Genomic DNA, 57,671 nt, shown 5'->3' with positions numbered 1-57,671 from the left:
TGATGCGCGACCGTACCCTCGTTATTTCGGTGTTGATCGTGGCCTCCTGCGGGCTTGGCTACGAACTGATCGCCGGCGCCCTGTCCAGCTACCTGCTGGGCGATTCCATCCTCCAGTTCTCGTCGATCATCGGCTGCTACCTGTTCGCCATGGGCGTCGGGTCGTGGCTGTCGCGCTATGTGAAGGACGAGGACGTGCTGGCCCGCTTCATCGACATCGAGGTGCTGGTCGGCCTGCTCGGCGGCATCTCGGCGGCGCTGCTGTTCGTGGTGTTCGCGTGGCTGTCGGCGCCGTTCCGCACAGCGCTGTATGCGCTGGTGTTCCTGACCGGCGTGCTCGTGGGCATGGAGATCCCGCTGGTCATGCGCATCCTGAACGCGCGCCGCGCGGCCTTCAGCGATCTGGTGAGCCGCGTGCTGACGTTCGACTACCTGGGCGCGCTGGCGGTGTCGCTGGTCTTCCCGCTGGTGCTCGCGCCGCGGCTCGGCCTGTCGCGCACGGGCTTCCTGTTCGGCATGCTCAACGCGGCCGTGGCGCTCTACACCACGCGCCTGTTTCGCGACGAACTGCCGCAGGTGCCGCTGCGCACGATGCGTGCGCTGGTAGTCATCGCGCTGCTCGGCGCCGGCTTTGCCGGCTCGGACCGGCTCACGCACTGGGCCGAACGCGGACTGTTTGGCGACGAGATTATCCACAGCGAATCCACACCGTACCAGCGGCTCGTGATCACGCGCTGGAAGGACGACCTGCGCCTGTACATCAACGGCAACCTGCAGTTCTCGTCGCGTGACGAGCACCGCTACCATGAGGCGCTCGTACACCCGGTGCTGCAGGCGCTGCCGTGGGCGCGCCGCGTGCTCGTGATCGGCGGCGGCGATGGTCTTGCGCTGCGCGAGATCCTGCGTCACCGCAATATCGAGCATGTGACGCTGGTTGATCTCGATCCGGCCATGACCACGCTGTTCTCGCAAAGCGCGCCACTGCGCGCGCTCAACCGCGACTCGCTGCGCGACGCGCGCGTGACCGTGGTCAACGCCGATGCGGCGCAATGGATGGAGCAGAACGCCGAGGTATTCGACGCCATCATCGTCGACTTGCCAGATCCGTCCAACTTCGGTCTGGGCAAGCTGTATTCGGTGCCGATGTACCGGCTGCTGTCGCGCCATCTGGCCGAGAAGGGGTATGCGGTGGTGCAGTCGACTTCGCCGTATTACGCGCCGCGTTCGTTCTGGGGCATCGATGCCACGCTGCACGAAGCCGGCCTGCACACATGGCCCTACCATGCCTATGTGCCCTCGTTCGGCGAATGGGGCTTCATTCTCGCCGGCAAGCGCAGCGACTACACGCCGCCGACGCGCTACGACATGCCGATGAAATTCCTGGACGCCGACAGCACCGCGCTGATGTTCCGCTTCCCGCCCGACATGGCGCCGCGCGCGGGCCATGCAAATCGCCTCAACGAGCAATCGCTCGTGCATGACTTCGAGCGGGACTGGGGCAATGTCATTCGCTGAACCGTCGACGAAAGCGCCGTGATCGATCGACGCACGTTCCTGATTGGCGCGTCCGCCGCGCTGGCCGGTTGCGACCGGCTTGGCGACGCCTCGCGCCGCTTTCTGTCCGGCGTGGGACTCTATGAGCCCGCGCCTGTCGTGCTGCGCCCGGGCATGGCGCAGGGCCATGCATTGCGCGACAACGCGCGATTGCCGCAGCCCGACGGCGAACTACGCACGGATGTCGCCATTCTCGGCAGTGGTGCCGCGGGCCTGTCAGCCGCATGGCAACTGGCGCGCGCGGGCATGCGCGATTTCATCGTGATCGACGGTCCCGAGTTCGGCGGCAATACGGCGGCCGGGCAGTTCGGTGACCTGGGCTTCCCACGCGGTGCGCATTACCTGCCGCTGCCGTCGGCGGAGTCGACGCATATGCGCGAAATGCTTGCGGACGTCGGCGTGATCGAACAGGGTCCGTTCAGCACGCGACCACGCTTCGATGAGCGCGCCGTCGTCCACGCGCCGGAAGAGCGGCACTACCGCAACGGCCAGTGGCATGACGGCCTGCTGCCGACCGACGGACTCGATGCCGACGAACGCACGCAGCATGCGCGCTTCTTCGCGCGTATCAGCGCACTCCGCGACGCACGCGGCAACGACGGGCGCCGCGTCTTCACCATTCCGCTCGCGCTGGCCTCGCAGGACCCGCAGTGGACGGCGCTCGATGCGCGCACCTTCCGCCAGTGGCTGCAGGACGAAGGCTTCACGTCATCGACGCTCCATGCCTACGCCGATTATTGCTGCCGCGACGACTACGGCGCCGGCCACGATGTCGTCTCCGCATGGGCAGGCCTGCACTACTTCGCGAGCCGCGGCGGCCATGCGCAGAACGCCGCGGATGGCGCGGTGCTGACCTGGCCTGACGGGCTGCACGGGCTGGTGTCGAAGCTGACTGCGCGCATCGGCGCGCTGACCGGCCGTGCGGACTGGCATCGCCCAGGCATGGCGCTCAAGGTGGAGGAGTCGCGCGACGGCGTCGATGTGCTCTGCACCGGCATGGCGGACGCAAGCGGCGCACCGCGCACGGTGCGGTTGCGTGCGCGGCGCGTGATCTGCGCCATGCCGCTGCACGTAGCCGCGCATCTGATGCCGCTTGCGCGCTTCGGCTTCGACGCGGCACGCCACCTGCCACCCCATGCGGCCTGGCTGGTATCGAGCTTCCAGTTGCGAGGCTTTCCTGCGGAAGCCCCAGGCGTGCCGCTGGCCTGGGACAACGTCGTCCATGGTTCTCGCGCACTCGGCTATGTGGTGGCGACGCACCAACTGATCCGGCAAGCGCCGCCGGCGCGTACGGTCTTCACGGCGTATTGTCCGCTCGATGGCGCTGCAATCGGCCATGCCACGGCGCCGGCCGAAGTTCGGCGCTGGCTGGCCGAAGCCAGCCCGGCCGATCTGATGGACTATGCCGTGACCGACTTGCGCGAAGTCTACGGCCGCGGATTCTGGCGTCACGCCGATCGTGTGGAAATCACTGCACGCGGGCACGCGATGGCGTCGCCGCTGCCTGGCTTCCTGACCAACGCGGGCGCGGCGGCGCTGCGTGCGGTGGACGGCCCCATCCAGTTCGCGCACGCCGACCTGTCGGGGCTGTCGGTGTTCGAGGAGGCCGCCTGGTGGGGTACCCGGGCCGCCGCACGCATGGTTGGCTAGCGATCATTACGCCACCGCGAGGCACGGCGCCATCCTGTAGAATTCGGGCCATCCCCTTTGTGTTTCCGTTGTCGCGTGCGCACCATCCGGCTCCTCCTGCTGGTCCTGATGCTGGCCTACCTGCCGTTCCAGGCGTGGGCCGGTGGCGGCGTGCACGTGCAGGATGCCAGCGCGTGCGCGGCAGCGCAGGCCGACAGCCATCCGGCCAGCGCCTGCACGGCAATGGAAGATGCCGCGCCGGGGAGCACCGCCCCGGCCGAAGTGGCCGAAACCGCCGAGTCTTCACCGCCCGGCTCCGACCTTGCGGAGCAGCTTCTGCCCGCGCCGCAGTTCCGCGTTGCTGCCAGTCCCGGCCAGTCCGGGCTGCCGCGCTACGCCGGCGCTGCCCTGCCTGACCCCGACCTTCCCCTGCTGCCGCGTCCACCGCGCGGCTGATCCCCACCTGCGCGGCAATCGCCGCGCATGACCGTTCCTGCGTGCTGCGCCGTTGACGCGCCGCGCGCGCCTGCGGCTTGTCCGCGTCTTTCCTGCTGTCCTGCTCCACTCTCATGAAACGCGTCCTGCTTTTCCTGGCGACCAACCTCGCCGTCATGCTTGTCCTCAGCATCACCGCCAGCGTCCTTGGCGTGAACCGCTTCCTGACCTCGAACGGTCTCAACCTCGGCATGCTGCTCGCCTTTGCCGCGCTGATGGGCTTCGGCGGCGCCTTCATTTCGCTGCTGATGTCCAAGACCATTGCCAAGTGGTCCACCGGTGCGCAGGTCATTACGCACCCGAGCACCAGCACCGAACTGTGGCTGGTGCAGACCGTGCAGAAGCTGTCGCAGAAGGCCGGACTGCCGATGCCGGAAGTGGCGATGTACGAGGGCGAGCCCAATGCGTTCGCGACGGGCGCGACGAAGAACAGCTCGCTGGTTGCCGTTTCGACCGGCCTGCTGCAGTCGATGTCGCATGACGAGGTGGAAGCCGTGCTGGCGCATGAAGTGGCCCACATCGCCAATGGCGACATGGTCACGCTCACGCTGATCCAGGGCGTGGTCAACACGTTCGTGATCTTCCTCGCACGCGTGGTCGGCTACTTCGTCGATTCGATGCTGCGCAAGAACGACGAGGAGTCGAGCGGGCCCGGTATTGGCTACATGGTCACGGTGATCGTCTGCGAAATCGTCTTCGGCGTGCTGGCCAGCATCATCGTGGCCGCTTTTTCTCGCCGTCGCGAGTTCCGAGCCGATGCCGGTGCGGCAAGCCTGATGGGCTCGCCCACGCCGATGGTGGGCGCGTTGCGCCGCTTGGGCGGACTGGATGCGGACGGGCTGCCGCAGAACATGCAGGCCATGGGCATAGCAGGTGGAAAGTCGTGGATGGAGCTGTTCTCGAGCCATCCGCCGATCGAGCAGCGCATTGCGGCGCTGCAGTCGGCACGCTGAAGCCGATTCATCGCTGCGACCCGCACCAGGGCCACGGCGGCCCGGTCGGTCTCGCAGGCATCCTGTCAGGGAGCAAGAGATGCAAGCGAACCTGTTGGACATCACCAGTACCGCCTGGCGCGCCGCCCTGGAGCGCTGCAGCCATGATTGCCACCACACGCCCGCGTGGCTGAAGACAGCGGAGCGCAGCGAACGCGGGCGGGCGTTCGCGGTGCATGTGACAAATGGCACCCACGAACTGCTGGTGCCGTTCGTGCGCCGCGAGATCACCGAGGGCCTGTGGGACGCCACCTCGGCGTATGGGTACGGCGGCCCGCTCACGAGCACGGGCGCGCCGCCGGAGTTCGCCGATGCCGCGTTACGGGCCGCGGTGCAGATGCTGCGCGAAGCCGGCTGCGTGGCCTGCTTCCTGCGCCTGCACCCGCTGCTGAACGCGCACTGGCAGAGTTCGCTGGGTCTGGTGCTCGAGCAGGGGTTGACCGTGTCGGTCGACCTGACCAAACCGCCCGAGAAACTCTGGCAGGAGACCCAGTCCCGCCACAAGCTCGGCATCAACCGCGCCCGGCGCGCGGGTGTGACGGTACGGCTCGATGAGCACTTCGAAACGCTTTCCCGGTTCATTGACATCTACAACCAGACCATGACGCGCCGCTGCGCCACGGACTACTACTTCTTCGACACGCAGTACTACCGTTCGCTGGTGGAAGAACTCGGCGACGACCTCATGCTGCTGGTGGCCGAAGAAGAAGGCCAGATCATCGGCGGTGCATTCTTCACGCTCGCGCGGCGGTCCGGCATCATGCAGTACCACCTGTCAGGATCGGACTGGGACTACCGCCACCGGCAGCCGACCAAGATCATCATCCACACCGCGCGCGAATGGGGCCGCATGAACGGCTTCTCGCGGCTGCATCTTGGCGGCGGACTCGGCTCGGCCACGGACTCGCTGCATGAATTCAAGCGCGGATTCTCGCCGGACACCCACGTCTTCGCCACGCAGCGCGTGGTCGTCAATCCCGAGGCCTACCGGGCCTTGTCGGAAGGACGGAGTACCTCGACGGACGATCTGAGCGGCTATTTCCCGGCCTACCGGCGGCCTCTTCCCGTCAAGGTGCCGGCGGGCAGCAGGCTGGCCGCCTGAGCGCTCATTCGTTGACGCGGCCGCGCAGCGCCTTGACCTGGCTGCGCTGGTTCTTTCCCTCCAGGCGCCGCTTGCGCGAGGCGAGCGTGGGTCGTGTCGGACGGCGCGTGCGCGGTGGCGTTGCCACGCTGGCAACCAGTTCGTGCAGGCGCCGGACCGCATCGTCGCGGTTCAGCTCGAGGCTGCGGTGCTGTTGCGCCTTGATGACAACCACCCCATCGCGCGTGATACGGTGGTCATGCAGTTGCAGCAGCCGCTCCTTGTGGTCGGGCGCGAGCGAGGACGCGCGCACGTCGTAGCGCAGGTGCACCGCGTTGGACACCTTGTTGATGTTCTGCCCGCCCGCGCCCTGTGCGCGGATCGCCGTGATGTCGTACTCGTGGTGGGGGATCAGGAAATCGTCGGGCATGCGCGCATCATAGCAAGGCGCATGCCCGGGATTTTCGCTACGCGGACGGCGCGATGTTCTGGTTCACGCAGAACAGGTTGTTGGGGTCGTACTTCTGCTTGATGCGCGCGAGTCGTTCGTAGTTGGGGCCATAGGCCGCGCCGACGCGAGCGGCTTCGTCTTCGGTCAGGAAATTCACGTACACGCCGCCCGTCGCATAGGGCTCGGTCGCGCGGAAGAAGTCGCGCGCCCATGCCACGCAGGCGGCATCATCGGCAGGGCTTTCCCAGCGCGTATGCACGTTCATGACAAAGCGCGCATCGCGGTGATGGTAGGCGGTCGCGTCCGCCGCCACGGTGCCAGCCCGGCCGCCGACGTGGCCGATGAAAATCTCCGAATGCGGCGATGGCAGGCGGCTAGAGAAGTCCATCATCGCGTTGATCGCCTCGTCCGGCAGTTGCGTGAAGTTGTGAGATTTCCAGTAGTTGCGGGCACCCGGCGTCAGCAGCGGGTCGAATGCCTGCTGCCACGCTGCATAGGGCATGGGCCCCACATGCTCGCCCAGCAAAGTGCCGAAGCTTCGCAGCGGCGCGAGCAGTGGCTGGCCTTGCTCCGGATCGCCGACGTAGAACACCGCGAGCACCACTACGTCGGTGCCGTGCGCGGCCGTCGGCAGGAATGGCAGTGGCGGTGCCTGACGCAGCACAACCCAGATATTGAGGTCTTCGGGCATGGTTTCGACGAACAACCGATACTGGCTCAGGACCGCGCGCCCTTCCGCGGCCGGAAACACCAGCAGCCCGGCCAGGATCTGCGGTCCGACGGTATGCAGTTTGAATTCGAACAGCGTCACCACGCCGAAGTTGCCGCCGCCACCGCGCAGCGCCCAGAACAGGTCGGGATGTTCCTGCTCGCTGGCCCGCAACCGCTGTCCATCGGCGGTCACGACCTGAGCGGAAAGCAGGTTATCCACAGTCATGCCGTACTTGCGCGTCAGCCAGCCGAAGCCGCCGCCAAGCGTCAGCCCGGCCACACCGGTGGTCGAGTTGATGCCCAGCGGCGTCGCCAGCCCACAAGCCTGGGCCTCGTGGTCGAAGTCCGCCAGCAGCGCACCGGGCTCGACCCAGGCACGGCGCGAACCGGTGTCGATATGGACGGCGCGCATCGGCGACAGGTCGATGACCAGGCCGTCATCACACAGCGCCTTGCCGGCAATATTGTGGCCACCGCCGCGTACCGCGAGCAGCAGCCTGTTGTCGCGCGCAAACGCAACGGCGGCAGCGATATCGGCCGCGCCCGTACACTGCACGACCAGCGCGGGACGCTTGTCGACCATGGCGTTCCAGATGGCACGCGACTGGTCATAGCCAGGCTCGCCGGGCAGCAGCACTTTGCCGCGTACGGCGGAGCGCAGTGATGCAAGCTGATCATTGGGCATTGCGGGCATGGCTCACCTCCGGATCGACAACCCGGAACCGCCATGCGCGGAGGGATCGCGGCCATGGCGGCCCGTCCAGCGGTTCAGCGATGCAAATTGCGCGCCACGTGCGACAACGCACCGACATAGCGGGCCTCTTGATGGAATCGGCTTAAGCGTCGCACCAATGCGGACGGAAGTGTTTCAACAACGATGTGCCGCACATGCCGCTGCGCGGACTGTAAGGCGCCCCATCTGGTGGGCTTGTGATGCAGCGTTGCCCTGGGGACCCTGGCCAATTGGTTTCAGCAGCGACACGTATATCGCACTACCGCCACGCGTAGCCAAGCCCGATACCATAGGTGATCTGGTTGCGGGTGCCGCGCTGGGTGACGATGGGACTGTCGGCGGCATCTCCGGCCAGGCGCTGCGCATAGACCATAGCGCCGGCGTACCAGTTCTTGTCGATCCGGTACAGGAGCGCGAGCCAGCCGGTGTATTGCTCCAGTCCGCCCCCCGGGTTGTACACCGGCAAGCCGCTCGCTGCCGAATCGGCTTGCGTCACGCCGAAATAGGTGCGGTTGAAGCTGTCGCTGACCCATGTGGCGCCCAGCCCCAGGCCGGCATAGACGCGGCGGTGTACCGGCACCCAGGCCGAGGCGTTGGCCGTCACGCGTGCGCCGCCGTAGACGATGCCCGCATTCGTCATCACATTGATGCCGCCGCGCAGGCGAAAGGGGATGGAGCCCTCGTGCAGGTACTCGTAGCCGATCCAGCCACCGGCCTCCACCGTGGTGTCGATGTCATGGATGCGCGACACGACCGGGTCGTCGACGCCGCTGCGTCCAAGGCGCAGCGACGCCGCCGGACCCCACTGGAAGCCCGTCAGCCCGCCGAAGTTGAATTGCGCATACGGTCCGTACCACTCGATCAGCCGGCCGCCGGGCGTGACATAGCGCAGACCTGGCACGACGCCGACCATGCGGTCCTTGCCGCCCGCGTATTCCGTGGTGGTGCCGATGCCCAGCCCCGCCATGTTGGGCAGCTCGCCCGGCAGATCGACCGGCGACGCGACGCTGCTGGCGGCGGCCAGTGCCATGGCCGCACCCACAAGCCCAGAGCGTGCGATCCGCTGGATTTGTTTCGCCAGTGCCGTCAATCCCATTGACTTTCTCTCCCGGACACGTCAGATCAAGCCAATTTATCAGCACATCCGCGCGCGAAGGCCGGCTTCACGATATGAAAGTTTTCGGGAGCGCGGCGAAAGCAGCATTCCGGCGCATCGCTCTGCGCCGGGGTACTGCAGCGTAGTGTCCATTGGAATTGCGACTAATATGAAAGCGCGCCAGCCGGCACACATGCGCGGGCAAAGAAGCAGAGGCGCTGTCAAGGCGAGCGGTCCGCATACCGGCCCGCACAGGAGTGTGCAATGACAACAAGGCAGAAACTGAAGGCATTGACCGCCGTGGCGTGCATGGCGCTGGCCGTGGTATCGGGCATGGCCCGAGCCGACGAAGTCCCGCTGGTGACAGGCAAGCAGTGGACCGAGTCTACGGAGCAGATGAAGAAGGCCTACCTCGTCGGCATCGCCAACGTCGTACAGGTTGACGTCGCCTATCACGCCACCAATGCCCCGCCCGACTCGCAAACCATCGTGCCGCGGCTGGCCAAAGGACTGAAAGGCCACACACTCGATTCGGTTCGCCAAGGTTTGGACCGCTGGTACGCCGCCCATCCCGACCGCCTGCAGCGGCCGGTGATCGAGACCATCTGGTTCGAGATGGTGGTACCTGGACTGCAGGGCAACAAGTAGGGCTAGGCCATGAAACGACTTCACTGGATCGGCGCGGCACTGGTGCTGGGTAGCGTTACCGCATGCACGGGCATGTCACCGGAGCAGCAAGGGACGATGTCGGGAGCGGCGATCGGCGCCGCAGCGGGTGCCGGCATAGCCGCCATCGCAGGCGGCAGCGGCTGGACCGGCGCGGCCATCGGCGCGGTGGCCGGCGGTGTCGCGGGCAATATCAAGGGTCGGAACGAGCAGCAGCGGTATTGAGAAGAGCCTGCAACGGCTGGGTCCCGCCAGGGCTTCAGGACCGGCGCAACATTTTGTGCGATGTCGCGTAGGCGCGCAGCACGTCATTGATGCGCGTCTGCCACCCGTCGCCGGTGGCCTTGAACGCTTCGACGACATCCCGGTCTGCGCGCATGTTCAGCGTGACCTTCCGTTCGTCCACAGGCAGCGCGGGGCGGCCGCGTCGCTTCATCAGCATGGCTGCACCGGCTGTGCCGAGAATGCCCGGCAGAACCTCGCCGGCCGGCTTGAAATCCGCAAGTTCGGCATGAGTCAGTTCGCGCGCATCCGGATCCGCCGAAGCTGCGTCACATATCTTCAGGTCTTCTTCGGCGGTTGCTGGGTGAGGGATCTTACGCTTGCTCATATCGCCGTTCCTCTCTCGTGTTTGCCTTGCGCATGCTGATGATTCGCAGCGCGTCGCCTCGCACTGTGAATGCGACCAGATAGAGCCGACCATCAAGCAATCCCAGCGCCTGAAACCGCTTTTCCCCGTACTCCTTCCGGCTGTCCACGCGAACTAGCGCAGTGTTCCATTCGATCAGTCCGGCCGCGGCAAGCGATACGCCGTGCTTGGCCTCATTGATACGATCCTTGCCCAGGGTCGTAGGTGATCAGCATGAAATTATTGTATAGGCATTAAATAAGAGCGGCAGCCATTATTTGCCAATACAACAAATGGAAACGCGAAGGACTGTTGCCGGTTTCCTACCTTTCGTGTCAGGCACGTCGCGCGACGTTGGAGTCGCTATTCGGGAAATAGGCGCAGGAACGCTGACGCGTGCGGGCAATCAGCATGCATGAAACAGAAAACGGGAGTCGTGCGGAAATTTGGCGCGCCCGGCTGGGATCGAACCAGCAACCCCTGCCTTCGGAGGGCAGTACTCTATCCATTGAGCTACGGGCGCGCGGAGGGCGGTCTGGCACGGGTGGCAGGCACTGCCACGGATGTGCAACCGGTGCGACGAGCGAATGCCGCCGCAGAGAAGTCGCATAGGATACCGCGTTTGTCGTGACGCGTCCATGCGCGGGAATCCGGAGGGGCCGCCGGACGTCTCTGAACCGTCTCTTTTGGCCCAGCCATGAGGCCTTTGGGGCTATAATCGCGAGCTATTTCCGTTAAAACGCAGCGCGCTGCGGTCGTAGACGGGGGACAGTACTGAACAACCACGCAATCAGAGGACCCAGCCACCAAGGGCCCGATAAATCAAGCCGAGCGTGAGCGGCTGAAGTTTCCTGCAAAACTGAGAGTTCTGTATGAGCGACGTCCAACACCAACACGACGAACACGAGTCTCCCATCAAGACGCCGAAGCAGCTGATCGCGGTGGTGATCGCTGCCTTCCTGGTTCCGATCATCGTGATCATCCTGCTGGTCAATTTTGTCGGCCATGGCTCCAAGGAAGGTGCCGGGTCGGTCACCACGGCGGAAGCCATCAATGACCGCATCAAGCCGGTCGCTTCGCTCGAAATCAAGGACGCCAACGCACCGCGCGTCTACAAGACTGGCGAACAGGTCTACAAGGAAGTCTGCGCGGCTTGCCACGCCACGGGTGCGGCGGGTGCTCCGAAGTACAGCAATGCCGGTGACTGGGCCGCGCGTATCGGCCAGGGCTTCGACGGCCTGCTCAAGTCCGTGCTGAACGGCAAGGGCGCCATGCAGGCACGCGCCGGCACGACGCCGGACGACTACAGCGACTACGAACTGGGCCGTGCCGTGGTCTACATGGCCGACGCCGGCGGTGCCAAGTTCCCTGAACCTGCCGCGCCTGCTGCTGCCACTCCGGCCACCGCCGCGGCATCTGACGCTGGCGCTGCCCCGGCAGCCGCCGCAGCTCCGGCTCCCGCTGCTGCACCGGCACCGGCCGCCGCAGCGCCTGCCCCGGCTGCCGCACCTGCTGCTGCGTCCGCCGAAGTGGGCAAGAAGGTCTATGACCAGGTTTGCGCAGCCTGCCACGCCGCTGGCGTTGCCGGCGCACCGAAGTTCGGCGACAAGGCTGCCTGGGCGCCGCGCCTGAAGGAAGGCATGGATGCCGTCCACAACTTCGCGCTGAAGGGCAAGGGCGTGATGCCGCCGAAGGGTGGCTATGCCGGCGCGGACGCCGACGTGATCGCAGCGGCCGACTACATGGCGAACGCCGCCAAGTAATACCGGCTCGGAATACAGAAAAGCCCGCGAAATATTCGCGGGCTTTTTTTCGTCCGTCGTTCCGGCGCGTTGGCCGGACCTCGCCTCAGACTACGCGGGAGTATTTCGGTACGAACCGGACAGGCTGCACGCCGTCGTTGGCGGCCGGTTGCACGGCAGGCAGTCGTGCGGCGTCTTCGCGCAGGTAGCGGTCGAACACCATGGCCACGCGGCGAACCAGCAAGCGGCCAAGCAAGGTCACCTCGATCCGGTGCGGGTCGCGACGCACCAGGCCATCTTCGGCGAGCCGGTCGAGATCCGCGAGTTCGGCTGCGAAGGCGTGTGCGAAATCGATGCCATGGCGTGCCTCGATCTGCGCGACGTCGAGTACCCCGTTGCACATCAGCGCGCCGATGATCTCGCGTCGCAGGTGGTCATCCTGATTCATCGCGAAGCCACGCATGACGGGCAGATGGCCGGCATCGAGCGACGCATAGTATTCGTCGAGCGTGCGCGCGTTCTGCACGTAGCGGCCCGCCACGGCACCGATCGCGGAAATGCCGAAGCCGAGCTGGTCGTAGCCCGCATGCGTGGAATAGCCCTGGAAATTGCGCTGCAGCCGGCCTTCGCGTTGCGCTACGGCGAGGTCGTCATCGGGCAGCGCAAAGTGGTCCATGCCGATGTAGACATAACCGGCGGCGGTCAGGCGTTCGATCGTCGAGACGAGGATGTCGAGCTTCTCGCCCGCGCTCGGCAGCGCATTCTCATCGATGCGCCGTTGTGGCTTGAAGACGTGCGGCAAGTGCGCGTAGCTGTAGACCGAGAGCCGGTCGGGCCGCAGCGTCAGCACCTGTTCCACCGTGGCATTGAAGCGCGCCGTGGTCTGGTGCGGCAGACCATAGATCAGGTCCAGGCTCACCGAGCGAAATCCGAGCTCACGCGCCGCATCCACGACGGCGCGGGTTTCCTCGAACGGTTGCACGCGGTGGATGGCCTGCTGCACTTCGGGATCGAAATCCTGCACGCCGAGGCTCACGCGGTTGAATCCCAGCTCGGCCAGCAGCGCCATGCGCGCGTGGTCGACGCGGCGCGGATCGATCTCGATCGAGTGCTCGCCGTCAGCCGGCAGGTCGAAATGCTCGTGCAGCGACGCCATCACGCGCCGCATCTCGTCCGGGTTCAGGAAGGTCGGCGTACCACCGCCCCAATGCGATTGCAGCACCTGACGACGCCCGCCGATGTGCGCCGCCGCCAGTGCCATTTCCTTGGCCAGGTAGTGAACGTACTTGGCGCTGCGGCCGTGATCGCGCGTGATGACCTTGTTGCAGCCGCAGTAGTAGCAGATGTTCTCGCAGAACGGGATGTGCAGGTACAGCGATAACGGCGCGGGCGCAGCGGCGCGGCAGTCGGCCAGCGCAGCGTGGTAGCCGGCCTCGCCCAGGCGGTTGTGGAAACGGTCCGCCGTGGGATACGAGGTGTAGCGCGGGCCGTTGCCGTCGATACGGCCGGCCAGCGCACGGAAGTCGGACAGGGCACGGCGGTCGAGCGCCGGGGATGACATTGCAGGCGTGTTCATGGGGGCGGACGGATCGGGGAGTCTGACGGCCCATGCTAGGGCCCCGACGCCAATGGGGAATTGACGCGCATCAAGCGCGGTAGCCATGGCGTGCGCGCAGCCCCCTCGTCAGCGGGGGTATTTCGTCACATTTTTGTCACGCGTGCCGGATACGCTGCGCCCCGCACCTCCGGCGGGCGCCGGCCGGGCCGATCGCCACACTTTTCCCATGCCATCGATACTCTTCTCTTCGCCGTACCCATCGCTGCGCGGCGAAACGTTGCTGGTGTCACCCAGGCGCCGCCAACTGATGATGGCGCTCGGCGGCCTTGCTGCCACCCCGCTTGCACTGGGTCAGTCGCCTGCGCGCCGCACCGTCGTTGTCGGCCATCTGCTGGACCGTAGCGGCGCGCAGGCCGATCTCGCGCGCGACTATCTGGCGGGCGCCAAGGTCATGTTCGATGCGACCAACGCCGGCGGCGGCCCGGTACGGATCCAGCATGTCGTGCGCGACGCCGATGCCGATCCGCGCGCGGCGCTCGCCCAGGCGCTGTCACTGGTGGACGGCGAGCATGCCGAACTGCTGTTCGGGCCCGGAGACCAATTGCTGCCGGCGCTTGCGGCCTCGCCGGAACTGCACCGGCGCGGCGTGCAGATCGTGGCGCCGCTCTCGGGCCTGGCGCTGAACGCCGAAAACGTCTGGTTCACCCGCGCGGACTATCAGGCCGAACTCGACGCCGCGGTCAGGCAGCTACGCGACTATGGCCTGACGCGCGTGGCGTTGGCGGTCTCGAAGGAATTCGCGTCGATTGCGGCCAGCAGCGGCGCATCGTGGCTGACCCGGCAAGAATCCGCGATGGGCACCCGCGCGGTCCCGCTCGACGGCAACGCGGAGGCCGCTGCGCGCAGCATCGCGGCGCAACGGCCGGGCGCGGTGATCGTGGTGGGTGACACGCTGGCGTATGCGAGCCTGGGCCGCGCGCTGGCCGCACAGGGCTGGTACGGATTTCTGGTCGGATTGTCGGCTGTCAGCCCGACAGTCGCGCGCGAGGTGCTCGGCGCCGGTTACGCGGGTGGCATCGTGCTAACGCAGGTCGCGCCGGGCCCGCAGGCCGCTACGCTGCGCGTGGTCAAGGAGCACGTGGCGCGCATGAAGCAATACCTCGACGAGCCGCCCTCGCCCTCAACCATCGCCGGCTATATCGGTGCGGCGTGGCTGGTGCGCGCGCTCGGCACGTGGCGCGGTGGCACGGCGGAACTGAGGCGCGCGCTGCAGTCACGCGTCGACGTCGGCGATTTCACGCTCGATTTCACGCAGGGGCAGCGCGGCTCGCGCTACGTCCAGCTCGTCGCGTCAGGCGCGCGGTAAGTCGATGCGCACGCGCAGGCCGCCTGCCTCGCGGTTGGCAAGCGTCAATTCGCCGCCGTGGCGCGCGACGATGTCAGCCGCGATCGACAAGCCCATGCCGACGCCGCCGGTGGCGCGGCTGCGCGACGATTCGAGCCGGTAGAACGGCTCCAGCACGCGCGCCAGCTCTTCGGGCGGAATGCCCGGGCCCTCGTCGCAGATATCGATCCGCACGCGCTGCGCGCTGTCGGTCAGCACAATGTGTGCGCGCTCGCCGTAGCGCTGCGCGTTTTCCACGAGATTGACCACGGCGCGCCGCAACTCTGCCGGATAAGCCAGCAGCGGCGCCGCCTGCCCGGTCAGCGACACTTCGTGGCCGAGCTCGGCGGCGTCGTCCACGACCGCCTGCAGCAGCGCCAGCACGTCGACGCGCTGGCGCAGACCGGCGGCCTCGTCGCGGTCACGCAGGTAATACAGCGTGGAATCGATGAGCCCGTTCATCTCGGCCAGATCCTGGCGCAGCCGGTACCGCACCGGGTTGTCGGCAATTCCCTCGATGCGCAGGCTCATGCGCGTAAGGGGCGTGCGCAGGTCGTGAGAGACCGCGGCCAGGAAGCGCGACTGCTGCGCCAGCTGCATGCGGATGCGCTGCTGCATATGGTTGAACGCCTGCGCGGCCTCGCGCGCCTCGGCCGGACCGGTGTGCTCGTCCAGCGGCGGCGCGTGCACGTCCTGGGCGAGGCGCCCTGCTCCACTCGCAAGTTGCTGCACGGGGCGCGCCAGGATGCGTGCGCCGGCCCACGATGCCGCCACAATGGCGGCCAGCTGGAACAGCATGCCGAGATGCGGTGGCCAGATTCCGCGCGGTCCGGGCGGCGGCGGTGGCGGGCGACCCTCCTGCGGCGGGCCAGGCGGTCCGGGTGGCGGATTGCCGCGCACCTCATGCGGGACATGGCGCCCGCCGGGTCGCGGAAACAGGCTTTCGATCACGGTCACGCCGAGCAGGTGCACGCACAGCATGATCGCGGCCATGACCAGGAACAGCCGCAGGAACATCGAGTCGTAGCGCGCGAAGCGGGCCATGGCTTCAGCGTTCCGGCGTCGTGGTGAACACGTAGCCTTCGCCGCGCACGGTGCGGATCAGTACGGGGTCGCGCGGATCGTCGCGCAGCTTCTGGCGCAACCGCGACACCAGCAGGTCGATGCTGCGATCGAACACATCGAGGCCGCGTCCGCGCGCCTGGTTGATCAGCAGCTCGCGGTCGAGCACGCGGTTCGGATGCTCGACAAAGGTCAGCAGCAGGCGGAATTCGGCATTGGACAGCGGTACCACCACGTCATCGCCATCGACAAGCTGGCGCAGCATCGTGTTGAGCCGCCAGGTGCCGAAACGGACCTCATGGCCGCCCGGTGTTGCCGTCGCACGGCGGGCGTCGCCGCGGCTGCGGCGCAGCACCGTGTGGATGCGGGCCACGAGTTCGCGCATCTCGAACGGCTTGGTGACGTAGTCGTCCGCCCCCACTTCAAGGCCAACAACGCGGTCGGCCAGTTCGGCACGCGCGGTCAGCATGATCACCGCGACGTCGGTCTGCGCGCGCAGCTCGCGGCACAGGTCCAGGCCGCTTTCGCCGGGCAGCGACAGGTCGAGGATGACCATGTCATAGTCGCCAGCGCTCATGGCCCGCCGCATCTGCGCACCGCCTTCGACGCCGTCGGCCTGCATGCCGAAGGTGGACAGGTACTCGGCGAGCATGGTGCGGATCTGTGGGTCGTCATCAACGACCAGCAGGCGAATCGGAAGGTTGGGAGCGAAATCCATGAGGCGGTGTGGCGATGCGGGCACGAGCCGGCGATGACAGTGCCGGCCACAGGGTAAAGCGGCCGACCACTTTACCAGTTCGACATGCCGGCCCTGTGGCGCCTTTGTATCAAGTCGGATACACAGGCGTGCCTGCCCGAAACCAAGCCGGCAAGCTTGTCGGCACGGGCGTCCCTAGCATGGTGGGTGCATCACTTTATCCACAACCAGGAGATCGCCATGTCCTTGCCGATCACGCGTATGCGTGTGTTGATTTGCGCTGCCGTCATGGGCAGTGCCACCTTGCTTGCTGTTCCGGTAACGGCTGCGCCTGTAGCGCCGCCACCGCCCCCGGCTGGGCCGGTCGAGGCGCTGTCGCTCACGCCGGCGCAGTTGAAACTCTTGCAGGCTGCCAGCGCTGCCAGTCGGGAAGCGCATGCCCATGCGCTGGAATTGCGGGCGCGGTTCGTGAGGGAGGCGGGCGATCCGTCGCCAGACGCGCCGCTGCGGCCGCGGCTGCAGGCGCTTGACCGGATGCATGACGCGCTCGAACAGGATCGTCGGAGCGTGCGGGAGCAGTGGCTGGCGTTGGATGATAGTTTGGAGGTAGGGCAGCGGAGGCGGTTGCGGGGGATGCCTGAGGTGGCGCGGTGGCTTGGGTTGCCGCCTGGCGGAGTGGGAGTGCCTTCACGGCGGGATGGTGGCCACGGGCCGGGGGTGGAGCCTTGAGGGTGATGGGTGTTTGCTCTTGGCGGGCGCCGCTGTTTCGCCGGCGTAGCCGGCGAGTCACTTTCTGTCCAAGCGACAGAAAGTAACCAAAGAACGCGTCGCTAGCCGCTGGCATCAATTCCACGGCGGCAGTGGTTCAAACGGCTTTGGACGCCTGCCACGTTGGTCAGTAGTTCGACCCTGCTACGCCATGTGAGTCAGAACCTGTGCCTCACGCGGCACGGCTTTTGGACGATCCCCAAGACGGACTCGGGTACAGCGTTTCAATCAGATCAGTGGCGGGACGCCTTCGGCTGCGCTGCGCGCACGTCCTAGTCGGGACGTGCACGGCACAACTTCGTATAGCGGCGGCCGCCAGGCACGACATACGACATTCCCAAAAAAAGCGCCCCCAATGCAACCGCACAGGGGGCTCAACGTGGAAAAAATGGTAGGGAAGAACCAAGCGTCACCACTTGGCGCGCCGGCACAGGACAAACCGCGCCGACGCAAGGAAATCTTAGATCCGCGCCATCGCGGCGGTCATGTCGCGCTGGTAGCGCTTTGTATCGTGAATGTTGCCTGCCAGGGTGTCAGCCCGGCGCGACCTTGCCGCCGCCGTTGCCGAGCAGCGCCTTCAGTGCGCCAAGCCGGTCCTTGGGACTCATCGCCGGCATCTCGTCCTTTGGCGCCGGCGCCTCTTCCAGCTTCATCTCGCCGATGAACCGCGACGGTTCGCACGAGTAGGTTTCCCGCGCGCGCTTGCGCTTCTTGCACCAACTGATATGCAGGCTGCGCTGCGCACGCGTGATACCCACGTACATCAGGCGCCGTTCTTCTTCGATCTTCTCGTCGCCCATGTCCTCGTCCTCGCGGCAATGGGGCAGGATGCCCTCTTCCACGCCGACCAGGAACACGTGCGGATATTCGAGCCCCTTCGACGCATGCAGCGTTGACAGGCGCACTGCATCGGGATCTTCTTCGCGGCCTTCGAGCATGCTCATCAGCGCCACGGTCTGGGTCAGTTCGAGCAGGTTCTTGCCTTCGTCGCCGAAGCCGTCGACCTTGTCGAAGCCGGTTGCCTCGCCCTCGCCTTCCGCCTCGGGCTTGGTGCCCTTGCGCTTGAGCCAGTCGAGGAATTCGAGCGTGTTGGTCCAGCGCGACTGGGCCTGGCGTTCGTCGAAGGCGTCGTAGAGATAGGCTTCGTAGTGGATGCCTTCCATCAGGTCATCGAGCACCACAGTGGCCGGGTCTTTCGCCGCGCGGTCTGCCAGTCGGACCATCGATTCGCAGAACACGCGCAGCGGCTCGAGCTGGCGCGGCTGCAGTTTGGCTTCGATGCCGCCCATCATCGCGGCCTCGAACAACGAAACCTTGGCCTGGCCCGCGAACGTGCCCAGCACTTCGAGCGTGGTATTGCCGATGCCGCGGCGCGGCGTGGTGATCGCGCGGATGAATGCGGGATCGTCATCCGGATTGGCGATTAGCCGCAGATAAGCGCAGATGTCCTTGATCTCGGCCTTGTCGAAGAAGCTCTGGCCGCCCGACAGCACATAGGGAATGCGCTCGCGGCGCAGGATCTGTTCGAACAGCCGTGCCTGGTGGTTGCCGCGGTACAGGATGGCGTAATCGCGGAACTGCGCGCGACGTTCGAACTTGTGCGCGGACAGGCGGAACACGACCGACTCGGCCTCGTGCTCCTCGTCGTTCATCGGATTGATGGCGATCGGGTCGCCCATGCCGTGCTCGCTCCACAGCTTCTTGTCGAACAGCTTCGGGTTGTTGGCGATGACCGCGTTGGCCGCTTCCAGGATGCGCACCGTGGAACGGTAGTTCTGCTCGAGCTTGACGACCTTCAGGTCGGGGAAATCGGTCTGCAGCAGACGCAGGTTGTCGAGCGTGGCGCCGCGCCAGCCGTAGATGGCCTGGTCGTCGTCGCCCACCGCGGTGAACGCCGGCGCGCGCAGGTGCGAACCGCCGGCCAGCAGCTTTAGCAACTGGTACTGGCACGCGTTGGTGTCCTGGTACTCGTCGACCAGGAAGTAGCGCAGGCGGTTCTGCCACTTGAGCTGTACCGTCTCGTTGCGCGCGAACAGTTCGGCGGGCAAGCGGATCAGGTCGTCGAAGTCCACCGCCTGGTAGGCGTTCAGCGTGGCCACGTAGTTGCGGTAGACCAGCGCGGCCTGGTGTTCGTCGGCATTGGCGGCCTGGGCGATCGCTGCCTCGGGATCGACCATGCCGTTCTTCCACAGCGAGATGGTGCTCTGCACGCCGCGGATCAGCTTCTTGTCGGTCGTCCCCAGCTGCTCCTGGATCAGGCCGAAGCAGTCGTCCGAATCCATGATCGAGAACTGCGGCTTGAGGCCCACGTGCTCGGCTTCCATGCGCAGGATCTGCACGCCGAGCGAGTGGAAGGTACAGACCGTGAGTTGCTTGAGCGGCAGGCGCTTGCCCTCGCGCGTGGTCTTGCCTTCCATCAGCTTGCCGATGCGCTCCTGCATCTCCTTGGCCGCCTTGTTGGTGAAGGTGACAGCGGCGATATGGCGCGGCTCGAAGCCCTTGTCTTCGATCAGGTGGGCGATCTTCTGCGTGATCACGCGCGTCTTGCCCGAACCCGCGCCAGCGAGGACGAGGCAGGGTCCGTCCAGGTAACGGACGGCTTCGGATTGGGCAGCGTTGAGGCCGTGAGTCATGCGCGGGGAAGGGAGTAGGCGTGAAGGGGGCGACGCAGGCGCCCTGTACGCAACATGCAGGCGTGGGGCGCAAAGCTGACCATGCTAACACGCTCTCCAAGGTCGGATCAGTCAGCGGAAATCGCTATTTCACGGCCCAAGTTGTTGCGAAAGTAACACTTGGTAAGTCCTAAAACCGGCCCTGTCCTGCTGCCTCTAACAAATATGGCGGGATCTCCCGTCCACACGTATTTGAGTCACTTTCGGAGCCAAATCATGAAAACCCTACGAGCCCTTTCCAAAGCGACACTGGTCGGCGTGGCCGTCGCGGCCCTTGCGAGCGGTTGTGCGGACATGACGCCGAAGCAACGTAATACGGCCATCGGCGCGGCGGCCGGTGGTGTCGGCGGTGCCGTGCTGACCAACGGCAGTGCGGTAGGTACGCTGGGCGGCGCCGCGCTGGGCGGTGTGGTCGGCAACGTGGTGACGGACGACAACCATCGCCGCTAATGCCCGCTAAGACGGGCGGGCCCCGCGTTGACAAAGGCAGGGCCCTCCCGTACATTGCGCGCATCCGACCGGGAGAGCGCGCACAATCTTGCGCCGCCGAAGGGGTATCACCCGAAAACTCTCAGGCACCACGGACCGTTCGGATCGGCATGCAACATGCACACAATGCATGCCGCACTCTGGAGAGCGGCACCCGCCATCGATGGCGAGCGTGCCCACCGAAGGGGCGCGCGAGGAGAGGGTCCACCGGATCCGACTCGTAATCTCTCAGGTATCGAGGACAGAGGGGTCATCCGCCGCAGCGGATTGCGAAGCCATTGGCCAAGCAAGCGCTGCGGCGGATGACCCTTTTTTCGTTTTCGCAACCGAGATTGCCCCGAGGATTCCCATGACGCTCCAGGCCACGCCCCTCAATGCCATCCACCGCGCCCTCGGCGCCCGCATGGTCGACTTCGGCGGCTGGGACATGCCGGTCAACTACGGCTCCCAGATCGAGGAACACAACGCGGTGCGCAGCGACGCCGGCATGTTCGATGTGTCGCATATGTGCGTGGTCGATTTGCACGGCGCCAATACGCGCGCCTTCCTGCGTGGCCTGCTGGCCAACAATGTCGACAAGCTGCAGACGCCGGGCAAGGCGCTTTATTCGTGCATGCTCGACGAAAAAGGCGGCGTGATCGACGACCTCATCGTCTACTTCTTCGCCGAGGACAGCTTCCGCCTGGTCATCAACGCCAGCACCGCGCTCGGCGATATCGAATGGATCCGCGCGCGCAATGACGCTACCGGCAGCGGCGTGACCATCACCCCGCGCCGTGGCGATGTCGCGCCGGCCGGCGCGCTGCCGCTGGCCATCGTCGCCGTGCAGGGCCCGAATGCGCGCACCAAGGTGTGGAGCGCCTTCCCGTCCACGCAGCCTTCCGATGCCCTCAAGCCGTTCAACGCCGTCGTGGTCCAGGACAAGGCCATCGGCGAGATCATGGTCGCGCGCACCGGCTACACCGGCGAAGACGGCTTTGAACTCGTGGTGCCGGCCGAGAATGTCGCGGCTGTCTGGGAAAAGCTCGATGCCGCCGGCGTGCGTCCGGCCGGTCTCGGCGCGCGCGACACGCTGCGCCTGGAAGCCGGCATGAACCTGTACGGCCAGGACATGGATATCAACACCTCGCCGCTCGACGCCGGCCTCGCCTGGACCGTCGACCTGCAGAGCGAGCGTGATTTCACCGGCAAGGCGACGCTCGCCGCCGCCGGCCAGCGCCAGCAGTTCCTGGGCCTGATCCTGCGTGACAAGGGCGGCGTGCTGCGCGCTCACCAGAAGGTCATCACCGCGGCCGGTGATGGCGAAATCACCAGCGGTACCTTCAGCCCGTCGCTGTCGCAATCGATCGCTTTCGCGCGCCTGCCGATGGGCGTGGCGGTCGGCGACACGGTGCAGGTAGAGATCCGCGACCGCAAACTCGCGGCGACTGTGGTTAAACTGCCGTTTGTGCGTAATGGCAAGGCACTCGTGAGCTGAGGCGGCAACGCTCCCGCTCGCCACAACGGTCGCCCGTCGCGCCTGCCCCATCGACCGATGGCAGGCGCCCGAACCAAGAACAAATCTGAATCCCGGAGAACCCTCATGAATTTCCCCGCTGACCTGAAATACACCGAGTCGCACGAGTGGGTGCGCGTCGAAGCCGACGGCACGCTGACCATCGGCATCACCGACCACGCGCAGGACGCGCTGGGCGACATCGTCTTCCTGGAACTGCCCGAAGTTGGCAAGTCGGTCGGCGCCGGCGACGCGCTGGCCGTGGTGGAGTCGGTGAAGGCCGCTTCCGACATCTACGCCCCGGTGGCCGGCGAAGTGATCGCCGTGAACGAGGCCGCCACGGCCGCGCCGGAAAGCGTGAACGCCGATGCGTTCGACGCCTGGCTGTTCAAGCTCAAGCCGGCCAACGCCGACGACGTGAACGGCCTGATGTCGGCCGACGCGTACAAGGCCAGCGTCGGCGCCTGACGCCACGCCTGCCGGCCCTGCACCGCGCATGGGCCGGCCACTGTATTGATGCGCGGCGGCATGGCTGACCACCTGCCACCGCGCCCCCATCGAGGTTCTTGCCATGAACGCCCCGCTTCCCATGACCGCCGCCCAAGGTAACCGGCCCACGCTGGCCGAACTGGAGGCGCGCGACGCCTTCGCCGCCCGCCATATCGGCCCCGATACCCCCGAACAGCAGCACATGCTCAAGGTGCTTGGCTACGACAATCGCGCCAAGCTGATCGATGCCGTGATCCCTGAGGCCATCCGCCGCCGCGACGGCATGCCGATGGGCGAGTTCACCGAGCCGCTGGCCGAGGAAGCCGCACTGGCGAAGCTGCGCAAGCTCGCCGGCAAGAACAAGGTGCTCAAGAGCTTTATCGGCCAGGGCTACTACAACACGCTGACCCCGGCCGTCGTCCTGCGCAATATCTTCGAGAACCCGGCCTGGTACACCGCGTACACGCCCTACCAGCCGGAAATCTCGCAAGGCCGCCTGGAAGCGATGCTGAACTTCCAGCAGATGGTCACCGACCTGACCGGCCTCGATATCGCCAACGCGTCGATGCTCGACGAAGGCACGGCCGCTGCCGAAGCCATGACGCTGCTGCAGCGCGTGAACAAGCATGCGTCGAACACCTTCTACGTGGCTGACGACGTGCTGCCGCAGACGCTGGAAGTGGTACGCACCCGCGCCAAGCCGCTGGGCATCGAAGTGAAGGTCGGTCCCGCCGCCGACGCTGCTGCCGCGCATGCATTTGGCGTGCTGCTGCAGTACCCCGGCGTCAATGGTGACGTGAATGACTACCGCGCCATTGCCGATGCCGTGCATGCTGCCGGCGGTCTGGTGGTGGCTGCCGCCGACCTGCTCGCGCTGACGCTGATTACTGCGCCTGGCGAATGGGGGGCCGACGTGGCCGTGGGCAACTCGCAGCGCTTTGGCGTGCCGCTCGGTTTCGGCGGCCCGCACGCTGGCTACATGGCCGTCAAGGATGCATTCAAGCGCTCGATGCCGGGCCGCCTGGTCGGCGTGACTGTCGATGCGCAGGGCAACAAAGCCTATCGCCTGGCCCTGCAGACGCGCGAGCAGCATATCCGCCGCGAAAAGGCGACGTCCAACATCTGTACCGCGCAGGTGCTGCTGGCCGTGATGGCGTCGATGTACGCCGTGTACCACGGCCCGCAAGGCCTCAGGCGCATTGCGCAACGCGTGCATCGCCTGACCGCCACGCTGGCCGCCGGCCTGCAAACGCTGGGCTTCACGCGCACCAACGCGACGTTCTTCGACACGCTGACGTTCGAGACCGGCTTCAACACCGACGCGATCCACGCTGCCGCTACCGCGCGCGGCATCAACCTGCGCCATGCGGGCGCCACGCGCCTCGGCGTGTCGCTTGACGAGACCGCGACGCGCGATGACGTCGTGGCGCTGTGGGAAATCTTCTCGCACGGCAAGCCGCTGCCGGCGTCGCTGACGTTCGATGCCACCGAAGCCAAGGTGGAAGACGCTTTCCCGGCGGAACTCGCACGCACCACCGAATACCTGACGCACCCGGTCTTCAACACGCACCACGCCGAGCACGAGATGCTGCGCTACCTGCGCATGCTGGCCGACAAGGACCTCGCGCTCGACCGCACCATGATCCCGCTCGGTTCGTGCACGATGAAGCTGAATGCGACCAGCGAGATGATCCCGGTGACCTGGCCCGAGTTCAGCCAGATCCACCCGTTCGCGCCGCTGGACCAGACCGTCGGCTACCGCGAGATGATCGACCAGCTCGAGGCCATGCTGTGTGCGGCCACCGGCTACGCGGCCGTGAGCCTGCAGCCGAACGCCGGCTCGCAGGGCGAGTACGCGGGCCTGCTGATCATTCACGCCTACCACGCAAGCCGTGGCGAGAGCCATCGCGATATCTGCCTGATCCCGTCGTCGGCGCACGGCACCAACCCGGCTTCGGCGCAGATGGCCGGCATGAAGGTTGTCGTCGTCGCGTGCGATGAAAACGGCAACGTCGACCTCGAAGACCTGGCGAAGAAGGCCGAGCAGCACAGCAAGAACCTGGCGGCCATCATGATCACCTACCCGTCCACGCACGGCGTGTTCGAGCAGGGCGTGCAGCAGATCTGCGAGATCGTGCACCAGCACGGCGGCCAGGTGTATGTCGACGGCGCGAACATGAACGCGATGGTTGGCACGGCGGCGCCGGGCCACTTCGGCGGCGACGTGTCGCACCTGAACCTGCACAAGACCTTCTGCATTCCGCACGGCGGTGGCGGCCCCGGCGTGGGCCCCGTGGCGGTCGGCGCGCACCTGGCCGACTTCCTGCCGAACCAGGACAGCGTCGGCTATCGCCGCGACGACAACGGCATCGGCGGCGTATCGGCCGCGCCGTTCGGCTCGGCCAGCATCCTGCCGATCTCGTGGATGTACATCGCGATGATGGGTTCGTCCGGCCTGACCGCCGCGACCGAGAACGCCATCCTGACCGCCAACTACGTCGCCAAGCGCCTGTCGCCGCACTACCCGGTGCTGTACACGGGCCAGCACGGCCTGGTGGCACACGAGTGCATCCTGGATCTGCGCCCGCTGCAGAAGGAAACCGGCATCAGCAACGAAGACGTGGCCAAGCGCCTGATGGACTACGGCTTCCACGCGCCGACCATGAGCTTCCCGGTGCCGGGCACGCTGATGATCGAACCGACCGAGAGCGAAGCGCTGCACGAGCTCGACCGCTTCGTCGACGCGATGATCGCGATCCGCAAGGAAATCGGCCGCGTCGAAGACGGCAGCTTCGACCGTGAAGACAACCCGCTCAAGCACGCGCCGCATACCGCCGCCGTGGTCACGGCCAACGAGTGGACGCGCAAGTACACGCGTGAAGAAGCCGCCTACCCGGTGGCATCGCTGCGCACGCAGAAGTACTGGCCGCCGGTCGGGCGCGCCGACAACGTCTACGGCGACCGCAACCTGTTCTGCAGCTGCGTGCCGATGAGCGAGTACGCGCAGGACTGAGGCCGCCCCTCACCCCGTGGGCCGGTTACGGCCGTCCCACGGGCGCGCTATGCTCGACATAGAGGCGCCGCCCTTCGCGGTGCCATCAGCACAGCGGAGGCTGCATGTGGAATCTCAGTGCCCCATGGTGGGAGTTCGTGCTGCGCGGCCTGATTGTGTATGGCGCGGTACTGGCCCTGCTGCGGATGTCGGGCAAGCGCCAGATCGGCCAGCTCACGCCGTTCGACCTCGTACTGCTGCTGGTGCTTTCCAACGCCGTGCAGAACGCCATGAACGCCGGGGACAACTCCGTGACGGCGGGCCTGATCCTGGCCGTCACGCTGGTGGCAGCCAACGCGGTACTGGGCTACGTGACCTGGCGCAGCCGCAAGCTGGAAATTCTCGTCGAGGGCCGGCCGCAGTTGCTGGTCCACGACGGCAAGGTGTACCAGGACATCATGCGCCGTGAACACATCAGCTTCGACGACCTGAACAAGGCGCTGCGCCATGCCGGCTGCAACAGCGTCGCCGACGTGCATTTCGCGATTCTCGAAACCGACGGGACCGTTTCGGTCAAGCAACACCAGCAAGCGGCCGCGGCCACACCAGGCACCTCGATCTGGAGCAAGCCCGGCAACGATGAAGCGGTCTGAGCCAGGGATCGGTTGCCGATCCCGCCATTCTCTGCACCGCGCGACTTCAGGAGACTTCCGTGGCAGTCAGCGTCTTCGATCTGTTCAAGGTGGGCATCGGCCCGTCGAGCTCGCACACCGTGGGCCCGATGCGCGCTGCCCTGATGTTTGCCCAGGGCCTGGAGCGCGACGGCCTGCTGCCGCAGGTCGCCAGTGTGCGCGTGGAGTTGTACGGTTCGCTGGGCGCGACCGGCAAGGGCCACGGCACCGACAAGGGCGTGATGCTGGGCCTGATGGGCGAAGCGCCCGATACCATCGACCCCGATTCGGTCGACGGCCGTCTGCATGCGCTGCGCGCGAGCCGAACACTGTCGTTGCTCGGCCGGCACCCGATCCCGTTCGTCGAGAAAGAGCACATTGCCTTCTACCGGCGCGAAGCCATGGCCGAGCACCCGAACGGCATGAAGTTCCACGCGTATGACGCGCAGGGTACGTCGCTGCGCGAGGCACGCTATCTGTCGGTCGGCGGCGGCTTCGTCGTGACCGCGGGCGCGCCGAACACGCAGGTACTCAACGCGGCGCAGCAACTTCCGCATCCGTTCCGCAGCGGCAAGGACATGCTGGAGATGGCGAGCGCGAGCGGCAAGTCCATCGCGCGGCTGATGATGGAAAACGAACTCGTCTGGCGCAGCGAAGAAGATGTCACCGCCGGCCTGCTGCATATCTGGGACGTGATGCAGGCGTGCGTCGCGCGCGGCTGCCGCACCGATGGCGAACTGCCGGGGCCGTTCAAGGTGCGACGCCGTGCGCCCGAGCTGTACCGCAACCTGACGGAGCGCGCCGAGCGCACGTTGTCCGATCCGCTGTCCGTGATGGACTGGGTCAACCTCTACGCCATGGCCGTCAACGAGGAGAACGCCGCGGGCGGCCGCGTGGTGACGGCGCCGACCAATGGCGCGGCTGGCATCATCCCGGCCGTGCTGCATTACTACGACCGTTTCGTGCCCGGCGCCAACCGCCAGGGCGTGGTCGACTTCCTGCTGACCGCCGGTGCCATCGGCCTGCTCTACAAACTCAATGCGTCGATCTCGGGGGCCGAGGTCGGCTGCCAGGGCGAAGTCGGCGTGGCGTGTTCGATGGCTGCCGGTGCGCTCGCCGCAGTGCTCGGCGGCACGCCTGAGCAGGTCGAGAACGCTGCCGAGATCGGCATGGAACACAACCTGGGCCTGACCTGCGATCCGGTAGGCGGACTGGTGCAGATCCCGTGCATCGAACGCAATGCCATGGCCTCGGTCAAGGCCGTGAACGCGGCGCGCATGGCGCTGCGCGGGGACGGCACGCACTACGTGTCGCTCGATTCGGTCATCAAGACCATGCGCGAGACCGGCGCCGACATGAAGACCAAGTACAAGGAAACGGCGCGTGGCGGCCTGGCGGTGAATATCGTGGAGTGCTGAGGCCCTGCCGGCGTATCATGGCGCCAGTCTCCCCGGGCGCCACCGCAAGCGCCTGCAGAAACAGAGCAAAAAGCGAGGCGGCCATGCAAACCTTCTACCAGCTGTTCGACGAAACTTCGTCGACCTTCACCTACCTGCTGATCGACGCCAGCACGCGCGACGCGATCCTGATCGATCCGGTCGACCACCAGCTCGAGCGCGACATGGCCGTGCTGCGCGACGCGGGCGCGAGCCTCGCGTGGGTGGTGGAAACCCATGCCCATGCCGACCACATCACGTCGGCGGGCCACGTCGCCATGCAGACCGGCGCGAAGACCGCGGCGCCATCCGGATGCGACATCAAGCCCGCGCAGATGCAGCTGATCGACGGCGATACCCTCACCTTCGGCACGCAGGTGCTGCGCGCGATCCACACGCCCGGGCATACCGCCGGCAGCATGAGCTACCTGTGGGAAGAAGCCACGCCGGATGGCCCGTTGCGCCGCATATTCACCGGTGACGCCTTGCTGATCGACGGCTGCGGCCGCACCGATTTCCAGTCCGGCGATGCCGGCACGCTGTACGACAGCCTGACGCGCAAGCTTTTTGCATTGCCCGATGACACGCTCGTGTTTCCGGCGCACGACTACAAGGGCCGCACGTCCTCCACGATTGCCCAGGAGCGCGCGCACAACAGCCGTGTGGCGGGACGCACGCGCGATGAATTCATCGAGATGATGCGCAACCTGAACCTGCCGCGCCCGAAGCTGATCGATGTCGCCGTGCCGGCCAACCAGCGGCTCGGGCTGCGCGATGGCGAAAGCGTGCCGCACGGTGCCTGAGCCTAGCCCCATCAAATGCTTCTATTCGGCGTGCCAAAACTCTGAATTGACTTCAAGCAGCCCGCTGCAATACTGATCTCTCTGCCATACCTGGCACGCACCGGCATCGCGGCGTGACGCATGCAACGCGTCGCGCCATCACAGGGAGATTTCATCATGAAGCCGAACAGAAGCGCTCACCGCAAACTTGGTGTGCTGGCGGCCATGCTGGCCGCGCTGGCTCTGGCACCGGCCCAGGCGCAGCAAAAGCCAGTCGCCTATCCTGCCAAGGGGCAGAGCCAGCAGCAACAAGCGAGCGATGACGGGGCCTGCTACAGCTGGGCCAAGCAGCAGACCGGCGTCGATCCGGCACAAGCCGCGGCGCCGCAGCCTCAGGCACAGGCGCAGAGCGGCCAGCGCGTGCGCGGCGCAGCAGGTGGTGCGGCAACGGGTGCGGTGGTCGGAGCGATCGCGGGCGACGCCGGCAAGGGTGCCGCGGCCGGCGCAGCGGCGGGTACGGTTGCGGGTGGCGTGGCCCACCGGCAATCGCGCAGGCAGGCAGCCGCCGCCAATGAGCAGATGGCAGCCAATACCAGCCAGGCGATGTCAAGCTACTACCAGGCCTGGGGAGCCTGCATGCAGGGGCGCGGCTACTCCGTGAAGTAGGCGGCCGTGACGGCCGGGCGGCGCGTCAAGCCGCCCAGCGCTCGCAGGCCTGTCGCACGGTTTCGCGCTGGGTGCGCGCGTCGGCGTCGACCTGGCGCAGCCATTCGGCATCCCCGTTGCGATTCTCGGCCAGTGCACGGATATTGGCCAGCGCCTGCACCGACCCCAATGCCTCGGCGTGCGGCACGAGCGCGTCGCAGATCGACAGGATATGCTCGGCGATCGGCCGGCGCGTCAGCTCGTTGGGGTGCACGTATTCGCCTTCCAGCCCGAAGCGGCACGCCTGGAAGCGATTGAAGGTGTAGACAAGGTAATCGTCTTCCTGCGGCATGAACGGGCGTGACAGCAACAGATAGCGCGCCAGCATCTGGATGTACGCGGCGATGTCGCAGGCACGCTCCACCGTCAGCGGCGTGTCCATCACGCGCACTTCGATCGTGCCGAATTCGGGCTTGGGACGGATATCCCAGTAGAAGTCCTTCATGCTCTCGATCACGCCCGTATTGCGCATCTTTTCGAAATACGCAGTGAAAGCGTCCCACGTGAGCAGGAACGGCGCGCGCCCGCTCATCGGGAAGGCCGCGACCGAGTTGAGGCGCGCCGACGCAAAGCCGGTATCGACCCCCTGCACATACGGCGAAGAGGCTGCGAGCGCAACAAAGTGCGGCACGTAGCGGCCGATGGCATGCAAGAGGAACAGCGACTCATCCGCGCTCGGGCAGCCGATATGGACGTGCTGGCCGAACACCGTGAACTGCTTGGCGAGATAGCCGTACAGCTCCGAAATGTACTGGTAGCGCGGGGAATCCGAGATGATGCGGTCGGCCCACTGCTGGAACGGATGCGTGCCGCCCCCGCTGATGCCGATGTTCAGCGAGCGAGAGGCGGCCTGCATCAGGTCGCGCATGGTGCTCAGCTCGTCCAGCGCCTGCTGGTAGGTGTGGCAGATACCCGTGCTGATCTCGATCATCGAGGGGCTGATCTCGGGCTTGATATCGCCGGCATGCTGGGCGCCCTTCAGCGCGCGCAACAGGTCAGGCGCGAATGGCGCGAGATCATAGTCATGCCGATTGACGAGCTGCAGCTCCAGCTCGACGCCGAAGGTCAGTGCTTCGGAATGCTTGAACGATTCGAGCGACATCAGCGCCCTCCTCCATTACCGCGCTGGTCGGCACGGACTTCGCCGGCGAAGCGCAGCGCCCAGGCCGCGATCACGGGGCCCAGCAGTTGCTCGATGGCCAGCGCGCACAGGATGATGGCGGCCAGCGGTTGTCCGGTACTCGGATACAAACGCGCGACATCGTTCATCAACAGGTACGCCAGGCCTGACATCGGCGCGAGCGCCAGGCCCAGTGCCATGCACTGGCGCAGGCTCAGGCCCGAAAATGATCCCAGCGACACCACGCCGGCGAGCTTCGCCGCATGGCGCAGCAGCACCAGCACCACGGCATACACGCCGCCGACGGCCCAGTCTTGCGCCGTGAGCGGCAGGCCCAGCGATACCACCATCACGATGATCAGCAGGCTGCCGGCGCTGCCAAAGTGCGTCGGCCAGACATGTGGCTGGCTATCCTGGTGCTTGAACACCACGCCCGCCAGCATCAGCGTGAGCGGCATGGACAATTTTAGTACCCGGGTCAGCGCAAGCGTGAACAACACCAGGCCCACGAGCACGAGGAAGCTGTAGTGGTCGTCGGCCGACATGCGGCCATAGATCGCGTGCCCGATCTTGCCAACCACCCAGGCCAACAGGCAGGAGCCGACCAGCAGATAGAGCGGGTGCAGCAGCGCGGCGCCGAGGTTGCCATATTCGGAATGCAGCCAGCCCGTCGCGACCTGCACGATCACGGCGGCATAAATGCTGTTGAGCGCGGCCATGGCCATCAGCCGCTCGGTCACCTGGCCTTCGGCGCGCAACTCGTTCTTGAGCTGCAGCACGATAGTCGGCGAAGTGCTGACCGCGATACCACCCGCGAGAATCGCGATGCCCGGCGATGCGCCGATCCACTGCAGCACGGCGGCCACCAGGCCCCAGGTCAGCAGGCTCTCGAACGCACTGGTGAGCAACAGCCAGCGATTGGCGCTCAGCCAGGTCAGCGAAAGACGATGCCCCAGTTCGAACAGGGCCAGCGCCAGCGCCATATCGATCAGGATACGGGTCTGGGCGATCATGTTGGTGTCGACGATGCTGCGCCCGAGCATGCCCGCGCACAGGCCTGCCGCCGCGTAGCCGACGATGCGCGGGCAGCCCAGCCAGCGGCGGCACAGTTCGCCTGCAAGGCCGGCGCCGACCAGCGCCAGGCCGACCCAGAACAGGCCGCCGGGGGCGAGCGGAAGTGACGGGAAAAGTTGGCTCAGTCCATTCATGCGTGACATGGTAATGGAAGCACATGACATTCCGTGTCAGCCATTGTCTGACACCGCACGGATCGCGCCAACTTCTTTCGCTAACTTTCAATAAAAAACGCCATCTTCTCGGATGGCGTTTTTTATGAATGGATCGCGCGCAGCGTGGGGGCCGAATCGGCGCGATTGTCAGCGCCTTACACGCCCCACAGCTTCCATTTCGGCCGGGTGGCGCGCAATGCCGCTTCGACCTTGGCGTGCAGGCCGCGCGTCCGACCCTGCTCGGCGCCGGCGGCGCGTGCCTTGTCGTAGTAGCCGAGCGCCGTCTCGCGCTGTGCCTGCCCGACCGCTGATTCCACCGCGCGCAGCCAGGTCTCGGCATCCCAGTCGTCGCGCACGGCGAACGCGGCCGCGAAATCCGCCAGCGCAGCGTCGTGGCGCGCGGCGGCGTTGTGGATCAACGCGCGCTGGACCCGCGGCCCCGCCTGGTCCCACGCATCGCCCTCGGTCATGACGATGGCCTGCTCGAACAGCGGCAACGCGCGCTCGTGGTCGCCCAGGTCACGCCAGACCTGGCCGAAGCGGTTGAACAGCCACGCATCCTCCACGAGCAGCGCGCGGCGTTGCTGGGCGTCGATTTCGGCCAGCGCGTCAGTCCGGTCGTGCGGATCCATGCCGTCCATGCGCGCCTGCACCAGCGCTGCGTAATGGGCCCGCGCATGCGCCATCGGGTGTGCGGCCTCGCTGCGGGCCTCCACAGGCAATGCGTCGAGCCGGGCGTCCATATGCGCCATGGCCGCACCGGCGGCCTCGGCCGCTTCGGCGCCACCGATGGCTTTCCACGCGGCGATCAGCCGGCTGAAGGCCCACGTCACGTCGGACGGGTTGCGCTCGAGTGGATAGCGATTGAGCACCTCGCCCGCCAGTTCCACCACCTGCTGGTGCTGGCCGGCGCCGGCGTGGCAATCGAGCAGGTCGATCCAGTGGTCGATGAACTCGCTCGCGGCCATGCCCTTGCGGTGCAGCGCGATGCGCGTCTCCAGATTGCCCGCGTCGGCCGGAAGGCTGCGCGACAGCAGGCGGCACAGCAGCGAATAGACGTGCGGGTCGGCATTGCCGCCATGGCCGCTGGCATCGCCCTCGCCGCTCGCGAAGTACTGGTCGAAGCGCGCGACGCCAAGCTGGCAGGCTTCCACCAGCCGCGGCCGCAGCGCGGCTTCGGCCTGCGGCACCTCGTCGATAAACTCGCCGAGCGCCGTGGCGGCACGGTAGTAGCCAGCGCCATCGTCGCTGTCGGTGGCCAGGCTGAACTTCAGCCAGGGCTGGGAATCGGTACCCGCCGTGCCGGGCTGGGCCGTCCGGGCGGCCTGGTGGCGCCAGGCCATTGCGCGTACCTGGGTCTGCGGGTCCGGGCACTGGCGCTGGTACACGGCGAGGTCGTCCTGCGCCCCTTCCGTGTCGCCGCTACCGAAGCGCAGCGGCGCACGCAGCCGGCGGGCCTGCGGATGGTCCGGAGAATCCGCGAGCACAAGGCCGGCTTGCTCGCCAGCGAGCGCATCGGCGGCCTCGGGTTCAAGTTCGAGCAGATCGGGGTTGTCCAGCGCAATGCGCCCCAGGCAGACGCGCATCATGGGCTCGACCGGCTGGCCCGCTGCCTCGGTACGGACGATTGCGTCGTGGACGAGCGGCAGGATGTCCTCGGCGCCGAGATCGGGCGCGCGATACAGCAGGTCGTGCCAGTAGCGGCCGGCGCCGGCCAGGTCGCCGAGCCGGTAGCAAGCCAGCCCCGCGTGGAAATGCGCGGGCCACTCGCCCGACAGCAGGCCGTTGCGCTGCGAGGCCTCGTGCAGCCACGGCAACGCGTCGCGATCCCGGCCAAGGCTCATCAACATGGCGCCATAGCGATGCGCGAGCACCCCGCGCGACGCCCACCGGTGAGGCGGCGCAAGGTTCAACGTCTCCAGCCGCGCAAGTGCGTCATCAAGCACCGCAAAGGCCGACTGCGCATCGCCCTTGTCGAAGAACAACCGTGCCTGCAGCGTGGTGAAATCGACCACTTCGGGCCGGGCCGCCGACAACTGGCCGGCAATCTCCAGCGCTTCATCGAACCGGCCTACACCGGCCAGTTCGACGGCGCGGTCGTAGCTGACTTCCTGCACGGACACGTACTGCTCCTTCTGGATTGGATAAACGAATGCGGGATTATGCGCCAAAGGCACGATCCCCCATCCGGGACAACAAACGGCAGGGGTCAGTTCAATCTTTAGGGTTGGCAAGAAAAAACGCCACCCGCGAGGGGTGGCGTTCTTCTGGCCTGGCGCCGGTGGGCTTACTTGCCGCCAACCGTCTCCAGCACGGTCCACTTGCCGCCGACCACCTTGTAGACGGTGATGCCGCCGTCCTTCAGGTCGCCGCGGGCGTCGTACGCCAGCGTCTTGGTGGTGACACCCTGCATATTGGTCGCCGCCAGCACCGGCAGATAGCGCGCCGGATCGGCCGAGCCGGCCTTGACCATGGCGGTCATCATCGCGGTGGCGCCGTCATAGGCGTACGGCGAGTAGGTCTGCACCTTCGAGCCGAAGCGCTTCTCGTACTTCTTCTCGTACGCGGCGCCGCCCGGCATCTGGTCCAGCGGCAGGCCGGCCAGCGACACGACCGTGCCTTCGGAAGCGGGGCCGGCCAGCTTCAGGAAGTTGTCGGTCTTGGACATTTCGCCCGACACCAGCGGGGCCTTCATGCCCAGTTCCTTGACCTGCTTGGCCATCGGGGCCGACTGGGTCTCGGCGCCGCCGTAGAAGATGATGTCCGGGTTGCTGCGCTTGATGTTGGTCAGCACGGCCTTGAAGTCCACCGCCTTGTCGTTGGTGAACTCGCGGCGCACGATCTTGCCGCCGGCGGCCTTGGCGGCCTTCTCGAACTCGTCAGCCAGGCCCTGGCCGTACGCGGTGCGGTCGTCAACGATTGCGATGTTCTTCGCACCCAGCTTCTTCACCACGAACGCGCCGATCACCGAACCCTGCTGGGTGTCGGAGGTCATCATGCGGAAGGTCGTCTTGAAGCCTTGCTTGGTGTATTCCGGCGCGGTCGCCATGGCGATCTGCGGAATGCCAGCGCGGTTGTAGACCATCGACGCCGGGATGGTGGTGCCCGAGTTGAAGTGGCCGAGCATGCCCTGGATGCCGTTGTCGACGAGCTTCTGCGCGACCACCGAGCCGGTCTTCGGATCGGCCTGGTCATCTTCGGAGACCAGCACGAACTTGACTTCCTTGCCGCCGATCTTCGGCTTGGTGGCGTTCATGTCCTCGATGGCGAGGACGATGCCGTTCTGCATGTCCTTGCCGTACTGGGCCTGGCCGCCGGTCATCGGGCCGGCAAAGCCGAGCTTGATTTCCTGGGCCTGGGCGAAAGCCGCCGTGGCGCCGGTCAGGCCAGCGATAGTCAGGGCAACGGTCAGGGCCGTCTTGTGGAATGTCGAGGTCATCAGTTCTCCTTGGTGGCTGGTTCAGCCTTCTTGCTGCGCTTTTTCTACGCTTCGGGAACGCCGTCTGGGCGCTCCTCCCCTATGGATGCGCATGGCGGCAGGATCGCCGCCGCGCATACGCACTTCAAACTCTGTCCGCGCCGGCTCAGCCGATCGTCATCAGGCTGGCGTTGCCGCCGGCCGCCGCCGTGTTGACCGACAGCGAACGCTCGATCAGCAAACGTTCGAGCGCGATATTCGGTTCACCTTGCGCGAGCCCCTGCACGCCGATGATCGGGCCCGGCCGCGCCGCGACCTGCTCGCACACGGTGCGCAGCTGATCCGAATCGCCATGGTGGATCACCGCGTCGAACGCGACGTCCGCCGAGGTCCAGTCGGACACGATGCGGACGCGCGATTGTACGCCCTTGGGCAGTCGTGCAAACAGCCCGCGCGAGACAGGGTTTTCCGCCATCACGGCCTGGCCGCCAACGGCCAGCACGGCCGCGAGCTGGATGGCCAGATCCTGTTCCTGCGCCGCCAGGCACAGGACGTGATGGCGCGGCAGCAGCGAGTAGGTGTTGCGCTCGCCGGTCGGGCCCGGCAGCGTCACCGAAATGCCAGCCGCCGAGGCTTCGGCAAAGCGGTCGCAGGCGGCGGCGACTTCAGGCATCTCGGCCTTCGCCCAGTCCTTCAGCGCCTGCGCGGCAACCGGGCGCTCCGGCGTGGCCGGCGCGTTGCCCGACGCTTCCGCATGGCGCACGCTGCGTACCACCGCATCCTGAGGGCAGACGGACAGCAGACGGTGCAGGTACAGCGGGCCACCGGCCTTCGGGCCCGTGCCGGACAGCGCCTCGCCACCGAATGGCTGCACACCGACCACTGCGCCAACGATATTGCGGTTCACGTACAGGTTGCCGACGTCGGCGTGCTGCACAATCTGCGCAATGGTCTCGTCGATGCGGGTGTGGATGCCCATGGTCAGGCCGTAGTTGGTGCCGTTGATCTGGCCGATCATCGTGTCCAGCGCGGCGCGCGGGAAGCGCACCACGTGCAGCACGGGACCGAACACTTCGCGCTTGAGCTCTTCGATGCTGTCGAGTTCGATCAGCGTCGGCGGCACGAAGGTGCCGTGGCGGCAGCTTGCGCCCTGCGGGGCATTCGGGTCAGCCTGATGTACGCGGCGGCCCTTGGCACGCATCGCGTCGACATGGCGAACGATATTGCCGCGCGCCTCTTCATCGATGACCGGACCGACGTCGGTCGACAGGCGATCCGGGTTGGCCATGGTCAGTTCGTTCATGGCGCCCTTGAGCATGGCGAGCACGCGGTCGGCCACGTCTTCCTGCAGGCAAAGCACACGCAGCGCCGAGCAGCGCTGGCCAGCCGAGTCGAACGCGGAGTTGACCACGTCGCCCACGACCTGCTCGGCCAGTGCCGAGGAGTCGACGATCATCGCGTTCTGGCCGCCGGTTTCGGCGATCAGCGGAATCGGACGGCCCGCGGCATCGAGGCGGCCGGCGATATTGCGTTGCAGGATGCGCGCCACTTCGGTCGAGCCCGTGAACATCACGCCCTTGACGCGCGCATCACCAACCAGCGCCGCGCCCACGGTCTCGCCGCGGCCCGGCAGCAATTGCACCGCACCGGCCGGCACGCCAGCCTCACGCAGGATGCGCACGGCGGCGGCGGCAATCAGCGGCGTCTGCTCGGCGGGCTTGGCCAGCACGGTGTTGCCGGCGGCCAGCGCCGCGGCTACCTGGCCGGTGAAGATCGCCAGCGGGAAGTTCCACGGGCTGATGCAGACCACCGGGCCCAGCGGGCGGTGCGTCTCGTTGTCGAAGCTGCGGCGCACCTCGGTGGCGTAGTAGCGCAGGAAGTCCACGGCTTCACGCACTTCGGCGATCGCGTTCGAGAAGGTCTTGCCGGCCTCGCGCATGATGATGCCCATCAGCGACTGCATCTGGGCTTCCATCAGGTCGGCGGCGCGTTCGAGCGCGGCGGCGCGGACGTCGGGCGGCGTGGCTTGCCAGATCGGCGCCGCGTTGGCGGCGGCCTGCAGCGCGGCGTCGACATCGGCCTGGCTGGCTTCAGTGACGTGTCCCACGACGTCGCGATGGTCGGCGGGGTTCAGCACCGGCGTGGTAATGGCATCGGCCGCACGCGGGACTTCGGCGCCCAGCATCGGCTCAGCCACCACGCGCTCGCTCGTGCCGGCCAGCAGCGCCGACGACAACGACGCCAGGCGGTGTTCGTTTGCCAGGTCGATACCAGCCGAATTGGCGCGCGACTTGCCATAGAGGCCACGCGGCGATGGGATCTTCGGATGCGGCAGGCCCAGCGTGCCTTCATCGCGATGCATGGTCTCGACCACGGCGACCGGGTCGGCCACCAGTTCATCGAGCGAAATCGTGTCGTCGGCGATGCGGTTGACGAACGAGGTGTTGGCGCCGTTTTCAAGCAGGCGGCGCACCAGGTAGGCCAGCAGCGTCTCGTGCGTGCCGACCGGCGCGTAGATACGGCACGGGCGGTTGAACTTGCCGTCGGCGATCGGGCCGACGACCTGGTCGTACAGCGGCTCGCCCATGCCGTGCAGGCACTGGAACTCGTACTGGCCCGGGTAGTAGCTGTGGCCGGCGATCTGGTAGATGGCCGACAGCGTGTGCGCGTTGTGCGTGGCGAACTGTGGATAAATCGCGTCCGGCACCGACAGCAGCTTGCGTGCGCAGGCCACGTACGACACGTCGGTGTAGACCTTGCGCGTGTAGACCGGATAGCCCTCCAGCCCTTCGACCTGGGCACGCTTGATCTCGCTGTCCCAGTAGGCGCCCTTGACCAGGCGGATCATCAGGCGATGGCGGCTGCGGCGCGCGAGGTCGATCAGGTAATCGATCACGAACGGGCAGCGCTTCTGGTAGCCCTGCACCACGAAGCCGATGCCGTTCCAGCCGGCCAACTCGGGCTCGAAGCACAGGCGTTCGAGCAGGTCGAGCGAAATCTCGAGGCGGTCGGCCTCTTCGGCGTCGATATTGATGCCGATGTCGTACTGGCGCGCCAGCAGCGTCAGCGACTTCAGGCGCTCGTACAGCTCCGAGACCACGCGCTCGTGCTGGGCGCGGCTGTAACGCGGGTGCAGCGCCGACAGCTTGATCGAGATGCCGGGGCCTTCGTAAATGCCGCGGCCGCGCGAGGCCTGGCCGATCGCATTGATGGCCTGCTCGTAGGAGGCGAGGTAGCGCTGGGCATCCTCTTCCGTCATCGCGGCTTCGCCGAGCATGTCGTAGGAGTAGCGGAAGCCCTGCGCTTCGTACTTGCGCGCGTTGGCCAGCGCTTCGGAAATGGTCTCGCCCGTGACGAACTGCTCGCCCATCAGGCGCATGGCCATGTCGACGCCCTTGCGGATCAGCGGCTCGCCGCCCTTGCCGATGATCCGCGTGAGCGCCTTGCTCAGGCCGGACTCGGTATGCGTAGCGACCAGCTTGCCGGTCAGCAGCAGGCCCCAGGTCGCAGCGTTGACGAACAGCGACGGGCTCTGGCCCAGGTGCGACTGCCAGTTGGCACCGCTGATCTTGTCGCGGATCAGTGCGTCGCGCGTGGGCTTGTCGGGAATGCGCAGCAGCGCCTCGGCCAGGCACATCAGCGCCACGCCTTCCTGCGACGACAGCGAGAATTCCTGGATCAGGCCCTGCACCAGGCCTTCGCGGCCGGTGCCGACCTTCTGCTCGCGCAACGCGGTGGCCAGCTTCTTGGCCATCTTGATGGCGGCTTCGGCCTGTTGCTGCGGCAGGCGCGCCTGCTCCAGCAGCACCGGTACGCAATCGGTTTCTGGCCGACGATAGGCCGAAGTAATTGCCGCGCGCAGTACGGATTGCGGCTGGATGCTTTGCGCGAATTCCAGGAACGGCTGCGGCGCGCCATCGGCGTGGCTCATCTCAGCACCGTCAGCGCCATCGGCATCCGTTGCGGCGCCGGCCATTGCCTCATGCGGCAGGTGGCCGCGCTCGATCTGCTCGAGATACGTGAAGATCGCCTGCTTGATCAGCCAGTGCGGCGTGCGGTCGATGGATTGGGCGACACGCTTGAGGCGATCGCGCGAAGCGTCGTCGAGTTTGACGCCGAGGGTGGTGGTGGCCATGCGAGCTTTCTCCGTAAGACACAAGGCTGCGGGTCGATGTCGCCAGCGTCGGACGCGAGCGGCATTGGGGCCCGACCTGCGCAACCTCTGGGCTGGCGCGATCTTACTCCTGAAAAACGCAAAGGTGCAACCTAGTGCAACCACTATCTCGAAGGCCGGTTGCTACGGTTGCACCACAGTCACATGCAGCCGGCGTTCAGATCCTCAGCGGGTCGATTTCCAGTTGCCAGCGCACGCCTCTTGCGTCCGCACCGGCATCGGAAAAAGTCCGCACCCACTCGCTCACAAATCGTTGCAGCACGGGCCTTGAGCTGGCTTCCAGCAACATCTGGGCGCGCTCCCGGTTAGCGATGCGCACCATCGACATCGGTACCGGATCATGCAGTTGCACCTCAGGCGCCAAAGCATTGCCGTCTGCCAGGCGCCGCACTGCCTGCAGGAACTGCAAAGCACGTTCGAGCTGGCCATGTTCCGCGGTCAGCAGGACCTGGTAGCAGAACGGGGGCAACCCGGCCTGGCGCCGCTCGCGCAACTGGCCTGCGGCGAATCCATCATAGTCATGCCGCAGCAGAGCCTGCAATGCCGCCGCGTCCGGATAGCGTGTCTGGATGAGGACTTCGCCAGGCAACCCGGCCCGCCCTGCCCGGCCGGACACCTGCATCAGCGAGGCAAACAGGTGTTCGGCAGCGCGGAAATCGTGGCTGAACATGGCAGCGTCCGGATGCACCACGCCGACCAGCGTTACGCGCTGGAAATCATGGCCCTTGGCGACCATCTGGGTACCGACGAGGATATCCACCTCGCCGGCGTGCACTTCGTCGAACATCGCCTGCGCACTGCCCTTGCGCCGCGTGGAATCGGCATCGATGCGCGCGATACGCGCCTGTGGAAAACGTGCCGCCAGCGCTTCTTCGATGCGCTGGGTGCCGCGGCCAAGCGGCGCGATATCCATATTGCCGCAGTCAGGGCAATGGTGCGGCACGGGGGACTCCAGCCCGCAGTGGTGGCAGCGCAGCCGCCGTTCCGGCCGGTGCAGCACCAGGTACGCCGAACAGCGCGGGCAGCCCGAGAGCCAGCCGCAGCTGTCGCAGGCCAGCACCGGGGCGTAGCCACGGCGGTTCAGGAACAGCAGGCTCTGCTCGCCGCGGGCCAGCCGGGCGTCGATCGCCTCCAGCAACGGCACCGACAGGCCTTCGAACAGCGCCCGCTGGCGCTGGCGTTCGTGGTTCAGGTCGATCAGGTGCACGGCCGGCAGCGCAGCTTCGGCCTGCGCGCGCTGGCGCAGCACCAGCTTGCGGTACGCGCCCTGCTCGGCGCGCCACCAGGTTTCCATCGACGGCGTGGCCGAGCCCAGCACGACCGGGATCTCGAGCCGCTTGGCGCGCCACACGGCCAGGTCGCGCGCGGAGTAGCGCAGGCCTTCCTGCTGCTTGTAGGACGTGTCGTGCTCTTCGTCGACGACGATCAGCGCGAGATTCGGCATCGACGCCATCACCGCCATGCGCGTGCCCAGCACGATGCGCGCTTCGCCACGATGCGCGGCCAGCCATTGCAGGCTGCGTTCCTGGTCAGCCAGCCCGCTGTGCAGCACAGCCAGCGGCAGGTGCGGAAAGCGTGCCGCGATGCGTGACTGGAGTTGCGGCGTCAGGTTGATCTCGGGCACCAGCATCAGCACCTGCGCGTGCGGATCGCGCGCAAGCACCTGCGCCATGGCATGCAGATAGACCTCGGTCTTGCCGCTGCCGGTCACGCCGTGCAGCAGGAACGGGGCAAAGGACGCAGCGGCCCCGATGGCTTCGACCGCCGCAAGCTGTTCCTCATGCAAGGCAGGCGCCACCGACGGGGCCTGCGACGGCGCGGAGCCGAGCAAGGTGCGGTCGGCGGTGATCGCCTCGATCCAGCCTGCAGCGGCCCATTCCGCAAGCCTCGCGGGCGCGGCGGTGCATAATTCGCGCGCCTCGGCCAGACTCATCGGCTCGGGCACTGCACCGCCGTCGGTGCGGTCGGCCAGCGCCTGCGCAAGCGCCCGCACCGATCGCGCACGCACAGGCACCGACTCGAGCAACGTGGGGATATGTGCCGCAACGACCCGGTACGCCTCGGTCCGTGCACGCTGGCCAAGGCGCGGCCAGCCTTCCGACTCCCGCAGCGATGGTGGCAGCGACGGCAGCATCACCTCGCCAAGGCAGCGCTGGTAATAGCGCGCCGCGAACGTCGCCAGATCGCGCCATTCCTGCGAGAGTGGCGCCAGCCAGTCCAGTCGCGCGGAGACCGCCTTGATCCGGTCCGCCGGTACGGCCGACTCGGCGGCGCGGGCAACGGCAACGCCGACCACGCTGCGACGTCCGAACGGTACGACCACCAGATCGCCCGGCACCACCTCATCGCCGGCGAGGTAGTCAAAGCAGTCGTCCGCGGGCGTATCGAGCGCCACGCGGACAATGCCGGCGCTACGCGGTTCAGTGTCGTCTGGCAACGTCATCAGAGGCAGTTCTGGTGCACGGCGCGTGCGCAAAGACTGTGCGGATTCAGGCGCAAAGGGAATAGAAGCAGGCTTAGTGTGCGGCGCAACATCAACTTAAAGTAAAACTTCAAATGTGGCCCTAAGTCGATGATAGATGACTGCTTTTCCACTAATTCCAACGACCCTGTGGATAACTTTGTTGAAAAGTCGCTCCGGGACGCCGCGAAAGCCCGAAAAACAAGGGAATCACTGGCAAGCGCAACCGCTTTGAAAAACTTCCAATTCCTTAAAAATCAAGGCCTTGCAAACATCCCCCAGATGAGTTAAGGGCTTACCCCTTCTTGCAGTGCGGCAAACCTATCGGTGTGCATAAGTCAAGCCTTCACCGTCAACTGCAAGCACCTTTTTGGCGAATCTGGACGAAATTGTTTACTTGACAGCAGCAGCGGCGCGCCTCCCGCGACACCGCCTGCCTCGGCGCGAAGATCGCTGCACCGCGAGGAAACTGTGACCGGCGCATGACGCCGGTACTTTTGGGATATTTGTGTTTCAGCTCTGCGACGTGCGCAGCTGCCGGCTGTAGCGATGCACTTCGTCCACCAGCACCGCCACGCTTTCCGGGGGCGTGAACTGCGAAATGCCGTGGCCGAGGTTGAACACATGACCGTCACTGCCGCCCGCTGCCGCGTAGCTGTCGAGCACGCCGCGCACCTGTTCACGAATGGCGGCCTCCGGCGCGAACAGCACCGTCGGATCGATATTGCCCTGCAGCGCCACGCGGCCACCGGTGCGGCGACGCGCTTGTGCAAGGTTGACCGTCCAGTCCAGGCCGATGGCGTCGGCGCCGGTGTCGGCGAGGCCTTCCAGCCACAGGCCGCCACCCTTGGTGAATACGATCGCGGGAATCTGCTGGCCGTCATGCTCGCGCTTCAGGCCGGCGAGCACCTTGCGCATATAGGCCAGCGAGAACGCCTGGTACATGCCGTCAGCCAGCGCACCGCCCCAGGTGTCGAAGATCATCACGGCCTGCGCGCCTGCCTCGATCTGTGCATTCAGGTACTCGCTGACCGCCTGCGCATTGATTTCAAGGATGCGGTGCATCAGGTCCGGCCGGCCGTACATCATCGCCTTGACCGTGCGGAAGTCGTCCGAGCCCCCGCCTTCGACCATGTAGCAGGCCAGCGTCCACGGGCTACCCGAGAAGCCGATCAGCGGCACGCGCTGGCGGCCGTCCTGGACCAGCGCGCGGCGGATCTCGGCCACGGCGTCGAAGACATACTGCAGGGACGCCATGTCGGGCACGGCAAGCTGCTGCACGTCGGCTTCGGTGCGCAGCGGCCGGGCGAAGCGCGGGCCTTCGCCCTGGGCAAACGACAGGCCGAGACCCATGGCGTCGGGCACCGTCAGGATGTCGGAGAAGAGGATGGCCGCGTCCAGCGGATAGCGGTCCAGCGGCTGCAGCGTCACTTCGGTGGCATAGGCCGGATTCTTGGCCAAGCCCAGAAAGCTGCCGGCACGCGCGCGCGTGGCGTTGTACTCAGGCAGGTAGCGGCCTGCCTGGCGCATCAGCCACAGCGGCGTGTATTCGGTCGGCTGCCGGCGCAGTGCGCGCAGGAAAGTGTCGTTCTGCAGTGCGGTCATGGTCATCCTCGTAAGACCGCCATTCTAAGGGATGGCCGCCGCGCACCGGCGCCTGATGCGACAGTGCCGGCGCACTTGGCTGCTAGACGTCGTCGAACAGGCTCGCGAAGGCCTGGGCGGCACGTTGCATCCATTCGCGCGCGCGCGGCGCGTCCGGTTGCAGGCGTGCGAAGCCGTGGGTCATGCCACTGGCCTCGATGGTGACTACCGTGGCGTCGTGCCGAACGAGGAAATCGGCATAGGCCAGGCCATCATCGCGCAACACGTCGTTGGCGGCGACGACGATGGCAGTGGCCGGCGGCTGCACTTGCGGCGCGTGCGCCATCAGATGAATGCGCGGATCGTCGTGTTGCGCGCCGCGTGCCAGACTCTCGGCACCGATGAATTGGGTCCAGAACCAGGCCATCTCGTCGCGGGTCAGGCCGGGACCATCGGCAAAGGCACGATAGCTCTCACTCGAAAGCACGGGCGCTGTCACCGGATAGACGAGCAACTGCGCCGCCACCACTTGCTGTCCGGCTTCGGTGTTGACCTGCTGCGCCCCGAGTGCGGCGAGATGTCCACCGGCGCTGTCGCCGGCCACGGCAAGGAAGCCGGTATCGAAGCCCAGCGACGCGCGCTGCGCGGCGAACCATCGGACCGCATCTACCGCGTCATCGCATGGCGCCGGAAACGAATGCTCTGGTGCGAGCCGGTAATCCACGCTGGCCACCGCGCAGCCCGTATCGGCCGCCAGCAATGCAGCAACGCTGTGGTGAGTTTCATGCGACCCGACGACCCAGCCGCCGCCATGGAAGTAGACGATCAGCCGCGATGGCGCATCGACCGGGGGACGAAACAGACGCGCGGTCAGCGAGCGTCCCGCCAGCGCCAGCGTCAGGTCCTCCCACGTGATGCCGGCGGGATCGGGCACCACCGACGAAGCTGCCACTTCGACAAAGCGCTCGCGCCGGGCGCGCGCATCAACGGGTACGGGAAGGGCGCCGTATTGCTCGGCCAGGCGGCGATAATAGGCCAGGAGTTGCGGATCGATTGCCATTGGTCAGGCGAATGGGTTCAGGACAGCTCGAGCTGGCGAGTGAGCTCGATCTTGCTGCAGCAGTCTTGCACGGCGAGCAGGCCGGCGGCACGGGCGTGGCCGATTGCGGCGTCATTCACAATACCGAGCTGCAGCCATACGCCACGCGCGCCGATCGCAATGGCGTCGGCAACGACGGGCGGAGTATCGTCGGCACGGCGGAAGATGTCGACCCAGTCGATGCGTCCACCTTGTGCCGCTATTGCGGTCGCCGCGTCCTGCAGCGAAGCATGGCATGGCTCGCCAAGGATATGCTCGCCGGCATGGCGCGGATTGACGGGCACGATGCGGAAACCATGCTGCTGCAGAAATTCGGCAACCTCATGGCTTGGGCGATCGGGACGGTCCGACAGGCCCACAATAGCCACGGTCTTCATGCCGAGCATGTTCCGGATCGCGTCCTGCATGTCTGCCATCATGAACTCCAGTACGTGGCCACGGGCAGCGCCGGGCGTGGTTGTAACCGGCCAATCGTAACTGACGAGCGGCTCTCGCGCCGGAAGCGCCGCATTGTTCGCCAGCGCACATGGAATTCGACGCGCCACGATGCGCTGAGATCACATTATGACGTGGAAAGTGACGCCTTAACGGCCAGATGTGCGTATGACGCTCCATTCCGCGCGAGTCGGCTTTCAACTTCTTGCAAAAGGATACATTTTGTTACTGCCATCGCAGGGACTTTCCCCCACAATGCATTGACACACCGACGTTTGGTGGGCCGCGTCCCCGCGAAGAAGTGAGTAAAGAGAAGATGGGGCGCTGAAGAAAGCCCTTGGCAGTGATTCCCGATTTTCCGAGCCAGCAGGCGATGCCTGCTGGCCGGACACCAGGAAGACCCGATGGCGCGAGGCCTTTGCGGCCGATTTTGCGAATGAGATTCGCTGCGCCTTAGTAGTCCTGGACCGAACCCGTTCCTTCGAATTGACCCCTCGAAGGGATTTTCCCGTCCGCGCGGAGCCTCCCCGGCCCGCGCGCTTTTTTTTGGTCCAAGCCCAAGAAGCATATCCCCACATCATCAAAAAAGGCAGCCGCGGGGCTGCCTTTTTTGGTTGTCGCACCGAAAAAACAACAGTGCGACAGGGACTGCTTGCTGCTTACTTCTTACGACGCAGACGGGCGATGGCAGCCAGTTGCGCGGCGGCCACGGCGAGTTCGCTTTGAGCGCGTGCAATGTCCAGATCGCTGCTCTGGTTTTGCATCAGCTCTTCGGCGGCACGCTTGGCTTCCTGCGCCTTGGCTTCGTCCAGGTCGGTACCGCGGATAGCGGTATCGGCCAGCACGGTAACGTGCTGCGGCTGGACTTCGAGAATGCCGCCGGCAACGAACACAAACTCTTCGCTGCCGTCTTCCTTCTCGATACGCACGGCGCCCGGCTGGATACGCGTAATCAGCGGCGTGTGGCCCGGCAGAATGCCCAGCTCACCCGACTCGCCCGGCAGCGCCACGAACTTCGCCTGACCGGAGAAGATCGACGCTTCCGCGCTGACGACGTCTACAAGAATGGTTGCCATATGAATTCCTTTGTCCGTTCGCTTCACTTCTGACGGCCAGTCGCGCAAGGCGGCCGGCCGCCACTCCCGCACCAGGGCGCGGGAGCGTCAAAGCGAGGCTTACTGGAGCTTCTTGGCCTTCTCGAAGGCTTCGTCGATCGAGCCGACCATGTAGAACGCCTGCTCGGGCAGGTGATCGCACTCGCCATCCACCAGCATCTTGAAACCACGGATGGTTTCCTTCAGCGGTACGTACTTGCCCGGCGAACCCGTGAACACTTCGGCCACGTGGAACGGCTGCGACAGGAAACGCTGGATCTTACGCGCGCGGTTCACGGCCATCTTGTCTTCCGGCGACAGTTCGTCCATGCCCAGAATCGCGATGATGTCGCGCAGTTCCTTGTAGCGCTGCAGGGTCTGCTGAACGGCGCGCGCGACGCTGTAGTGCTCCTGGCCCACAACCTGCGGGTCCATCTGACGCGAGGTCGAGTCCAGCGGATCCACTGCGGGGTAGATACCGAGCGCAGCGATGTCACGCGACAGCACCAGGGTCGAGTCCAGGTGCAGGAAGGTGGTAGCCGGCGACGGGTCGGTCAAGTCATCCGCAGGCACGTACACGGCCTGGATCGACGTGATCGAGCCAGTCTTGGTCGACGTAATACGTTCCTGCAGCTTGCCCATTTCTTCAGCCAGCGTCGGCTGGTAGCCCACGGCGGAAGGCATACGGCCCAGCAGTGCCGACACTTCGGTACCGGCCAGCGTGTAGCGGTAGATATTGTCGACGAAGAACAGGATGTCGCGGCCTTCGTCGCGGAACTTCTCGGCCATGGTCAGGCCGGAGAGTGCCACGCGCAGACGGTTGCCCGGCGGCTCGTTCATCTGGCCGAACACCATGGCCACCTTGTCGAGCACGTTGGAGTCCTTCATTTCGTGGTAGAAGTCGTTCCCTTCACGGGTACGCTCGCCCACGCCGGCAAACACCGACAGACCGCTGTGCTGCTTGGCGATGTTGTTGATGAGCTCCATCATGTTGACGGTCTTGCCCACGCCAGCACCACCGAACAGGCCAACCTTACCGCCCTTTGCGAACGGGCAGATCAGGTCAATCACCTTGATGCCGGTTTCGAGCAGGTCGGTCGAAGGCGACAGTTCGTCGAACTTCGGTGCCTTCTGGTGAATCGCGCGGCGCTCGTCCGAAGCGATCGGGCCAGCTTCGTCGATGGGGCGACCCAGCACGTCCATGATGCGGCCCAGCGTGCCCTGACCCACCGGCACCGAGATCGGCGCTTCGGTGTTCTTCACGGCCATGCCGCGGCGCAGGCCGTCCGATGAACCGAGGGCAATGGTACGCACCACGCCGTCGCCCAGCTGCTGCTGGACTTCGAACGTCAGGCCCTTTTCGGCGAACGACGTTTCGCTGCTGTCTTCCAGCACCAGCGCGTCGTACACCTTCGGCATTGCGTTGCGCGGGAACTCGATGTCCACCACGGCGCCAATGCACTGCACAATATTTCCGATACTCATTTCGTATCTCCGATAGCTTGAATTCTTGACGCCTTAGACGGCTGCCGCACCGCTGACGATTTCCGACAGTTCCTTGGTGATCGCTGCCTGACGGGTCTTGTTGTAGTCCAGTTGCAGTTCGCCGATCACGTTCTTTGCATTGTCGGATGCCGCCTTCATGGCCACCATGCGCGCCGATTGCTCGGACGCCATGTTTTCGGCCACGGCCTGGTACACCAGCGCCTCGACGTAGCGGACCAACAGGTCTTCCACCACGGTCTGGGCGTCAGGCTCGTAGATGTAATCCCACGAGTAGGCGCGCTTTTCCTCTTCGGTCTGGGCCAGCTTGTCGGCGGCCAGCGGCAACAGCTGCTCGACCATCGGCTCCTGCTTCATCGTATTGATGAAACGGGTGTACGACAGGTACACCGCGTCGACTTCACCGTTGGTGAATGCGTCGAGCTGGACCTTGATGGCGCCGATCAGCTTTTCCAGGTGCGGGGTGTCGCCCAGCTGCACCACGTTCGAGACCACCTTGGCGCCAATACGGCCAAGGAACTGCATGCCCTTGCTGCCGATGGCGGTCGCTTGCACGTCCACGCCGCGGCTCTGCAGGGTCTTCAGTTCATTGGTAACCGCGCGCAGCACGTTGGTGTTCAGACCACCGCACAGCCCCTTGTCCGTCGTCACCACGATCATGCCGACGCGCTTGACTTCGCGCTCCTGCATGAAGGGATGCTTGAACTCGGGGTTGGCCGAAGCCAGATGCGCCGCGATATTGCGCACTTTCTCAGCGTAGGGACGGGCATTGCGCATCCGCTCCTGCGCCTTGCGCATCTTGGACGCGGCGACCATCTCCATCGCCTTGGTGATCTTGCGCGTGTTCTGCACGCTCTTGATCTTGGTTCGAATCTCTTTCGTTCCGGCCATATCTTCCTCTCCATTCGAACTCTCGCCGCGCACCGCCGGGGCAACCCCGGCGCAGGCGCGGCGAGCTTCGTGGAATCACGCGGTTAGAACGCGGCGGACTTCCTGAAATCCTCGATCGCAGCACGCAGCGCCGGTTCGTCTTCCTTCGAGAGGACCTTGGTCTCTTCGATGCGGTTGACGAGGTCGGCGTACTTGGTCTTCAGATGGTCGTGCAGGCCCTTCTCGAACGGCAGAATGTCCTTCACTTCCACGTTGTCGAGGAAGCCATTGTTGGCGGCGAACAGCGACGCGGCCAGTTGCCACACTTGCTGCGGCTGGTACTGAGCCTGCTTGAGCAGTTCGGTCACGCGGCGGCCACGCTCGAGCTGCTTGCGGGTAGCGTCGTCCAGGTCCGAAGCGAACTGCGCGAACGCAGCCAGTTCACGGTACTGGGCCAGGTCGGTACGGATACCGCCCGACAGGTTCTTCACCACCTTGGTCTGTGCAGCACCACCGACGCGCGACACCGAGATACCGGCGTTGATCGCGGGACGGATACCGGCGTTGAACAGGTCGGTTTCCAGGAAGATCTGACCGTCGGTAATCGAGATCACGTTGGTCGGCACGAACGCGGACACGTCGCCAGCCTGCGTTTCGATGATCGGCAGGGCCGTCAGCGAACCAGTCTTGCCCTTCACGGCACCCTTGGTGAAGTTCTCGACGTACTCTTCGTTCACACGGGCAGCACGCTCCAGCAGGCGCGAGTGCAGGTAGAACACGTCGCCGGGGTAAGCTTCGCGGCCCGGCGGGCGGCGCAGCAGCAGCGACACCTGGCGGTAGGCCCAGGCTTGCTTGGTCAGATCGTCATAAACGATCAGCGCGTCTTCGCCGCGGTCGCGGAAGTACTCGCCCATCGTGCAGCCGGCGTAGGCAGCCAGGTACTGCATGGCGGCCGAGTCCGAAGCGGCGGCAGCCACGACGACGGTGTATTCCATCGCGCCGTGCTCTTCCAGCTTGCGCACCACGTTGGCGATCGTCGAAGCCTTCTGGCCGATTGCCACGTACACGCAGAAGATGCCCTTACCCTTCTGGTTGATGATGGCATCGACAGCCACGGCGGTCTTGCCGGTCTGGCGGTCGCCAATGATCAGCTCACGCTGGCCACGGCCGATCGGCACCATCGAGTCGATCGACTTCAGGCCGGTCTGCACCGGCTGGCTCACCGACTGACGCGCGATCACGCCCGGCGCGACCTTTTCGATCACGTCGGTTTCCTTCGCGTTGATCGGGCCCTTGCCGTCGATCGGCTGGCCCAGCGTGTTGACCACGCGGCCCAGCAGTTCCTTGCCAACGGGCACTTCCAGAATGCGGCCGGTGCACTTGACCGTATCGCCTTCCGAAATGTGTTCGTAGTCGCCCAGCACCACGGCGCCGACAGAGTCGCGCTCGAGGTTCAGCGCGAGGCCGAAGGTGTTGCCCGGGAATTCCAGCATCTCGCCCTGCATCACGCCAGACAGGCCGTGCACGCGGCAGATACCATCGGTCACGGAAATTACCGTGCCGGTGTTGCGCACTTCAGCGTCGGCGCCAAGACCCGAGATGCGGGTCTTGATCAGCTCGCTGATTTCTGAGGGGTTCAGTTGCATCACAATGCTCCTAATTCTTCAATCCGACGGACGGCCGATCAGACGGCGGTCAGCGCGGTTTGCATGGCAGCCAGGCGCGCACGCACGGAGGTGTCGAGCACTTCGTCGCCGACCTTGACGCTCACGCCGCCGATCAGGGACGGATCCACCGCCACCTTCGCGTACAGCTTGCGGCCGAACTTGCGTTCGAGTGCAGCGACCAGGTCGTTCAGAGGTTGACCATCCAGCGGGAATGCACTGGTGATCTCGACGTCCGACGAACCTTCGCGGGCGTTCTTGAGCGCATGGAATTGCTCGGCGACTTCCGGCATCACCGTCAGGCGGTTGTTTTCCACCAGCAGCGTGACGAAGCGGCGTGCCTCGTCATTGACCGGGGACTTCACCACCGACAGGAACAGGTCGCCCAGCTTGTCGCCGGGGACGTTCGGATCGTCGGCGAGCGCCTTGATGTCGGGGTTGGCGGCAATTTGCCCCATCTCCGACACCAGCTCGGACCATGCACCCAGATTGCCGGCTTCGCTGGCGACGCGGAACAGCGCCTCAGCGTAGGGACGGGCAATGGTTGCGGTTTCGGCCATGATTAGAGCTCAGCTTTGAGTTGATTGAGCAGGTCGGCATGGACCTGCGCGTTCACTTCGCGCTTGAGGATCTGCTCGGCACCCTTGACTGCCAGCACGGCAACCTGGTCGCGCAGCGATTCACGTGCGCGGGTCACCTGCTGCTCTGCCTCGGCCTTAGCCTGGGCAATGATGCGTGCGGCTTCTGCCTGGGCGTTTTGCTTGATCTCTTCTGCCGTCAGCTGGGCGCGCTTCTCGGCGTCAGCGACGCGTTGAGCACCCTCGGTGCGGGCTTCGGCCATAGCCTGGTCCACACGCTTGTTGGCGAGTTCAAGCTCGGCCTTGCCCTTCTCGGCAGCGGCGAGGCCATCGGCGATCTTCTTTGCGCGTTCGTCGAGCGCCTTCACCAGCGGCGGCCAAATGAATTTGGCAACAACCCACCACAGGATGAAGAACACGACCATCTGCGCAAAAAACGTTGCGTTCAGATTCATGGTGTGTTCCTTTCGGTAATCAAACTACAGATAAATGCACAAAAGGCGGCGAGGCTGATGGCCTGCGCCGCCCGTCAGCATCATGCAGACCGAAAAGAAATTACTGAATGACAGCCAGCAGCGGGTTGGCGAAGGCGAACAGCATTGCAACGCCCACGCCGATCAGGAATGCCGCGTCGATCAGGCCAGCCAGCAGGAACATCTTGGTTTGCAGCGGGTTCATCAGCTCGGGCTGACGTGCGCACGCTTCGATGTACTTGCCACCCATCAGGGCGATACCCAGGCAGGCGCCGATAGCGCCCAGACCGATGATGATGCCGATACCGATAGCGGTCAGACCTTGGATGTTGGCGAGAAATGCTTGCATGATGACTCCTTTAATTTAGAGAGACTTAGAACCAAAAAACCAAAAAACCAAAAACCTAAAAACTGTGTCGATCAGTGGTGATCGTGAGCCTGGCCGATGTACACCAGCGTCAGCATCATGAAAATGAATGCCTGGAGCAGAACGATCAGGATGTGGAAGATCGCCCAGACCGTGCCGGCAACGACGTGGCCGACAAAGCCCAGCGCCGACAGGTCAGCACTGAACGTCCAGAGGGAACCCAGCAACGCGATCAGCAGGAACACGAGTTCGCCGGCATACATGTTGCCGAACAACCGCATGCCCAGCGACACGGCCTTGGCCAGGAACTCGATGATGTTCAGGATCAGGTTGAACGGAGCCAGGTACCACTTGGCGCCGAACGGGGCCGAGAACAGCTCGTGCATGAAGCCGCCCGCGCCCTTGATCTTGAAGCTGTAGTAGATCATCAGCACCAGCACCGAGCACGACATGCCCAGCGTACCGTTCAGGTCGGCCGTGGCCACTGCGCGGTGGTGAGGAAGGTGAATGTGGAAAATGCCGAGGAGGTTGTTCAGGCCGGTGACCCAGTCGACCGGAATCAAGTCGATGGCGTTCATCATGGTGATCCAGCAGAACACCATCAGCGCCAGCGGAGCAATCCACGAACGGTCGCCGTGAATGATGCCCTTGGCCTGGTCGTCGACCATCTCAACGATCATCTCGACAAAGGCCTGGAAGCGACCCGGCACGCCAGCGTGAACGCGACGCGCGGCGATCAGGAGGAAGATCACGGCGATGGCGCCGCACAGCACAGACCAGAACACCGTGTCATAGTTGAGCACGGAGAAATCGACCACCGACGCTTGCTTGCCGCCGACCGAGTTCAAGTTCTGCAAGTGTTCGGCGATATAGCCGGAGGGTGTCAGCGCGTGTTCGGCGCCTTGGATAGCTTCTGACATGTCGAAACGAACGGTATATTGCGAAATCGTTGAGCCGGCACCCTCGCATTGGCGGGCAGCCGGTACGCGTCTTGCATTGCCTTCGGCCATCGTGGCCGGTCACCGCCATGCAAGCGGGTCAAACTTTGTCGGCACACGGTTTCACCACTGTGAAACCCTGCACCATGCATCTTGATATTCCGTTTCGGTGCCCCATCTCACCGGGAAGCACACACTTCGTGCAACTGGCCTGGCCGGTTTACCGCATTGCCAGAGCCACCACCCAATACGTCTTGAGCGCAAGCAGGAACGTGACGAGCATCGGCACCCAACGCAGGTCGCGGTACAGCACCACCACGAGCACCATCAGTGCGACGGTGGCGAACACCTTGATCGCCTCGCCCATCACGAGCCCGCCGACAGAGGCCCGATCACGCGCCGTCCACAGGCGAAATGCGAAAAACCCGCTCGGCACGAAGCAAACTGCGCCGCCCAGCAACGCGGACCATCCGTACGGGCCGGCCTGCTTGGCGAACAACGCCCAGCACAATGCCGAAAGCAGGGTCACAACCACCTGCGCCAGCACAACCTTGCCGGGAGTCATCCGCGAAGGACGCAACGCGCGTTCGCCAAACAGCGTCACCGCTTCTGCGCGTGACAGCGGATCGACAGCTTCTTCTTCGCGTTCTGCGTCAAAATCCCAGTCATCATGACCGGCGTCCACGCGACGCGAATCGCTTTGCTGCTGACGGTCTCGAACCACTACTGCCTGCCTCATTCAGGCCGGAACTTTTCGGCCCGACCAGAATTCAAACCGCACGATTTTAAGGGGAAATACTGAGTCGCGTCAATGTGCTTACAGTTTGCTTGCAGAGGCAAACTGCACAACGGTTGCTATCACGATTGCATGATGGCTTCGTTCAAATTGCGCAGCAACGACGCTTGACGTAATTGAATTGCGCAACTCGCGTGACGCATGATGGAGGATTCGCGACTGCCCGGTGCGTTAACCGGATGTCGGACTGTTAACTGCTGCGTGAATGCAACAGTGTGCATGCAAATGGCCGTTTATCGCGCAGCTTTTTGCGCGAGTCGGCCGTAAGTTGTTTACGCGACCCGTTGTCCCTCGTTCGCATCGCGCAGACGCGCGAGCACATCGTCGAGCGCTTCGTTATTGCTGAAGTGAATGGTGAGTTGGCCCTTGCCGCGCGCACCCACCTTGATCTGCACGGACAGTCCCAGCGCATCCGACAATTCTTCTTCAAGCCGTGCGACATCGCGCATGCCATTGCCGGTCTTGTGCTTGAGCGACTTCAACTCGAACGGCTTCAGCGTAGCAGCCACAAGCTTCTCGGTCTCGCGCACCGATAGCCGCTTGTTGACGATCTGGTTGGCCAACGTGATCTGGTTCGCGCCATCGAGCGCCAGCAGCGCGCGCGCATGTCCCATATCGAGGTCGCCCGCCATCAGCATGGTCTGCACCGGCGCGGCCAGGTTCAGCAGGCGCAGCAGGTTCGACACCGCGCTGCGCGAGCGGCCCACCGACTCGGCGGCCTGCTCATGCGTAAACTGGAATTCGCGGATCAGGCGCATGATGCCTTGCGCTTCTTCGAGCGGGTTCAGGTCTTCGCGCTGGATGTTTTCGATCAGCGCCATGGCCGCCGCGGCTTCGTCGGCGACCTCCTTCACCAGCACCGGCACCTTGTCGAGACCTGCGAGGCGCGAAGCGCGGAAACGGCGTTCGCCCGCAATGATCTCGTAGCGATCAGGCTCGGCCACGCGCCGCACCAGGATCGGCTGCATCAGGCCTTGCGCACGGATGCTCGCGGCGAGCTCTTGCAGAGCGCCCTCGTCCATGCGCGTGCGCGGCTGGTACTTGCCGGGTTGAAGCTGATCGAGCCGCAGCACGGTGGGCGCGCCCTCCTGCTTCGCAGTTTCGACAATCTCGGCCGGGCCGCCGAGCAGGGCTTCCAGGCCGCGGCCCAGACCCTTCTTCTTCACGGTGCTCATGGTCACTGTCCTTGCAACGCGGTGGCAGCTTCCGGCGCCGACAGCTGCCTGACACGGGCGATCATCTCGGCGCCGAAGTCGAGATATGCCTTGGCGCCCTTCGACGACGGATCGAAAGCAACGCCAGGCATGCCATAAGAAGGCGCCTCGGCCAGGCGCACATTGCGCGGGATCAGGGTCTTGAAGACCTTGTCGCCGAAATGCGATTCGAGCTGCGCCGACACCTGCTGCTGCAGCGTGACGCGCGGATCGAACATAACGCGCAGCAGGCCGATCACCTTCAGTTCGCGGTTCAGATTCGCGTGAACCTGCTTGATCGTGTTGACGAGGTCGGACAAACCTTCGAGCGCGAAGTACTCGCACTGCATCGGCACGATCACGCCATGCGCGGCGCAGAGTCCATTCAGCGTCAGCAGCGACAGCGACGGCGGGCAATCGATCAGCACGAAGTCATACTGGTCGTCGACTTCAGCAATGGCGTTCTTGAGCTTGCGTTCGCGCTGGTCCAACTCCACGAGTTCGACTTCCGCGCCGGCGAGTTCGCGATTCGCGGGCAGCACGTCGTACTTGCCGGTCTCGGAACGCTGGCGCGCCTGCTCGACCGAGGCGAGTCCCACCAGCACCTGGTACACGCTGTGTTCGAGCGACTGCTTGTCGATGCCCGAGCCCATCGAGGCATTGCCCTGCGGATCCAGGTCGACCAGCAGCACACGCTGGCCCTGCGCAGCCAGGCCTGCGGCGAGGTTCACCGTCGTGGTGGTCTTGCCCACCCCGCCCTTCTGGTTCGCGATCACGAATACCTTGGCCATATGCTTCTGAGGCTCCCGATTGAATTCCTTATCCGGACATGGCCCGCTGGCCGGTCCGGTTCGCGGCGCACGCGCCGCTACCATCATTTACGCGACAACAGCACCAGGTGGCGCTCGGCATCGAGCCCTGGCACAGTCAGGCGCCGCACTTCCTCGACCTGCCACACTGCCATCAGCCCCGCCGCTTCCATGCGATCCAGTTCAGCCTGCGGGTACACGCCCTTCATCGCGATCAGCCTGCCCTGCGGCGCCAGCAGATGACCGGACAGGTTGACGAAGTCCGTCAGCTCTGCAAATGCACGTGATGTAATCACCGCAAATTTATCCGCATCATCCAGCTTCTCGACTGGCCCCCAATGTGCAGCGGCATTCGACAAGCCAAGCTGCGCCCGGCACTGCGTCAGGAATGCCGTCTTCTTCTGGACGATATCGACCATCAGCACCGACACATCGGGGCACGAAATCGCAAGCGGAAGGCCGGGCATGCCGCCGCCCGAACCCACATCAAGCACCCTGCCCCGCGCAGCGCCAGCCACCTCCGATGCGCGCGCCACCTCCGCCAGCGCCGGCACGGCGGCCAGCGAATCGAGCAGATGGTGCGTCAGCATTTCATCGGGATGGCGGATCGCAGTGAGGTTATAGACGCCGTTCCACTTGCGCAGCAGCGCCAGGTACGCAAACAGCGTGTCGATCCGATCCGGCGGCAAGGCCAGGCCGATTTCGGCCAGGCCAGCCTCGAGGCGACGACGCTGTGCCGCGTCGTCGATCATGGTGTGTCGTTGGCCGCCCACTCAGGCAGCCTCTTGCGAGTTGCCGGAACGGGTACGCCCCAGCCCCTTCTTCTTCAGGTGAACCAGCAGCAGCGAGATCGCCGCCGGTGTCACGCCGGAAATACGCGAGGCCTGGCCAAGCGTCTCCGGCCGATGCTGGTTCAGCTTCTGACTGACCTCGAAGCCCAGCCCGCGCACCTCGGTGTAATCGAGCCCTTCCGGCAGGCGCGTCGACTCGTTGGCTTCGAGCTTGTCCACCTCGGCCGCCTGACGAGCGATATAGCCGTGATACTTCACGCCAATCTCGATCTGCTCGCGGATCTGGTCCATCAGCCGCGGATCGGCATCGAGCGGAGCTTCCGGCGCATGGCGTCCGCCCTGCAGCGCCATCAGGTCGTCGTAGCCGACTTCCGGACGACGCAGCAGATCGGCCAGGCTGTACTCGCGCTCGATCGGCTTGCCCAACAGCGGCACGGCATCTTCAGCCGGCAGGATGGTCGGATTGACCCACGTGCTTTTCAGTCGCTCTGTTTCACGTGAAACAGCATCGCGCTTGCGGTTGAACGCATCCCAGCGCACGTCATCGACGACACCAAGCTCGCGGCCGATCTCGGTCAGGCGCATGTCGGCGTTGTCTTCACGCAGGCTCAGGCGAAATTCGGCACGGCTCGTGAACATGCGGTACGGCTCGGTCACGCCACGCGTGATCAGGTCGTCGACCAGCACACCAAGGTAGGCCTGGTCGCGGCGCGGCGTCCATGCATCGCGCTCGCGCACATAGCAACCGGCGTTGATGCCGGCGAGCAAGCCCTGTGCTGCAGCCTCTTCGTAGCCGGTGGTGCCGTTGATCTGGCCAGCAAAGAACAATCCGCTGATGGCCTTGCTCTCCAGCGAAGCCTTTAGCGCTCGGGGGTCAAAGTAGTCGTACTCGATTGCGTAACCCGGACGCAGAATATGCGCATTCTCAAGCCCACGGATCGAGTGCACCAGTTCGAGCTGCACGTCGAAAGGCAGGCTCGTCGAGATGCCGTTCGGGTAGAACTCGTTGGTAGTCAGCCCTTCCGGTTCCAGGAAGATCTGGTGGCTGTCCTTGCTCGCAAATCGATGGATCTTGTCCTCGATGCTCGGGCAGTAACGCGGCCCTACCCCTTCGATCACGCCGGTGTACATCGGCGAACGATCCAGCCCGCCGCGGATGATGTCGTGGGTACGGCTGTTGGTATGGCTGATCCAGCAAGGCAGTTGCTGCGGATGCTGCTCCGGGCGGCCCAAGAACGAGAACACCGGCACCGGATCGAGATCGCCGGGCTGCTCTTCCATCACCGAAAAGTCGATGGTACGGCCGTCGATGCGCGGCGGCGTACCGGTCTTCAGGCGGCCTTGAGGCAGCTTCAGTTCCTTCAGCCGGGCCGACAACGATACCGATGCCGGGTCGCCTGCGCGACCGCCGGTGTAGTTATCCAGGCCGACGTGGATCTTGCCGTCGAGGAAGGTGCCAGCCGTCAGCACCACTGCGCGGGCGCGGAAAGCAATACCAACCTGGGTCACGGCGCCTACAACGCGGTCGCCCTCCACCAGCAGGTCATCCACAGCCTGCTGGAACAGCATCAGATTCGGCTGATTCTCGAGCCGGGTACGGATGGCCTTGCGGTACAGCACGCGGTCGGCCTGGGCGCGTGTGGCGCGCACGGCCGGGCCCTTGCTGGAATTGAGGATACGGAACTGGATACCCGCCTCATCCGTAGCGGCCGCCATGGCGCCGCCCATCGCATCCACCTCCTTGACCAGATGCCCCTTGCCAATGCCGCCGATCGACGGATTGCAACTCATCTGCCCGAGGGTCTCGATGTTGTGGGTCAGCAGCAGGGTCTGGCAGCCCATCCGGGCAGCGGCCAGGGCCGCTTCCGTGCCGGCGTGACCACCGCCGACGACAATGACATCGAATTCTTTCGGGTAAAGCATGGGACACCTCCTCCGGGAGGCTGACGGGAAAAAGCTGAATGTCGAATTATAGCGGCAATCGACTGAGGGATTTTTGGGGGTGGGGTTGTTTCACGTGGAACGTGGAGGGGGGATTACTTCTTGGATGGGGGTGTGTTTCACGTGGAACACATAAGGGGGGTCTTGAGAGGGATGG

General features: G+C 65.3%; 49 protein-coding genes, 1 tRNA gene and 2 riboswitches. Of the genes, 18 read left to right on the top strand and 32 right to left on the bottom strand.

Going from position 1 to position 57,671, the window contains the following annotated elements:
• Window positions 1-2: 2 nt before the first annotated feature.
• From KHO41_RS08195 to KHO41_RS08175, 5 genes are all read left to right on the top strand, one after another.
• The gene (locus KHO41_RS08195; RefSeq protein WP_211952779.1) at window positions 3-1,514 is read left to right on the top strand and encodes a polyamine aminopropyltransferase; all 1,512 of its coding nucleotides are present in this window, start codon (window positions 3-5) and stop codon (window positions 1,512-1,514) included.
• A gap of 21 nt (window positions 1,515-1,535) precedes the next feature.
• Window positions 1,536-3,203, top strand: a complete 1,668-nt coding sequence (locus tag KHO41_RS08190; RefSeq protein ID WP_211952796.1) for an NAD(P)-binding protein — start codon at window positions 1,536-1,538, stop codon at window positions 3,201-3,203.
• 57 nt (window positions 3,204-3,260) lie between these two features.
• On the top strand, window positions 3,261-3,638 hold the full coding sequence (locus tag KHO41_RS08185) for a hypothetical protein (protein ID WP_244873747.1): 378 nt from the start codon (window positions 3,261-3,263) through the stop codon (window positions 3,636-3,638).
• 113 nt (window positions 3,639-3,751) lie between these two features.
• Entirely contained in the window at window positions 3,752-4,630 is an 879-nt protein-coding gene (gene htpX, locus KHO41_RS08180; protein ID WP_211952778.1) for a protease HtpX, read from the top strand.
• 79 nt (window positions 4,631-4,709) lie between these two features.
• Window positions 4,710-5,771 carry a lipid II:glycine glycyltransferase FemX gene (locus KHO41_RS08175; protein ID WP_211952777.1) on the top strand — a complete coding sequence of 354 codons (1,062 nt, stop codon included), beginning with the start codon at window positions 4,710-4,712 and terminating at the stop codon, window positions 5,769-5,771.
• Between the two features lie 4 nt (window positions 5,772-5,775).
• Here KHO41_RS08175 and arfB read toward each other — a convergent pair whose 3' ends face one another.
• From arfB to KHO41_RS08160, 3 genes are all read right to left on the bottom strand, one after another.
• A complete protein-coding gene (arfB, locus tag KHO41_RS08170; protein ID WP_211952776.1) occupies window positions 5,776-6,180 on the bottom strand; it encodes an alternative ribosome rescue aminoacyl-tRNA hydrolase ArfB in 405 nt (134 codons plus the stop codon).
• A 37-nt stretch (window positions 6,181-6,217) separates the two neighbouring features.
• Window positions 6,218-7,606 (bottom strand): FAD-binding oxidoreductase, encoded by a 1,389-nt coding sequence (locus KHO41_RS08165; RefSeq protein ID WP_211952775.1) that lies wholly within the window; start codon window positions 7,604-7,606, stop codon window positions 6,218-6,220.
• Between the two features lie 298 nt (window positions 7,607-7,904).
• Window positions 7,905-8,675, bottom strand: a complete 771-nt coding sequence (locus KHO41_RS08160; RefSeq protein WP_244873746.1) for a MipA/OmpV family protein — start codon at window positions 8,673-8,675, stop codon at window positions 7,905-7,907.
• A gap of 330 nt (window positions 8,676-9,005) precedes the next feature.
• Between KHO41_RS08160 and KHO41_RS08155 the strand changes: the two genes are divergently transcribed.
• The gene (locus KHO41_RS08155; RefSeq protein WP_211952773.1) at window positions 9,006-9,389 is read left to right on the top strand and encodes a hypothetical protein; all 384 of its coding nucleotides are present in this window, start codon (window positions 9,006-9,008) and stop codon (window positions 9,387-9,389) included.
• A 9-nt stretch (window positions 9,390-9,398) separates the two neighbouring features.
• Window positions 9,399-9,632 (top strand): YMGG-like glycine zipper-containing protein, encoded by a 234-nt coding sequence (locus tag KHO41_RS08150; protein ID WP_211952772.1) that lies wholly within the window; start codon window positions 9,399-9,401, stop codon window positions 9,630-9,632.
• 34 nt (window positions 9,633-9,666) lie between these two features.
• On the opposite strand, the gene KHO41_RS08145 is transcribed toward KHO41_RS08150, so the two are convergent.
• From KHO41_RS08145 to KHO41_RS08135, 3 genes are all read right to left on the bottom strand, one after another.
• Window positions 9,667-10,110 carry a BrnA antitoxin family protein gene (locus KHO41_RS08145; protein ID WP_342344454.1) on the bottom strand — a complete coding sequence of 148 codons (444 nt, stop codon included), beginning with the start codon at window positions 10,108-10,110 and terminating at the stop codon, window positions 9,667-9,669.
• Complete coding sequence (locus tag KHO41_RS08140) at window positions 10,004-10,237, bottom strand: BrnT family toxin (RefSeq protein ID WP_376989523.1); 234 nt, start codon at window positions 10,235-10,237, stop codon at window positions 10,004-10,006. Before KHO41_RS08140 ends, KHO41_RS08145 begins: the two co-directional genes overlap by 107 nt.
• A 245-nt stretch (window positions 10,238-10,482) precedes the next feature.
• A tRNA-Arg gene (locus KHO41_RS08135) sits at window positions 10,483-10,558 on the bottom strand.
• A 349-nt stretch (window positions 10,559-10,907) separates the two neighbouring features.
• On the opposite strand from KHO41_RS08135, the gene KHO41_RS08130 reads away from it, so the two are divergent.
• A complete protein-coding gene (locus KHO41_RS08130; RefSeq protein ID WP_211952770.1) occupies window positions 10,908-11,798 on the top strand; it encodes a c-type cytochrome in 891 nt (296 codons plus the stop codon).
• Between the two features lie 85 nt (window positions 11,799-11,883).
• Here KHO41_RS08130 and hemN read toward each other — a convergent pair whose 3' ends face one another.
• Window positions 11,884-13,353, bottom strand: a complete 1,470-nt coding sequence (gene hemN / locus KHO41_RS08125) for an oxygen-independent coproporphyrinogen III oxidase (RefSeq protein ID WP_211952769.1) — start codon at window positions 13,351-13,353, stop codon at window positions 11,884-11,886.
• Between the two features lie 208 nt (window positions 13,354-13,561).
• Here hemN and KHO41_RS08120 point away from each other — a divergent pair, with 208 nt between their 5' ends.
• A complete protein-coding gene (locus tag KHO41_RS08120; protein ID WP_211952768.1) occupies window positions 13,562-14,701 on the top strand; it encodes an ABC transporter substrate-binding protein in 1,140 nt (379 codons plus the stop codon).
• Here the strand turns inward: KHO41_RS08120 and KHO41_RS08115 are convergent.
• Both KHO41_RS08115 and KHO41_RS08110 read right to left on the bottom strand, forming a co-directional pair.
• Window positions 14,687-15,763, bottom strand: a complete 1,077-nt coding sequence (locus KHO41_RS08115) for an ATP-binding protein (RefSeq protein ID WP_211952767.1) — start codon at window positions 15,761-15,763, stop codon at window positions 14,687-14,689. The two genes, KHO41_RS08120 and KHO41_RS08115, sit on opposite strands and share 15 nt — an antisense overlap.
• Before the next feature lie 4 nt (window positions 15,764-15,767).
• Complete coding sequence (locus KHO41_RS08110; RefSeq protein WP_211952766.1) at window positions 15,768-16,499, bottom strand: response regulator; 732 nt, start codon at window positions 16,497-16,499, stop codon at window positions 15,768-15,770.
• A gap of 219 nt (window positions 16,500-16,718) precedes the next feature.
• Between KHO41_RS08110 and KHO41_RS08105 the strand changes: the two genes are divergently transcribed.
• Window positions 16,719-17,207, top strand: a complete 489-nt coding sequence (locus tag KHO41_RS08105; RefSeq protein WP_211952765.1) for a hypothetical protein — start codon at window positions 16,719-16,721, stop codon at window positions 17,205-17,207.
• Window positions 17,208-17,779: 572 nt separating this feature from the next.
• Here the strand turns inward: KHO41_RS08105 and KHO41_RS08100 are convergent.
• Window positions 17,780-19,879, bottom strand: coding sequence for a UvrD-helicase domain-containing protein (locus KHO41_RS08100; RefSeq protein WP_211952764.1), 2,100 nt, complete (start codon window positions 19,877-19,879; stop codon window positions 17,780-17,782).
• Between the two features lie 255 nt (window positions 19,880-20,134).
• Here KHO41_RS08100 and KHO41_RS08095 point away from each other — a divergent pair, with 255 nt between their 5' ends.
• From KHO41_RS08095 to KHO41_RS08060, 8 genes are all read left to right on the top strand, one after another.
• Window positions 20,135-20,368, top strand: a complete 234-nt coding sequence (locus tag KHO41_RS08095; protein WP_211952763.1) for a glycine zipper 2TM domain-containing protein — start codon at window positions 20,135-20,137, stop codon at window positions 20,366-20,368.
• Window positions 20,369-20,427: 59 nt separating this feature from the next.
• Window positions 20,428-20,516: riboswitch (glycine riboswitch) on the top strand.
• Window positions 20,517-20,537: 21 nt separating this feature from the next.
• Window positions 20,538-20,662: riboswitch (glycine riboswitch) on the top strand.
• A 94-nt stretch (window positions 20,663-20,756) separates the two neighbouring features.
• Window positions 20,757-21,884: a glycine cleavage system aminomethyltransferase GcvT gene (gene gcvT / locus KHO41_RS08090; protein WP_211952762.1), complete on the top strand. Its 1,128-nt coding sequence runs from the start codon at window positions 20,757-20,759 to the stop codon at window positions 21,882-21,884.
• 105 nt (window positions 21,885-21,989) lie between these two features.
• Complete coding sequence (gcvH, locus tag KHO41_RS08085; protein WP_011299457.1) at window positions 21,990-22,370, top strand: glycine cleavage system protein GcvH; 381 nt, start codon at window positions 21,990-21,992, stop codon at window positions 22,368-22,370.
• 103 nt (window positions 22,371-22,473) lie between these two features.
• Window positions 22,474-25,404: an aminomethyl-transferring glycine dehydrogenase gene (gene gcvP, locus KHO41_RS08080; protein ID WP_211952761.1), complete on the top strand. Its 2,931-nt coding sequence runs from the start codon at window positions 22,474-22,476 to the stop codon at window positions 25,402-25,404.
• A 104-nt stretch (window positions 25,405-25,508) separates the two neighbouring features.
• Window positions 25,509-26,036, top strand: a complete 528-nt coding sequence (locus tag KHO41_RS08075) for a DUF421 domain-containing protein (RefSeq protein ID WP_211952760.1) — start codon at window positions 25,509-25,511, stop codon at window positions 26,034-26,036.
• Window positions 26,037-26,095: 59 nt separating this feature from the next.
• A complete protein-coding gene (locus KHO41_RS08070) occupies window positions 26,096-27,472 on the top strand; it encodes an L-serine ammonia-lyase (protein WP_211952759.1) in 1,377 nt (458 codons plus the stop codon).
• An 83-nt stretch (window positions 27,473-27,555) separates the two neighbouring features.
• Window positions 27,556-28,293, top strand: coding sequence for an MBL fold metallo-hydrolase (locus KHO41_RS08065; protein ID WP_211952758.1), 738 nt, complete (start codon window positions 27,556-27,558; stop codon window positions 28,291-28,293).
• Window positions 28,294-28,449: 156 nt separating this feature from the next.
• Complete coding sequence (locus KHO41_RS08060) at window positions 28,450-28,938, top strand: YMGG-like glycine zipper-containing protein (RefSeq protein ID WP_211952757.1); 489 nt, start codon at window positions 28,450-28,452, stop codon at window positions 28,936-28,938.
• Window positions 28,939-28,963: 25 nt separating this feature from the next.
• Here KHO41_RS08060 and KHO41_RS08055 read toward each other — a convergent pair whose 3' ends face one another.
• The 22 genes from KHO41_RS08055 to mnmG form a co-directional block, all read right to left on the bottom strand.
• The gene (locus KHO41_RS08055) at window positions 28,964-30,079 is read right to left on the bottom strand and encodes a YbdK family carboxylate-amine ligase (protein WP_211952756.1); all 1,116 of its coding nucleotides are present in this window, start codon (window positions 30,077-30,079) and stop codon (window positions 28,964-28,966) included.
• Window positions 30,079-31,314, bottom strand: coding sequence for a cation:proton antiporter (locus KHO41_RS08050; protein WP_211952755.1), 1,236 nt, complete (start codon window positions 31,312-31,314; stop codon window positions 30,079-30,081). Before KHO41_RS08050 ends, KHO41_RS08055 begins: the two co-directional genes overlap by 1 nt.
• Before the next feature lie 167 nt (window positions 31,315-31,481).
• Window positions 31,482-33,449 carry a tetratricopeptide repeat protein gene (locus tag KHO41_RS08045; RefSeq protein ID WP_211952754.1) on the bottom strand — a complete coding sequence of 656 codons (1,968 nt, stop codon included), beginning with the start codon at window positions 33,447-33,449 and terminating at the stop codon, window positions 31,482-31,484.
• Window positions 33,450-33,613: 164 nt separating this feature from the next.
• Entirely contained in the window at window positions 33,614-34,765 is a 1,152-nt protein-coding gene (locus tag KHO41_RS08040; RefSeq protein ID WP_211952753.1) for a branched-chain amino acid ABC transporter substrate-binding protein, read from the bottom strand.
• Between the two features lie 145 nt (window positions 34,766-34,910).
• A complete protein-coding gene (putA, locus tag KHO41_RS08035; protein WP_211952752.1) occupies window positions 34,911-38,879 on the bottom strand; it encodes a trifunctional transcriptional regulator/proline dehydrogenase/L-glutamate gamma-semialdehyde dehydrogenase in 3,969 nt (1,322 codons plus the stop codon).
• A 196-nt stretch (window positions 38,880-39,075) separates the two neighbouring features.
• The gene (locus KHO41_RS08030; RefSeq protein ID WP_211952751.1) at window positions 39,076-41,361 is read right to left on the bottom strand and encodes a primosomal protein N'; all 2,286 of its coding nucleotides are present in this window, start codon (window positions 41,359-41,361) and stop codon (window positions 39,076-39,078) included.
• Between the two features lie 531 nt (window positions 41,362-41,892).
• Window positions 41,893-42,984, bottom strand: coding sequence for a uroporphyrinogen decarboxylase (gene hemE, locus KHO41_RS08025; protein ID WP_211952750.1), 1,092 nt, complete (start codon window positions 42,982-42,984; stop codon window positions 41,893-41,895).
• 82 nt (window positions 42,985-43,066) lie between these two features.
• Window positions 43,067-44,023 carry an alpha/beta hydrolase gene (locus KHO41_RS08020; protein ID WP_211952749.1) on the bottom strand — a complete coding sequence of 319 codons (957 nt, stop codon included), beginning with the start codon at window positions 44,021-44,023 and terminating at the stop codon, window positions 43,067-43,069.
• 17 nt (window positions 44,024-44,040) lie between these two features.
• Window positions 44,041-44,478, bottom strand: a complete 438-nt coding sequence (locus KHO41_RS08015) for a CoA-binding protein (RefSeq protein ID WP_211952794.1) — start codon at window positions 44,476-44,478, stop codon at window positions 44,041-44,043.
• A gap of 678 nt (window positions 44,479-45,156) precedes the next feature.
• Entirely contained in the window at window positions 45,157-45,573 is a 417-nt protein-coding gene (locus tag KHO41_RS08010; protein ID WP_211952748.1) for a F0F1 ATP synthase subunit epsilon, read from the bottom strand.
• Between the two features lie 99 nt (window positions 45,574-45,672).
• Entirely contained in the window at window positions 45,673-47,076 is a 1,404-nt protein-coding gene (gene atpD / locus KHO41_RS08005; protein WP_211952747.1) for a F0F1 ATP synthase subunit beta, read from the bottom strand.
• Window positions 47,077-47,109: 33 nt separating this feature from the next.
• The gene (gene atpG, locus KHO41_RS08000; RefSeq protein ID WP_211952746.1) at window positions 47,110-47,985 is read right to left on the bottom strand and encodes a F0F1 ATP synthase subunit gamma; all 876 of its coding nucleotides are present in this window, start codon (window positions 47,983-47,985) and stop codon (window positions 47,110-47,112) included.
• 83 nt (window positions 47,986-48,068) lie between these two features.
• Window positions 48,069-49,610 carry a F0F1 ATP synthase subunit alpha gene (gene atpA / locus KHO41_RS07995; protein WP_211952745.1) on the bottom strand — a complete coding sequence of 514 codons (1,542 nt, stop codon included), beginning with the start codon at window positions 49,608-49,610 and terminating at the stop codon, window positions 48,069-48,071.
• Window positions 49,611-49,648: 38 nt separating this feature from the next.
• A complete protein-coding gene (locus KHO41_RS07990) occupies window positions 49,649-50,188 on the bottom strand; it encodes a F0F1 ATP synthase subunit delta (protein WP_211952744.1) in 540 nt (179 codons plus the stop codon).
• Between the two features lie 2 nt (window positions 50,189-50,190).
• Window positions 50,191-50,661: a F0F1 ATP synthase subunit B gene (locus tag KHO41_RS07985; protein ID WP_211952743.1), complete on the bottom strand. Its 471-nt coding sequence runs from the start codon at window positions 50,659-50,661 to the stop codon at window positions 50,191-50,193.
• A 100-nt stretch (window positions 50,662-50,761) separates the two neighbouring features.
• A complete protein-coding gene (atpE, locus tag KHO41_RS07980; protein WP_011299478.1) occupies window positions 50,762-51,028 on the bottom strand; it encodes a F0F1 ATP synthase subunit C in 267 nt (88 codons plus the stop codon).
• 71 nt (window positions 51,029-51,099) lie between these two features.
• A complete protein-coding gene (atpB, locus tag KHO41_RS07975; RefSeq protein ID WP_211952742.1) occupies window positions 51,100-51,966 on the bottom strand; it encodes a F0F1 ATP synthase subunit A in 867 nt (288 codons plus the stop codon).
• 238 nt (window positions 51,967-52,204) lie between these two features.
• Window positions 52,205-52,723, bottom strand: a complete 519-nt coding sequence (locus KHO41_RS07970; protein WP_211952741.1) for an ATP synthase subunit I — start codon at window positions 52,721-52,723, stop codon at window positions 52,205-52,207.
• Window positions 52,724-53,052: 329 nt separating this feature from the next.
• A complete protein-coding gene (locus tag KHO41_RS07965; protein WP_211952740.1) occupies window positions 53,053-53,955 on the bottom strand; it encodes a ParB/RepB/Spo0J family partition protein in 903 nt (300 codons plus the stop codon).
• A 2-nt stretch (window positions 53,956-53,957) separates the two neighbouring features.
• The gene (locus KHO41_RS07960; protein ID WP_211952739.1) at window positions 53,958-54,764 is read right to left on the bottom strand and encodes a ParA family protein; all 807 of its coding nucleotides are present in this window, start codon (window positions 54,762-54,764) and stop codon (window positions 53,958-53,960) included.
• A gap of 83 nt (window positions 54,765-54,847) precedes the next feature.
• The gene (rsmG, locus tag KHO41_RS07955; protein ID WP_211952738.1) at window positions 54,848-55,534 is read right to left on the bottom strand and encodes a 16S rRNA (guanine(527)-N(7))-methyltransferase RsmG; all 687 of its coding nucleotides are present in this window, start codon (window positions 55,532-55,534) and stop codon (window positions 54,848-54,850) included.
• A gap of 21 nt (window positions 55,535-55,555) precedes the next feature.
• Window positions 55,556-57,496 (bottom strand): tRNA uridine-5-carboxymethylaminomethyl(34) synthesis enzyme MnmG, encoded by a 1,941-nt coding sequence (gene mnmG / locus KHO41_RS07950; protein WP_211952737.1) that lies wholly within the window; start codon window positions 57,494-57,496, stop codon window positions 55,556-55,558.
• Window positions 57,497-57,671: the final 175 nt, after the last annotated feature.

The organism is Cupriavidus numazuensis, assembly GCF_905397435.1.
GTDB lineage: Bacteria > Pseudomonadota > Gammaproteobacteria > Burkholderiales > Burkholderiaceae > Cupriavidus > Cupriavidus numazuensis.
Note: the sequence above shows the minus strand (reverse complement) of the source record. Positions and strands in the feature narration are given on the sequence as shown.

Excerpts from the sequence above, each read along its gene's own strand:
- KHO41_RS08195 (WP_211952779.1), top strand. The coding sequence starts at position 3 with ATGCGCGACCGTACCCTCGTTATTTCGGTGTTGATCGTGGCCTCCTGC.
- htpX (WP_211952778.1), top strand. The coding sequence starts at position 3,752 with ATGAAACGCGTCCTGCTTTTCCTGGCGACCAACCTCGCCGTCATGCTT.
- KHO41_RS08175 (WP_211952777.1), top strand. The coding sequence starts at position 4,710 with ATGCAAGCGAACCTGTTGGACATCACCAGTACCGCCTGGCGCGCCGCC.
- arfB (WP_211952776.1), bottom strand. The coding sequence starts at position 6,180 with ATGCCCGACGATTTCCTGATCCCCCACCACGAGTACGACATCACGGCG.
- KHO41_RS08165 (WP_211952775.1), bottom strand. The coding sequence starts at position 7,606 with ATGCCCGCAATGCCCAATGATCAGCTTGCATCACTGCGCTCCGCCGTA.
- KHO41_RS08160 (WP_244873746.1), bottom strand. The coding sequence starts at position 8,675 with ATGGCACTGGCCGCCGCCAGCAGCGTCGCGTCGCCGGTCGATCTGCCG.
- KHO41_RS08155 (WP_211952773.1), top strand. The coding sequence starts at position 9,006 with ATGACAACAAGGCAGAAACTGAAGGCATTGACCGCCGTGGCGTGCATG.
- KHO41_RS08150 (WP_211952772.1), top strand. The coding sequence starts at position 9,399 with ATGAAACGACTTCACTGGATCGGCGCGGCACTGGTGCTGGGTAGCGTT.
- KHO41_RS08145 (WP_342344454.1), bottom strand. The coding sequence starts at position 10,110 with ATGGTCGGCTCTATCTGGTCGCATTCACAGTGCGAGGCGACGCGCTGC.
- KHO41_RS08130 (WP_211952770.1), top strand. The coding sequence starts at position 10,908 with ATGAGCGACGTCCAACACCAACACGACGAACACGAGTCTCCCATCAAG.
- hemN (WP_211952769.1), bottom strand. The coding sequence starts at position 13,353 with ATGAACACGCCTGCAATGTCATCCCCGGCGCTCGACCGCCGTGCCCTG.
- KHO41_RS08120 (WP_211952768.1), top strand. The coding sequence starts at position 13,562 with ATGCCATCGATACTCTTCTCTTCGCCGTACCCATCGCTGCGCGGCGAA.
- KHO41_RS08115 (WP_211952767.1), bottom strand. The coding sequence starts at position 15,763 with ATGGCCCGCTTCGCGCGCTACGACTCGATGTTCCTGCGGCTGTTCCTG.
- KHO41_RS08110 (WP_211952766.1), bottom strand. The coding sequence starts at position 16,499 with ATGGATTTCGCTCCCAACCTTCCGATTCGCCTGCTGGTCGTTGATGAC.
- KHO41_RS08105 (WP_211952765.1), top strand. The coding sequence starts at position 16,719 with ATGTCCTTGCCGATCACGCGTATGCGTGTGTTGATTTGCGCTGCCGTC.
- KHO41_RS08100 (WP_211952764.1), bottom strand. The coding sequence starts at position 19,879 with ATGACTCACGGCCTCAACGCTGCCCAATCCGAAGCCGTCCGTTACCTG.
- KHO41_RS08095 (WP_211952763.1), top strand. The coding sequence starts at position 20,135 with ATGAAAACCCTACGAGCCCTTTCCAAAGCGACACTGGTCGGCGTGGCC.
- gcvT (WP_211952762.1), top strand. The coding sequence starts at position 20,757 with ATGACGCTCCAGGCCACGCCCCTCAATGCCATCCACCGCGCCCTCGGC.
- gcvH (WP_011299457.1), top strand. The coding sequence starts at position 21,990 with ATGAATTTCCCCGCTGACCTGAAATACACCGAGTCGCACGAGTGGGTG.
- gcvP (WP_211952761.1), top strand. The coding sequence starts at position 22,474 with ATGAACGCCCCGCTTCCCATGACCGCCGCCCAAGGTAACCGGCCCACG.
- KHO41_RS08075 (WP_211952760.1), top strand. The coding sequence starts at position 25,509 with ATGTGGAATCTCAGTGCCCCATGGTGGGAGTTCGTGCTGCGCGGCCTG.
- KHO41_RS08065 (WP_211952758.1), top strand. The coding sequence starts at position 27,556 with ATGCAAACCTTCTACCAGCTGTTCGACGAAACTTCGTCGACCTTCACC.
- KHO41_RS08060 (WP_211952757.1), top strand. The coding sequence starts at position 28,450 with ATGAAGCCGAACAGAAGCGCTCACCGCAAACTTGGTGTGCTGGCGGCC.
- KHO41_RS08055 (WP_211952756.1), bottom strand. The coding sequence starts at position 30,079 with ATGTCGCTCGAATCGTTCAAGCATTCCGAAGCACTGACCTTCGGCGTC.
- KHO41_RS08050 (WP_211952755.1), bottom strand. The coding sequence starts at position 31,314 with ATGTCACGCATGAATGGACTGAGCCAACTTTTCCCGTCACTTCCGCTC.
- KHO41_RS08040 (WP_211952753.1), bottom strand. The coding sequence starts at position 34,765 with ATGACCTCGACATTCCACAAGACGGCCCTGACCGTTGCCCTGACTATC.
- putA (WP_211952752.1), bottom strand. The coding sequence starts at position 38,879 with ATGGCCACCACCACCCTCGGCGTCAAACTCGACGACGCTTCGCGCGAT.
- KHO41_RS08030 (WP_211952751.1), bottom strand. The coding sequence starts at position 41,361 with ATGACGTTGCCAGACGACACTGAACCGCGTAGCGCCGGCATTGTCCGC.
- hemE (WP_211952750.1), bottom strand. The coding sequence starts at position 42,984 with ATGACCGCACTGCAGAACGACACTTTCCTGCGCGCACTGCGCCGGCAG.
- KHO41_RS08020 (WP_211952749.1), bottom strand. The coding sequence starts at position 44,023 with ATGGCAATCGATCCGCAACTCCTGGCCTATTATCGCCGCCTGGCCGAG.
- KHO41_RS08015 (WP_211952794.1), bottom strand. The coding sequence starts at position 44,478 with ATGGCAGACATGCAGGACGCGATCCGGAACATGCTCGGCATGAAGACC.
- KHO41_RS08010 (WP_211952748.1), bottom strand. The coding sequence starts at position 45,573 with ATGGCAACCATTCTTGTAGACGTCGTCAGCGCGGAAGCGTCGATCTTC.
- atpD (WP_211952747.1), bottom strand. The coding sequence starts at position 47,076 with ATGAGTATCGGAAATATTGTGCAGTGCATTGGCGCCGTGGTGGACATC.
- atpG (WP_211952746.1), bottom strand. The coding sequence starts at position 47,985 with ATGGCCGGAACGAAAGAGATTCGAACCAAGATCAAGAGCGTGCAGAAC.
- atpA (WP_211952745.1), bottom strand. The coding sequence starts at position 49,610 with ATGCAACTGAACCCCTCAGAAATCAGCGAGCTGATCAAGACCCGCATC.
- KHO41_RS07990 (WP_211952744.1), bottom strand. The coding sequence starts at position 50,188 with ATGGCCGAAACCGCAACCATTGCCCGTCCCTACGCTGAGGCGCTGTTC.
- KHO41_RS07985 (WP_211952743.1), bottom strand. The coding sequence starts at position 50,661 with ATGAATCTGAACGCAACGTTTTTTGCGCAGATGGTCGTGTTCTTCATC.
- atpE (WP_011299478.1), bottom strand. The coding sequence starts at position 51,028 with ATGCAAGCATTTCTCGCCAACATCCAAGGTCTGACCGCTATCGGTATC.
- atpB (WP_211952742.1), bottom strand. The coding sequence starts at position 51,966 with ATGTCAGAAGCTATCCAAGGCGCCGAACACGCGCTGACACCCTCCGGC.
- KHO41_RS07970 (WP_211952741.1), bottom strand. The coding sequence starts at position 52,723 with ATGAGGCAGGCAGTAGTGGTTCGAGACCGTCAGCAGCAAAGCGATTCG.
- KHO41_RS07965 (WP_211952740.1), bottom strand. The coding sequence starts at position 53,955 with ATGAGCACCGTGAAGAAGAAGGGTCTGGGCCGCGGCCTGGAAGCCCTG.
- KHO41_RS07960 (WP_211952739.1), bottom strand. The coding sequence starts at position 54,764 with ATGGCCAAGGTATTCGTGATCGCGAACCAGAAGGGCGGGGTGGGCAAG.
- rsmG (WP_211952738.1), bottom strand. The coding sequence starts at position 55,534 with ATGATCGACGACGCGGCACAGCGTCGTCGCCTCGAGGCTGGCCTGGCC.
- mnmG (WP_211952737.1), bottom strand. The coding sequence starts at position 57,496 with ATGCTTTACCCGAAAGAATTCGATGTCATTGTCGTCGGCGGTGGTCAC.